Origin of the sequence: Marinobacterium litorale DSM 23545 (assembly GCF_000428985.1) — a bacterium.
GTDB classification, from domain to species: domain Bacteria; phylum Pseudomonadota; class Gammaproteobacteria; order Pseudomonadales; family Balneatricaceae; genus Marinobacterium_D; species Marinobacterium_D litorale.
The window spans coordinates 115,344-169,221 of the sequence record NZ_AUAZ01000004.1; the positions used below are offsets into that span (position 1 = coordinate 115,344).

Consider the following 53,878-nt stretch of genomic DNA (forward strand, 5'->3'; position numbering starts at 1 on the left):
TCGGCAATGAGCGGCCGATAGATCTCAACCCGGTCACCCGCCTTTAGCACCTCTTCAGCGGGCTTGCGGATCGACTTGCCAAAGATACCCATGGGATCATTGCCAGGGTCGATCTGCGGAAACTGCTCGGCAATTCGGGACTTAATCACCGCATCGTAGGCGGTACTGCCTTCCTCAACCTGAACCGCGATGATCTTCTGCTCATGCGGTAAAGCGAAAGCTACCTCAACCGTAATCATAATCACCTACCCATAAACTTTATCGGCCCGCGTGACAAAAGCATCCACCAGGGTGGTCGCCACCGAGTTGAACACCTTGCTCATCGCCACACCGGTAATTTTTCCAGAGAACTCAAAATGCATATTGAGCTCAACCTTGCTCGCTTCATCGCTGAGCGGCGTAAAGGTCCAGATACCGGTTAGCGACTTGAACGGCCCCTTTACCAGGCCAATCACCATTCGGCTGGGACGCTGCAGTTGATTGCGTGTGGTAAAACTGTATTTGAGGCCACCCTTGGCGAGATGCAACGTGGCCTCCAGAGTATCGTCCGTTTCACTGACCACTTCAGTGGATGCGCACCAGGGCAGAAACTCCGGATAGCGGCGCACATCGTTTACCAGATCAAACATCTCTTCAGCGGTATGCAGCACCAGCGCACTGCGATTTACCTGAGACATAGACACTCTCCAACAGACTCTACCAAAATCAAGCAGCCAACTTCTCGTAGATTTTCAACGCAAAAATAACCGCGACCGCCGCCGGAGAGACAAAGCGGATCACAAAACGCCATAACTGGTACACAAAGCTTGAACGCAACGATAACTCATCTTCCGTCATCTCCCGCGTCAGATACCAGCCAACAAACAGGGCAACCAAAAACCCGCCCAAAGGCAACATGACATTCGCGGTCAGGAAGTCTAGGAACTCGAATACCGTCATCCCGAAAACAAGTAGATCAGAAGTCAGATTAAACGACCCCAACGCAAGAACACCAAGCGCCCAGACTATCACACCAAGCAGGATAGACGCCCGAACCCGACTCAGCCCCAGCGTTTCCACCAACCAGGCAGCGCCAGGCTCCATCAAGGATATCGCGGAAGTCCAAGCCGCAAAACCAACCATCAGGAAGAACAAAAAGCCAAACACCTGCCCCCCGGCCATTTGGCTAAAGGCCACGGGTAAGGTGACGAACATCAATCCAGCACCCTCCGCCGGATCAAGCTGATTCGCGAATACGATCGGAAAAATAGCGAGGCCAGCAATAAGCGCCACCACTGTATCCAGCGCCGCTATCGTCAGCACGGTTCCCCCGATAGAGTCCTTCTTACCCATGTAAGAACCGTAGGCCATGATAGACCCCATACCCAACGATAAGGTAAAGAAAGCGTGGCCCAAAGCCTCCAGGACCGCCTCGCCCGAGAGCGCGCTCGTATCGAAACTAAACAGAAAGTCCCAGCCGGCACCAAAATACCCGCTGTTCATGGAATAGATCAGAAGCACGAACAACAGGACAAACAACAGCGGCATCAGGATACGGGTGGCCCGCTCCAACCCCTTGTTCACCCCACCGGCGATGACCATCATCACCAATACAACGAACAGGGTGTGCCAGATCAGCAGGGTTTGCGGGTCTGCTAACAGACCGTTAAAGATCTGCCCGGCTTGCTCACTGCCGATATCGATAAACAGACCGCTGCCCATACCGGCGATGTAGTAGAGAACCCAGCCCGCGACCACGGAATAGAAGGAGAAGATAAAAAAGCCAGCCAGAGCACCAAGCCAACCCACACCGGCCCAGCGGCCATGATGCCCTGCCTCGTACGCGGTTTCGCGCATGGAGTTGATAGGGCTCTGCCGCCCACGGCGCCCCACCAGCACCTCTGCCATCATGATGGGCACACCCACCAACAAAATACAGAACAGGTAAACCAGCACGAAGGCTCCGCCCCCGTTTTCACCGGCGATGTAAGGGAACTTCCAGATATTACCCAATCCGACAGCAGAGCCCGTTGCCGCCAGGATAAAGATCCAGCGGTTTGCCCAGGCACCATGAATTGACTGCTTGTTTTGCATCGTTCTCACTTTCATTGCGCGTTAGGCGCGCAATTGTTCATGTTTCAGCCAGGCATCGCAACCGTTGATAGAAAAAACCGAGCCAACTCTTGACCATTTGGATAAATTTATCCGATATTTCCGGGCACTGAGCGTAGGCCAGCTTTCTTTGCCCGCTCTCCAACCGTATAATCGCGCCCCATGGCAAAGAAGAAAAAGGCTCCGGGCGGAAACACCATCTGCCTCAACAAACGTGCGAAGCACGAATACACCATCGAGCAGAAGTTCGAGGCCGGCCTGTCCCTGACCGGATGGGAGGTCAAAAGCCTGCGCGAGGGTCGCGCACAGCTGGTGGACTCCTACGTGGTGTTCAAAAACGGGGAAGCCTGGCTCGTCGGTGCTCATTTCACACCGCTGCTTACAGCCAGTACCCACGTTGTCGCTGATCCACGCCGCGATCGTAAACTGCTGCTGCACGCCAAAGAGATCGACCGACTCATCGGCGCGGTTGAAGCCAAAGGCTACACCTGCGTCGCACTGGCGCTATACTGGAAGAACGGGCGCGTAAAATGCGAAATCGCGCTGGTTAAGGGTAAAAAGCTGCACGACAAACGCGCTGCCGAGAAAGAAAAAGACTGGAACCGGCAAAAACAGCGCCTGATGGCCGCGCAGTGAACTTTTCCTCTTTTCAGTAGTCTATTTATCGCGTAGGATTTGCGCTCTTATCCGGGGGTGACTTGGCTTCGACGCCGATTACGAACCCTTGGGTGCATGCCGAGAACGTGATGATTCTCGTAAATCCCTCATCACACTAGTTATAGTTGCAAACGACGATAACTACGCTCTAGCAGCATAAGTCTGCTAGCGCCGCACTCTAAGGTGTCTGTAACTCAGAGGTTAGCGGTGTCATCCGAGACAGAATCGCCGGGATGCTTCGCCCTAAGCTGAACGGTTAAAACTAAAAGGGCTCGCCCACAGCACCCTGGCTCTCGGGTCGCGACGGGTTAACTGAATAGAGAAGCCTAAGCATGTAGATCTCGAGGCAGAGGATTGGCGGACGCGGGTTCGAAACCCGCCACCTCCACCAATACCCAAACCCCAACCCTTCTCGGTTGGGGTTTTTCATTTCTGGGGCTGCGTACCCGCGCGGGCTCCGGCGAACTCTCTCGGACTTCCCAGAACGGCCAACCAGCCCGCCTCGCGCCGGAATCCGCTCTCTCCGGCCAGATATTCTCTGGCACCCTCACCCGCCGAAATGGGCGAAGTCCGTGACCGGAGAATTCTACGCCCTTTATAATCAATGCCTTATTATCGGACTTGACGACAGGTTTGATTGGAAAACTGGTTGGGCGAAGGAAACAGCGCGCTTCAAATCTTCCCAACCAGAGGCAGCGAGCGGCTGGTCAGGGCATCCAGGGCCAGGTGACTCAGGTAGGCGGCACCGCCCACCAGAAGGAAACCACGCACGAGTTTTTCAAAACCATCGTCCGGCGCCCACTGGTACAGCTTGCGCATCCCCGCCACCAGGCCGGCCGCCACCACCACGCTGTGAAAGAATTGCCGATGATGGGGATGGACCGCCGGTTCGATTAGGTCCGGCAGTTTGCCTAGCGCCGCCCCGATTGCACCGGCCGCCAGCGGGTGATGGACGCCGGTCGCCCGGTCAGGGTTGTCGGTCGCGCAGGCCGCAATGCCAGCCACGGCGCCCGCCAGTTGATGTGTCGCTCCATTTGCCATGGTGATGCCTCGTTGGTTGTTGATACCTTGCCGATTTAATCATCATCATTTTGATGATGTCAACAACCAGTATTGACACCCATGCGGCATCAGCACTATGATCGTGCTAATTTTAAGCACAACATAAGGCCACGGGTTTGACAGGTGAGCAGATGGGGGCAGCCCTACTCGATGACATCAGCCAGGCGCAGCAAGAGCGATTGTTCCACATCGACTTCAAGCTGCGATTTCTGGGCGCCGTAAACCGTGCTGACCTGGTCACTCGCTTCGGCATCAAGGCCGCGGCGGCGACCCGGGACCTATCCCTCTATAAGGAGCTGGCGCCCAAGAACCTGGAATACGACACCAAGGCCAAGACCTATATACAGTCTGATCATTTCAAGCCGCTATTCGACCATTCGCAAAGCCAGGCACTCGCTGCACTTTGCTATGGACTCGGTGACGACTATGTGGGTACGCACCGGCCGCTGATCAACGCCGAGACACCGACTCAGCTCAACGCACCTCAACTCGACACTCTCGCCAAGGTGAGCCAGGCCATCTATCAGAAGCGTGCCCTGGAGATCCAATACCGCTCTCTGTCCAGCGGGCTGACCACCCGCGAAATCGTGCCCTTTGCCCTGGTGGATAACGGCTTGCGCTGGCACGTGCGTGCCTATGACCGCAAGCGCGAACACTTCACTGATTTTGTGATCAACCGCATTGTTAAGGCCAAGCTGCTGAACGAATCCGCCATACCGGCCAATGAGACCAAAGACGCGGACATTCAATGGAACCGTATCGTCGAGATGCACCTGGTGCCACACCCGCGACTAGAATACCCGGAGACCATTGAATACGAATACGGCATGCAGCACGGTGTGCTGAAGGTAAACGTGCGTGCGGCCGTGGCGGGTTATGTATTGCGGCGCTGGAACGTCGACTGCTCTAAGCAACACACGTTGACTGGTCCTGAGTTCCATCTCTGGTTAAAAAACACCATTACTCTTTACGGCGTAGAGAATCTTTCTATTGCACCCGGCTATTGCAATGCTGAGAGTGCAGAACTTCTTATCGAGGATGCTTGACTATGGATCAAGGCGCGCATAGCAAAATCGTTAACTTCATCTGGGGTATCGCCGACGACGTGTTGCGCGATGTCTATGTGCGCGGCAAGTATCGCGACGTGATCCTGCCGATGATAGTGATCCGCCGCCTTGATGCATTGCTGGAGCCGAGCAAGGAGAAAGTACTCGGCATGAAAAAACAGCTCGACGGGGCTGGGATCGCCAACCAGCACGCAGCCCTCTGCCAGGCCTCCGGCGAAGCCTTTTACAATGTCTCGCCCTTTACCCTGCGCGACCTGAAGAACCGCGCCAAGCAACAGCAGCTCAAGGCCGATTTCGAAGCCTACCTGGACGGCTTTTCACCCAACGTCCAGGAGATCCTCGACAAGTTCAAGTTCCGCAACCAGATCCCGACGCTGATCGAGGCGGACATTCTCGGCCACCTGATCGAGAAATTCCTCGACGCTCGCATCAACCTCGGGCCCAAGCCGGTCAAGGACGCGGACGGCAACGAAATGCTCCCAGCGCTAGACAACCATTCGATGGGCACCATCTTCGAGGAGCTGATCCGCCGCTTCAACGAGGAGAACAACGAAGAGGCCGGGGAGCACTTCACGCCTCGTGATGTGGTCAAGCTCATGGCAGACCTGATATTCCTGCCAGTGGCCGACGACATCGAATCAGGGACCTACCTCGTCTATGACGGGGCCTGCGGCACCGGCGGCATGCTGACCGTCGCGGAGGAGCGTCTGGCCGAGCTGGCGCAGAACCATGGAAAGGATGTTTCCATCCACCTCTTCGGTCAGGAGGTGCAGCCGGAAACCTACGCCATTTCCAAGGCCGACCTACTGCTCAAAGGCGAAGGGGCCGAGGCCGAGAACATGAAGTACGGCTCCACGCTCTCCAGCGATGCCTTCCCGTCGCAGGAGTTTGACTTCATGCTCTCCAATCCGCCTTACGGCAAGAGTTGGAAGACCGACCTGGAGCGCCTGGGCGGCAAAGGCGACATCAAGGACCCGCGCTTTGTCACCCAGCACGCTGGTGACCCGGAATACAAGATGATCACCCGTTCCTCGGACGGGCAGCTCATGTTCCTGGTCAACAAGCTCTCCAAGATGAAGCACACCACCCGCCTCGGCAGCCGCATCGCTGAGGTCCACAACGGCTCGTCGCTCTTTACCGGCGACGCCGGTCAGGGCGAGAGCAACATCCGTCGCTGGATTATCGAGAACGACTGGCTAGAGGCTATCATCGCCCTGCCGGAAAATATGTTCTACAACACCGGCATCGCTACCTACATCTGGGTACTGACCAACCGCAAGAGCGAAGAGCGCCGGGGCAAGGTCCAGCTCATCGACGCCACCGAATGGTACGTGCCGCTGCGCCGCAATCTCGGCAAGAAAAACTGCGAATTCTCCGAAGAACAGACTCGCACCATTGTCGATCTGGTGGTCAATCCACGTGAAACCGAAAAATCCAAGATTTTCCCCAACGAGGCTTTCGGCTACTGGAAAGTAACGGTGGACCGTCCGCTGCGCCTAGCTGTCGACCTGAGCCCGATCCGGCTGGAACGGTTCGAGAGGACCTGCGCCAAGGCCAAGGAGGAGCCGCTGGCCAACCTGGCCAGCCGTGTGGCTGATGTCCTCGGAGTCGGTCCGCATCTGGACTTCAACGCCTTTCTGAACGCCTGCGACACCGATGCCGACAAGCACGGCGTCAAGCTCACCGCCAAGCGCAAGAAGCTGCTGCAGAGCGAACTCTGCGATACCCGCGAGGACGCCACGCCGGTGCTGAAAAAATTTTACAAGCCGGGCAAGGCCAAGCCCGACCCCATCCATGGCCTGTTCGAGGCCGAGGTGAACGGCAAGACCTGCGTGGTCGAATACGAGCCGGATACAGCCCTGCGCGACAGCGAGCAGGTGCCGCTGTTGGAAGAAGGCGGCATCGAGGCCTTCTTCCGGCGCGAGGTCCTGCCCTACACCCCGGATGCCTGGATCGACCCGGGCAAGACGTTGGTAGGTTACGAGATCTCCTTCACCCGCCATTTTTACAGGCCCGCGCCCATGCGCACCCTGGATGAGATTAGGGCGGATATCTACGCCTTGGAGCAGGAAACCGAGGGGTTGCTGGAACAGATTGTTGGTGAGGCCGAACAATGAGCGAACGGGATAGCTTACTTGAGTCTATTGCTAATACTACGGCGGATTATCGAGACAGTGATCTCCCTGCACCATCTCCCGCCCATGTAGACCGCTGGGTGTGCCAATTCGACACGACAGCGCAACTGCCGATGCTGCGCGAGATGGATCATGTCCTGAAAAACACCTATTTCTCAAAAGAATGGGTTAAAGGATTTTTTGCACACCAGATAAAACATGAAAAGCTGACAGGGCCCGCCCCGTGCAGCTTTTGGCAAGCTGCTCATATTCTTGACATTCAGCAGAATGGGCACAGTCAGTCCGAGATCAGGCAATTATTCGGATCAGCACTTCTTGATCAGTGCGGTTTAAATGTTGATACGTGCGGAGCAGCGGGGGGTGACTATCTATACATCGACGATGTTGTTTTTACGGGTGGGAGAGTGAAGAACGATCTTTCCGCATGGATCAGGAACTCAGCCCCGGCAGAAGCCACCATTCATATACTCGTAATTGCAGCTCACCGTCTTGGTGAATGGCAATGCATTGAGAGCTTGAAGCAAGTCGCAACCCAAGCTGGCAAGAAAATCAAACTGAATTTGTGGGCAGCAGCGCGGATTGAAAATCGGAAAAAGTACCGGAATACTTCTGAAGTCCTTTGGCCTGCGGCTCTTCCAACCGATGGAGCTCTGGCAGCTTATATGGCGCAAGAGCACCGTTTCCCGTTTGAAGCCCGTCAGCCCGGCGGAAAGCTTGAGCATCAGATTTTCTCATCAGAGGAAGGTCGCCAACTTGTAGAGCGGGAGCTGCTACTAGCTGGCATCCGCATTCGAGGATTCTGCCAAGACCCCGGTCGATCTCTGCGGCCCCTTGGATTCGGTGCATTCGGATTGGGGTTCGGTTCAACTATCGTCACCTTCCGCAACTGCCCAAATAACTGCCCGCTTGCACTTTGGTGGGGTGATCCGGATGCCCCCGCCCACCACCCCTTTAGCAAGTGGTATCCGCTGTTCCCGCGCAAGACCTACAACAAGGAGGTCAATTTTGATGACATTGACTTCTGAAGCGACGCGTAACAGCCAGATACGAGTCTATGATCCCGCCGTGAGTGTCGTTTTCCTTAAAACGAACGAGCGTTTCGGCGGCTTATCGAACATGGCACCGGGCTTTCCGCTACGCATCAACGGCATTCCAATTCGCACTTCGGAAGCTCTCTACCAAGCCTGCCGATTCCCGCATATGCCGGATGTGCAACGTCGCATTCTCGACGAGCACAGCCCCATGACTGCAAAAATGCGTACTAAGCCGTTTCGCAGTCAGTCACGTCCTGATTGGGACAATGTGCGCGTAAAGATTATGCGCTGGTGTCTCCGAGTTAAGCTGGCGCAGAACTGGCATACGTTTAGCGAGTTGTTATTAGCGACCGAAGACCGGCCTATCGTCGAACAATCCCGCAAAGATGACTTCTGGGGCGCAAAGGTCACCAAGAATGGTACGCTCGTGGGCATGAACGTCCTTGGTCGCTTGTTGATGGAATTGAGGGAGCAACTGAAGTCTGAAGACCCCGAAAGCTTGAAGATTGTCGAGCCTCCGCCAATACCGGAGTTCATGCTGTTTCAAAAACCAATTGAACCGGTATATGCAGGCCGAAGTGCTTTTAACTTTGGAGAGGGTGAAGACCAGAAACACCGGCCAAACTCTCCGCCAATACAGCGGGACCTAATGCAAACTTCTCTTTTCGAGCAGCCGGAAAGTTCGCAGGATCAAATAACGAATCGGGAGGAACGGTTGGGCTCAACGATTAAGAGCGAGAAGCTCCAGCCCTACCCAGAATATAAGGACTCTGGACAACCATTTTTGGGGAAGATCCCGGCCCACTGGAATCTTTTCAGAAACGGCCGGCTTTTTTCTCAGCGCAACGAGACTGGTTTTGGGGAGTTGCCCATCCTCGAGGTGTCCTTGAAAACCGGTGTCCGCGTACGCGACATGGATAACCTGAAGCGCAAGCAGGTGATGTCCGACCGGGAAAAATACAAACGGGCGGCCCAGGGGGATATTGCCTACAACATGATGCGCATGTGGCAGGGGGCCGTTGGCGTTGCGCCCGTCGACGGGCTGGTCAGCCCGGCCTATGTCGTTGTGCGACCCCTTCCCGACGTGGACTGCCACTACTTCAGCTATCTGTTCCGCACCGCCTCCTACATGAATGAGGTGGACGCCTATTCCCGGGGCATAGTGAAAGACCGTAACCGGCTTTACTGGCAGGATTTCAAGCGCATGCCGTCGCTAGTTCCGCCAATTGAGGAACAGCGGCACATCACCCGGTTCCTCGAAGCGGTCGGCAGCAAGGTCCAGCGGTTCATCCGCAACAAGCGTCGGCTGATTGACCTGCTCAAGGAGCAGAAGCAGAACGTCATCAACCAAGCCGTGACCCGGGGGCTTGATCCCAAGGTCAAGTTCAAGCCCAGCGGCGTGGAATGGATCGGAGATATTCCGGAGCATTGGGAGGCCAGACGGCTCCGCACGCTGGCGGCGGTCAGGGCAAGTGGCGTAGACAAGAACACGAACGAGGATGAAGTCCCGGTCATGCTCTGCAACTACGTGGACGTTTACAAGAACGACCGCATCACCGCTGCCATCGATTTCATGAAGGCCACTGCCACGCTGGAAGAGATTCGCGCTTTTGAGCTGAAAGCGGGCGACGTAATCATCACCAAGGATTCCGAAAGTTGGGACGACATCGCGATCCCCACCTTCGTCCCCGAGGCGCTGCCGGGCGTCGTTTGCGCCTATCACTTGGCCTTGATCAGACCGTTCTCAGGTGAAATCGAAGGCGAGTTTCTGTTTAGGGCCTTCTCATCCGACCCGGTGGCAGACCAGTTCCGGATTGCCGCCACCGGCGTGACTCGCTTTGGCTTGGCGCAAGGTGCAATCAAGGGGGCATTCTTCCCGCTCCCGCCGCTGGAGGAACAGCGGGTGATTATTGCTCACATCAATGAGAAGTGCGCGGAGATCAGCCAGGCGATTTCAAGGGCAGAGCGCGAGATCGAGCTGATGCGCGAATACCACACCCGGCTGATTTCCGATGTGGTCACCGGCCAGGTGGATGTGAGCGGCATCGAGGTGCCGGAGGTTGCCGAGGAAGAGCTGATGGCGTTGGAAGAGGACACCGCCGATGACGTGATTGATGGCGAGGGGGATATGGATGAAACCGACTGACACCAGAGAAAAGGGCCTGGAATCGATCATCGTCGCCTCCCTCGTGGAGGAGGCCGGATACGTCCAGGGCGACCCGCAGGATTACGACCGGGAACACGCCGTCGACCTGGCCAAACTGCTGCAGTTCCTCGCCGCCACCCAGCCCGATAGCTATGAGGCACTCGGCATCGACGAGGAAGGCCCCAAGCGCACCCAGTTCCTGCACCGCCTGCAGGGCGAGATCGCCAAGCGCGGTGTGGTGGAGGTGCTGCGCGGCGGCATCAAGCACGGCCCGGCCCATGTGGACCTTTTCTACGGCACGCCGACCCCGGGCAACGTGAAGGCGGCCGAACGATTCGCGGCCAATATCTTCAGTGTCACGCGTCAATTGAGATATAGCCGCGTTGAGACCGCGCTCGCCCTCGACATGGCCGTGTTCATCAACGGCCTCCCTATCGCTACCTTCGAACTCAAGAACAAGCTCACCAAGCAGACGGTTCTCGATGCCGTGCAGCAGTATCAACGCGACCGCGACCCGAAGGAGTTGCTGTTCCAGTTTGGCCGCTGCGCCGTTCACTTTGCCGTGGACGATCACGAGGTGCGTTTCTGTACCCACCTTAAGGGCAAAGGCTCGTGGTTTCTGCCCTTCAACAAGGGCTACAACGACGGCGCGGGCAATCCGCCCAACCCTCATGGGCTTGCCACCGACTATCTGTGGAAAGAGACCCTCTCCAAGGCGGGGTTGAGCGACATCCTGGAAAACTACGCCCAGGTGGTGGAGGAAAAGGACGAGAAGACAGGCAAAAAGAGGTACAAGCAGATCTTTCCTCGCTACCACCAGTTGAAGGTGGTGCGCATGCTGCTGGCCAATGCCGCTGAGAGCGGTGTCGGCAGGCGCTACCTGATCCAGCATTCGGCGGGCAGCGGCAAGAGCAACTCCATCGCCTGGCTGGCGCACCAGCTCGTGGGGCTGGAGCACGAAAGCAAGGCGTTGTTCGACTCGGTCATCGTGGTCACCGACCGGCGGGTGCTCGACAAGCAGATCCGCGACACCATCAAACAGTTCGCCCAGGTCTCGGCCACCGTCGGCCATGCCGAACACTCAGGCGACTTGAGAAAATTCCTCAAGGCCGGGAAGAAGATCATCATTACTACGGTGCAGAAGTTCCCCTTTATCCTCGATGAGATTGGTGACGAACACCGCCAGAGCAAGTTCGCCATCATTATCGACGAGGCGCACTCCAGTCAGGGCGGCAAGACAACCGCCGCCATGAACCGCGTACTGGAAGAGCATCCCGAGTACGGTGATGAAGAGGAAACGCTCGAGGATAAGATCAACAAGATCATGGAAGGCCGAAGGATGGTGACCAATGCCAGCTACTTCGCCTTCACCGCGACCCCCAAGAACAAGACCCTGGAGATCTTCGGCGAGCCGGACCCGCAGCCCGACGGCACCGTGAAGCACTACCCATTCCACAGCTACACCATGAAGCAAGCCACCCAGGAGGGTTTTATCCTCGATGTGCTGAAGAACTACACCCCGGTGGAGAGCTACTACCGTCTGGCTAAAACGGTGGAGGACGACCCGCTCTTCGACGCCAAGAAGGCCCAGAAAAAGCTGCGTCGCTATGTGGAGTCCCACGAGCATGCCATCCGTGAGAAGGCGGAGATCATGGTGGATCACTTCCACGCTCAGGTGATCGGCCACCGCAAGATCGGCGGCCAGGCCCGAGCCATGGTCATAACCAACGGCATCGAACGGGCCATCCAGTATTTCCGCGCCTTCAAGGATTATCTTAAGGAGCGTAAGAGCCCTTATGAGCCCATCGTGGCCTTTTCCGGGGAGCACGAGTACGGCGGCAAGAAGGTCACCGAAACGACACTGAACGGGTTCCCCAGCAGCCAGATCCCGGACAAGGTGCAGCAGGAGCCGTACCGATTCCTGATCGTCGCCGACAAATACCAGACCGGCTACGACGAACCGCTACTGCACACCATGTACGTGGACAAGGCGCTCTCAGGCATCAAGGCGGTGCAGACCCTCTCGCGCCTCAATCGCGCCCACCCGCAGAAGCACGACACCTTTGTGCTCGATTTCTACAATGACTCGGAGACCATCCAGAAGTCGTTCGAGCCCTATTACCGCACCACCATCCTCAGTGACGAGACCGACCCCAACAAGCTGCACGACCTCAAGTCGGATCTGGACGGCTACCAGGTCTACTCCCAGGAGCAAATCGACGATCTGGTGAAGCGCTATCTCAGCGGTGCGGACCGCGACAAGCTCGACCCGATCCTGGATGCTTGCGTGGCCACCTACAACGCTGATCTGGATGAAGACGGACAGGTGGACTTCAAGGGCAAGGCCAAGGCCTTCGTTCGCACTTACGGCTTTCTGGCCTCCATCCTGCCGTACTCGAATGCCGATTGGGAGAAGTTGTCGATCTTTCTAAACTTTCTGATTCCGAAGCTCCCCGCACCCAAGGAAGAGGATCTTTCACGGGGCATCCTGGAGGCAATCGACATGGACAGCTACCGTGTCGAGGTCAAAACCAGCCTGAAAATTGGGCTCCCGGACCAAGATGCCGAAGTCGGTCCCGTGCCGACCAGTGGCGGCGGGCGCAAGCCGGAACCAGAGCTTGATCAACTGAGTAACATCATCAAGACGTTTAACGACCAGTTCGGCAACATCGATTGGAAGGATGCCGACAAAATCCGCAAGGTCATCGCCGAGGAGATCCCGGCCAAGGTGGCGGCGGACGCAGCCTACCAGAACGCCATGAAGAACAACGATAAGAAGACCGCCCGAATTGAACATGACGCTGCACTGCAGCGTGTCATGATCGAGCTGTTGGCCGACCACACCGAGCTGTTCAAGCAGTTCAGCGACAACCCGTCATTCAAGAAATGGCTGGGTGACACGATTTTCGGCGTGACCTACCAACAACAGGCCTGACAATGCGCAACGGGAATGGATCATTAATGATAGAAGCTGAGTCATGGTCGCACTGGCAAATACTTTGACTAAAAGGCGGGCTATATCCGAATTAATGCCAAGCTGGTCAAGAAGTCAGACCTGCTGGATTACGCTGCTGTTCACAAAAAATACCGACATGTCGGCGGCAAGCGATTACAGCTAGTGGAGTAATATCGGCGAGGCGGAGAATGATAAGAACATTGACTGGGTTACAGTTTGCAAGCGAGTTCTGTTTAAGACCGCAGCAATTTGCTTGGTTCCTGGGTGCAGGTGCCTCTGCCTCAGCAGGTATCCCGACCGGTTATGCAATGATTCAGGATTTCAAGAAGCGCCTATTCTGCCAATTGTCTGGTGTCAGTCCGCGGGAAGTGGACGCCAATGATCCCTTGTGGATAGATCGGATTAACCTCTATTTCAGTACTCGTTCGGTACTACCTACCCCAGATGACCCAACCGAATATGCGGCAGCCTTTGAGGCCGTCTATCCGACCCCCGAAGCTCGCCGAAGCTACATAGAAGACGCCATAAGAAAAGGCACACCATCATTTTGCCATCGTGTACTCGCATCGCTTCTGACCACTCGGCGTGTTCCCTGTGTGTTCACGACGAATTTTGACCAGCTAGTAGAGACCGCAACGACGGTAACAGATCAATTAATGCCACCAGAAAAGCGTGTGCATATGACGGTGGCTGCTATCGATAACGCAGACCGTGCCGCGCTCTGCCTACGTGAATCGCGTTGGCCACTGCTGGCCAAACTGCATGGAGACTTTCAATCCGTCGAACTGAAGAATACAGAAGGTGAACTGAAGGAACAGGATACCAAGCTGCGACGCGTTCTGACTACGACATGTACCCAATTTGGTCTCGTGGTTGTGGGTTACAGCGGACGCGACACTTCGGTCATGGAAGCTTTGACTGAGGCCCTGGCTCATCCGAATGCCCTTCCAGGTGGCATATTTTGGATCACCCGGTCTGCCCAGTCCATTCTGCCGGCGGTGACTGAACTCCTTGAAGCTGCGATAGAAGCAGGCATTTCCGCATCAATAGTTGAATCGCCGACGTTTGACGAGTTGGCCGGTGATATTATTGATAGTATTGATTTACCGCCAGAGCTGTCAACGCACGTACAGGAGTCACGGCCAGAGCAAATTCTCAAAGAAACACCTCTCCCCACTCAAGAGCGACGTAAATTCCCAGTATTGCAATGTTCTGCCGTTCCCCTTCTATCAATACCAACTTCGGCACGCCGTATTGAAGTCAACGGTACGGTATCTACCGTCCGTGCTAGGGAAATGGTGCGCGACGCTGAAGTGGATGCAGTAGTAGCAAGCAACGGTCACTATATTGCGGCGTTCGGCGCCGACAATGATCTGCTGCGAGCCTTTTCTCCCGTAGGTGGCCGACTTTCCGGCACCATCGAACTACATCCCGCCAAGGACAGCTGGGCACTAGGACTAGTCTACGACGCGTTAACCAAAGCCGTGAGCCGGAACCAGCCGCTGCGCCCTCGCCTACGCCGCAAAGGGCATTCAATTGTAGTCGAAAGAGGCTCACGAAAAGATAGCAAAGAACGTGTTGCCTGGCGAAATGCCCGACTTTCCGACCTCAAGAAAGCCTATTCTGCAGCCCTAACTGGCAAGGCCCAGGAACATGGCTACCCCTTTAGCGAGGGAATACAACTTCGGCTGGAACAGTCGGCTGGTCGGTGGTGGTGTGTGTTTGATCCTTTTACGGATGTTCAATTACCGCATCTAGAACGCAAGGAAAACCGTACTGATGACGAGTCAGTTAATTATTCGGCATCATCACAACGCGTCAATCCAGTTTCAGATTGGCAGCGTGAACGTTGGGCAAGGCGCTATAATCCAGTGTGGTCTCGAATAATTTCTGCTTGGGCAAATCTTCTGACCGGAGAAAATGGTGGGACTGTCAATGCTATTGGTTTGCCGGAGGGAACTGGTCAGGATGCGGAATTTCAGCTATCGTCGGTGACGGCATGGAGCCGCCCAAGCCATGATCATGACTACTTTCTGAGGGGCGGGAAATGAGCGCAAACTATACCAAATCAAAGCTCCCGCCCTTCTCTTTGCTGGATGAGCCACAATTAACCTTCAGTCCAGACGATAGATCCCTGGATGTGAATCCATTAAGGGGGCTGGATCGTTATAGCGCCTATAGCAGCTCGTCATTTCCGAGCTACACCCCCGCACTTCGCATTGCTACACTAGGCCCAAGCAGTGGATGGAAAAAACTGCCAGCATTGATCGATACGTTGCGATCCAATCATGGACCGAGTGATCGCAAAGAGTATGTACCAAAGTTTCGCGGTTTTGAGAGGGTATTTGGCATTCCTTTGATAGCTGCTCAGACGGCCGCCGCACACATTAAATGGCCGGATAACCTGAGTTCACTGGGTCCAGACGGGCCACCACATAATAGGTTGTTGCATGCCCTGCGCGACGGCATGAATCGCTTATCACTGCACCGAGATCAGTTCGATGTGGTATTGGTACACCTACCTGATGCTTGGCAAGTGGCGTTCCGTGCCTCCGGTTTCGATGCACATGATATGCTCAAAGCGCTCGGCGCGGCCCACAGCATTCCTACGCAAGTAATTAATGACGGAGTATTCAATTTCGGATTCAAAGCATCTTTGGCATGGCGCCTATCGATCGCGCTATACGTGAAAGCTGGGGGCATTCCATGGAAGCTCGCGCCGTTACCTGGCGTACCAGAGAATACGGCCTATATCGGCCTAGCCTATGCCCTACGAGGTAATCCCCAGGATGCGCATTATGTGACCTGCTGTTCGCAGGTCTTCGATGCAGACGGCGGGGGGATGCAGTTCGTGGCATTCGAGGCTCGTGACCCAGTGAAGAATGTTGAGGAGGCACGGCGCAACCCCTTTCTCAGTCGCAGTGATATGCGTGCGGTTCTAGCCCGCAGTCTAAATCTTTACCAAAGCCGCAACGGTGGACTGCTGCCGCGCCGACTGGTTGTTCACAAGACCACTTCGTTCAAAGCCGAGGAGTTAGAGGGCGCCCTTGATGCACTATCTGCTGTCCCTGAGGTGGAATGCGTGGAAGTTGCCAGCAGCCCTGGTTGGCGCGGCGTCTGGCTGAAGCAAAGCCGTATTGCCGGGCGGCGAAGCGATCCGGACGGTTACCCAGTCCCACGTGGCATTGTGCTGCAACGCTCGGGTGTATCCGCCTTGGTCTGGGTTGCAGGAAATGCGCCTCGTGCTTCATCCAGGGGTGATTTTTACCAAGGCGGAAAAAGCATCCCCCGGCCCATCAGCCTTATTCGTTATGCGGGCGGAGGGACAATGGAACTGACCGCGCTGGAGGCGCTTGCGTTAACCAAGATGGATTGGAATAACGATGCACTCTATGACCCTGTCCCTGTAACCATCCGCTATTCACAACGACTGGCACGGACAATTGCCAATGTGCCAACGCTACCAGGTAAAGCGTATCCGTATCGACTGTTCATGTAATTTGTAGACCGCATGAAAACTTACATGCGGTAAAGTAACACCTCCGCTTCGCGCCTGTGAATCAAGCCCTGCAGCCTTCGTCCGCCAGCCCACACCCACCGCATCAGCTGCGCCGGGACTTCAGCATGCACCTCCCGATTCACTTTCCTTCGCAGCGTCGACCGCTGCAGCGCCCCTGCCCCCAGGTTGAAGGTGAACGACACCAGCGCATCGTACTGGCCATCGGTCAGGGGTACATCGATCAGCCGCAGCACGGCGCGTTCGGCCAACTGGACATCCCGGCGCAGCAGGTCCTCGGCCTCCTGCTCAGTAATGCCCTGTTGGTACCGGTCCTGCTCATGGTCCCGAACCAGATGACCGTAGCCGATGGTGGGATACCCCGCCGGGCAAATGTAGATGGTGGGGCTGAAGCCTTCGAAGCGCTTGATCAGGTCCAGCCCGTCCTGGGTTATGTGCCGCATCTCACTGCCCTCGCGCCTTGGCCAGTGCGCGCTGGCCAAACCAGAAGCTCATCACCGCCGCGAACAGCGCCTGGGTCTCCGGATCCCAGATCTGCGGCAGGGCCACCACGAATGCGAGTCCCTGGTCGGCCATCAGGACGTACAGGGCGCTGAGTTTCACGGCAGTGAACAGCAGGAAGAAGGCGTAGGTGATCACCGGGCGCACCGAGGCGCGCAGGCCGTCCACCCATTTCACGCCGGTGAGCCGGTTGTCGTGCTTGTAGAGCGCTTGGCTCTCGGCGATATCCGCCTCCACGGCGATCTCTTCCAGGCGCTGGCTGTGCCCCAGCCGCATCTGCTCCATCTGGCGGTCCAGGATGGCGAGTTCGTGTTTGCGGTCCTCGCGGTCCTGCCAGAGCTTGAGCAGGTCGGGAAAGGCGCTGGAGATGAAGCCCAGCAGGCTACCGAGCAGGGTCAGCATGTTTATTGTCCTCCGTTGTCTCTATTTATTTGGCTCAGGGCTGCTTGAACTTGATGGCCAGCCCTGCCATCAGGGCCAGCAGTAGGCCGGTGGTGGCGATGCGCACCATGGTCTGCCAGGCGGTGCGCTTGGCGAGGTTCAGTGCCTGCAGCAGCGAACGCAGCTCGCGGATGTCCTCCCGGGCGTTTTCGCCGTCCAGGCCGACGTCGGCCAGTGCCCGCCGGGCACCGCGCTCGGCGGCCCGGCTCAGCATGTCTTCGAGGTCTTCCTGCGGCAGGGTCACCAGGGGTGTGTGCTTGTCCTGTGGCGCCATAGGCCCTCCGAAAAACACAACGACCGCTCGGCGGCGGGTATGTTCAGGACGAACGGTATGCCGCGAGCGCATGGATGCGCATGAGCGGCCGTCAGGGTGAATCGGTGTTGAAATCAGCGGTTGGGGGTTTCGGCTTCGATGCGGGTGACGAAGCCTCGGCCGTCGAACTGGTGTTCGATCCGCTGGAGCAGCCACTCCCCGTCCACCGGGTCGCGCAGCCCCGTCAGCCGGATCTTGCCCTCGGCCTGCAGCGCCGGATTGCCGATCAGGGTCAGCGACAGGGTGGCGTTGCCGCGGCGCAGGGATTCCAGCTTGGCTGTGGCGGCGCGGGTTGCCGCCTCGGCGTCCGGATAGGGGTGGCGCAGGGTGTAGACCGGCTTGCCATCCCCCACCAGCACCGGCACTCGGTCCGCGCCGTTCGGGTCGTGCCACCAGGCGCGCACCGCCTGGTATTTGCCGCGCTCGGCTTGGGTCATCCGGTGCCGGCTGACGTCCGTGGCGGTGATGGGGATGGTGGGCAGGTCGCGGCCGGTCGCCGCCTTGGCCTCGCCCCTGGGCACGAACACCAGAAAGCCGGCTACCGGCTTGGCCACGGTGCCGTGCTCCCGTGCCAAGCGGGTCAGCAGGTGCAGATCGGATTCTTCCGTTTGGTCGAGGTGCGTAACATGGATACCGGCCAGGGACTCCGCCACCCGGGGGGTCAACCCGTGCTCGGTGGCGATGGTGGCCACCAGGTCGCCCAGGCTCAGGTCGTGCCAGCTGCGGGTCCTCGGTGCCTTGATGGCCGCGCGCATGTCCGCCGCCTTGCCGCGAATGGTGAGGCTCGCCGGTGGCCCCGAGTGCTCAACTTCATCCACCACGTACAGGCCCATGCGGCTGAGGCCGGAACGGCCATTGCCCAGGAATACCTCCAACTCCGCGCCGTGGGTGGGCCACTCGATGCGGCCATCACGGTCGTCCAGCAGGATCTCGACAGTGTCGGATTGGATGCCCGCCTCGTCGGTGATGCGCAGGGACAGCAGCCGATCCCGGATCCTGGCGGTGATGTCCCGCCGATCTGCGAGGATGCGAAAGTCCGGTTTCATTCATCTAACCCCACAGGCGGATAGTGGCGTCATTCACCGGCGTATGGTTGAGCTCCGGCAGTTCGATCTGGATGCCGGCGGGCAACACCGGGCCGCGCTCGGCCAGGCCGGGATTGGCCGCCAGTACCGCTTCCACGGCTCCTCGAGCCCGGCTGTACCAGGCCAGGCAGACGGCATCGAGCATGTCGCCGTCTTTGGTTCGGTAGCGGGCCATCAGTCGTCGTCCTCGCCATAGTGGGTCAGCTGCAGCCGGAAGCCTTGCTTCAACGGTCGCCCGTTGCCCTGGAAGATCGATTGGGTCTCCTCGAGGTGGGTGATCACCCAGCGCCCCCAAATGAAGCCGAGGCCATCCACCAGCAGCAGCGGTTCTCCACGGCCGGCTTGCCGGCGCATCAGCTCCAGCTGTAGCAGGCCGCCGCGGTAGTGCGGATAGATCACGCCGGTCAACTCCAGGGTCTCCTCACTCGGCCCGAGGAACTGCTGGGCCGGGCGGCGCAGCAAGCGCTCCTGGGGTTGCCAGCGGTAAGCCTGGCTGCGCTTGAGTTCCTGGTAGGCCGCCGTGTCCACCGAGAAGCGGTAGTCGCCCAGCGCCATCATGGTTTCGTTCATCGGATTGCCTCACGGAAAAACGGCGGGCTTCGCCCTAACCGTCGTACAGTGCCGAGCGCCGATCGGTCTCAGCCCGCAGCCGCTGCGCTTCCAGCGCTTTCTGCACCTCGGCCGCGATGGCCTTCTCGTCCATGCCCGGCTGGGCGTGGATGGTGATCGGTGCATCGATGCGCACGTATCGCGAGGTCTTGTGCACCGGACTGGCCGACTCGATCTGTGGCAGCGCCTCGACCGTCGCCGTAGGGACGGCCATGGCCGGTTGTGCCGCGAGGGCCGAGCCGACGGCCGCCGTCGCGAGCCGGTTGCGGCGCCGGTTCGCCGGCTTGGCCTCGGCTTGTTCATCGTCGCCGAACCAGCCCGACACCTTGTCCCAGGCCTGACCGAGCAATTCGAAGGGTTTGGCCAGCAGTTGGAGCTTGCCCAGCAGCCAGTCCACCGCCCCGGCGGTGAGCGACTTGACGCCCTCCCACAGCCCACTGAAGAAGGCGCCGATAGGTTCCCAATACTGGATCAGCAGATAGGCCGCGCCAGCCAGAGCCGCGATACCCGCGACGATCAGGCCGATGGGATTGGCCGTCATGGCGATGTTCAACGCCCACTGCGCGGCGGTAACCACGCCCATGCGGGCAGCACTCAGCGCCGACAGGACATTCAGGCGCGTCATCCCCAGCTGCGCCAGAGCCAGTCCGGCACTCAGAGTGCGGTAGGCCGTCACCAGCGACAGCACCCCGCCCTTTAAGAAGGTGTAGGCATAGGCGCCGGCGATGGCTGTCACCTTTAGAGCAATCAGCCCCGCGGTCGCGCCCACGATCACCTTGGTGAGCAAGGGATATTCCTGCGCCGCTCCGGAAACCCAAGAGGCCATGCCGGCGAACAGCTCGGCCCCGGCAGCCACCGTGGGCAGCAGGACACTGCCGAGACTGATGGCCACACTCTCCAGCGCGCTGCCCAGGCGCTTGAGGGCGCCGTGGGTGGTGGCGCTCATCTTGCGGGCCATGGCCTCGGCCGTGCCCTGGGCCTGCCGCAGCTCGGCGATGTAGCTGTCCAGGGCACCGCTGCCGGCCTGTTTGAGCAACTCGGTGAGTCCCGCCGAGGCCTCCTCGCCGAAGATCTGCTTGACCGCCTCGGCCCGCTCGGCCGACCCCAGTCCTTCGGTGGCCTCGGCCAGCTCCTTGAGCAGTTCCGGCACCGGCCGCAGGTTGCCGTCCAGGTCGGTGACCTCCACCCCCAGCGCCGCCAAGGCATCGGCGGCCGCCTTGGGCGGTGCCGACAGGCGCAGGAAGGCCGCCCGCAGCGCGGTACCGGCCATGCTGCCCTGGATGCCGACGTTGCCGAGCAGGCCGGCCATGGCCGCCACCTCCTCGATACCGGCGCCGGCGCTGCTGGCGACCGGTGCCGCGTATTTCAGGGTGTCGCCCAGCATCTGCAGGGTGGTGTTGGAGCTGGTGAAGGTGGCCGCCAGCACGTCCCCGACCCGCCCCATGTCCTCCGCCTTCAGCGAGAAACCGCTGAGGATGTTGGAGGCGATGTCGGCGGTCTGGGCCAGATCGCTGCCGGCGGCCTGGGCCAGGCTCAACATTCCCGGCGTGGCGGCGATGATCTCGTTGGTCTTGAAACCGGCCATGCCGAGAAAGGTCATGGCGGAGGCCGCCTCGGAGGCGGAGAACAGGGTGCTCTCCCCCAACTGCCGCGCGGTCCGCTCGAGCTCTTGCAGAGACTCGTCACTGGCCCGGGTGATGGCGCCCAGCTTGGCGATGGACTGCTCGAACCCCACGGCGATCCGCACCGGCGCCGCCACGCTCGCGCCCAGAGCCACCGCGTCGAACAGCTGGCCGCGCAGGTCTGCGCGCTGGGCCTTGACGGCCTCCTGAGCACGCATGACCCGCGCGAGCCGCTGATACTTCTGGCTCAGGCGATCGACCGTCGCCCCCAGTCGGACATTGTCACGGGCGAGACCGGTGGCGGAGACTCCCGCACCATCCAGCTCCCGGCGGCTGCGCTGCAACCGCTCACGCTGTTTGGCCAGCTCCCGGGACAGCCGCTCGGTCTTTTGTCGGGCAGCCTCGAAGGACTGGGTGAGGCGTTGGCTGGGCAGGTCAGTCTGCGCCAGCTCCTTGCGCAGGCGCATCAGCTCCCGGGAGGTGGCGTTGTAGGCCGCACGGGCCTTGCCCACATTGGCCTCGGCCAGTTCGAACCGGCGGACCGCCGCCTGCTGGTCCTTGAGCTTATCGAGGGTCACCCCCAGCCGACCCAGCTGTGCCTGGGAGCCCAGTACCGCCTGACGAAAGCTCTGACCCACCGTCGCCCCGATCTGGAGCGCCAGCTTGAAGGACGATGCGGTCATGGCTGTAAATCCTTCCTTTTCGGCAATACGTCGAGCCAGGCCATGAGTTCATGGCCGTCGAGTTCGAGCAGTTCGGTGAGGGACCAGCCGGTGTGGCTGGCGAGGACGACGAGGGCGCGACGGGCGTCGCGGGGCGTCAGGACAAAAAATCCTGATAGGCTTTCTGCAGCTTGGCGTAATCCGCCATGTCCAGATCCAGCAGTTGCTCGGACGTCACCTCACAGAGGTTGGCGAACAGCTGGATCTCCTTTTCCGCATCGTTGCGGGCGCCCTGCTCGACACCGAGCATGTCGCGCACCTTGGGACGGCGCAGGCGCAGGATTTTCACTTGCGCGCCATCGACGCTGATGGGGTGCTGCAGTTCCACTTCGATGCTGCTCATTGGGCGGCGTCCTCTTTGTTCGAATCGGTGTCGGTGTCCGCGGTCTCGGTGTCACCCGCCTTCAGCGCCTGCACCTCCCGAACGAGCTCGCCGATCCGCTCGGCAGCCGCCTTGTCCGGGCTGATGAAACCGCCGTTGCGCAGAGGCCGCGCCTGGGATTCGGTGAGCAGCAGCGCGTCGCCGTAGCTGACCTTCTTGCGGTTGTGGGTGGTGGGCTTGATCACGTAATAGGTGTGTTGGTCCATGAGTGTCTCCTGCTTCAGATACCGAGGGCGTTACGCACCGCGGCCAACTGGTCGATGCCGCCGATGGTGCGCACCATGTTGGGAATGTCGACCTCGTGGACGACCTCGCTGCCATGGGTCAGCTTGTAGTAGCGCAGTGCCATGACCACCTTGAGGGTGGCCTTCTCACCGGGCTTCCAGTTGCCCGGATCCATCTCCCGCACGATGCCTTGCAGGTTCACCACCACCGCGGTCTGGGTTCCCGAGTCAGAAACCACCGCCCCACGGATGGTCAGGGGAGTGAGTTGGCCGGGCGCCAGGCCAAACAGCTTCAGCACCTGTTTGTCGAAGCGGGTCAGGGTGAATTCGCATTCCAGCTTCTCCATGCCCATCTCCACCTCGATGGGCGCGTCCATGCCACCGTTGCGGAACTCCTCGGTCTTGAGGGTCAGCTTCGGCAGGGTCAGCTCCTCCACGTTGCCCGCATAGCCGCGGCCGTCGACGAACAACGCCATGTTTTTCAGGATGTCATCCAGCATTTAAGTCTCCTTTTGCACAGGGACGTGCTTATGTCGCGAGCGCATGGATGCGCAGGAGCGACTAAACCGCTTCGGGCAGCACTTCCACCAGGTAGTCGTTGACCAGGTGGCTGCGGAAGGTGATGTGTTCCGCCGGGTACGGCGGCGTGAAATCGAAGTCGATGTAGACCTTGCCCTGGGCGATCTGGTCGGGGCTGTTCAGCGCCGGGTCCGCCCAGGCGCGGCCGTTGATGATGGCCCCCACGGTGCGCAGGTGGCGCAGGTAGGCGTTCACCCCTTCCAGCACGTCCTCGAGATAGGTCTTGGTGATGTTGCGATCCACCGCCCACAGATGGGCGCGCAGCAGCGACTCATTGATCATGTCGGCGGTGCGGCGCACGCTCAGGAAAGCCCACTTGGGGTCGGCCGAGCAGCTGCGGTTGCCCCACAGGCGGAAGCCGTCCTTCTGGATGACGGTGGCCACCTCGTGCGCGTTGAGGAAGTTGGCCCGGGCATTGGCATCGCCCAGCGCGAAATCCACGCTGCGCACCGTGCCGGTGATGCCGTAGATCTCCCGGTTGCTGGGCGACCACCAGAAGCCTCGCTCGCTGTCCGACTTGGCGATCAGGCCGGCCACGCGGGCGCTGGCCGGACGCGCCACCTCGCCGTTGCTGCGGGTATCCCACACTTTCACCCAGGGATCGACCAGGTAGACCCGCGGGCTGCCGAACCGCTCGCGGTAAGTGATGGCCTCGGTGTCGCTGGTGTTGGGGCCGTCGGCGATGATCACCGCACGCAACCGGTCGGCCACGCCCATCAGCTCCGCCACCACCGCCGGGTGGTGACTGAACTCCGGTGCGATCAGGATGCGCGGCGTGACCTTGACCTCGCTCTCGGCGGCGAGAAAGGCCTGCACTCCGAGGTACTGCCCGGTCTCCGGATCGATGCCGCCGATGATTGCACTGACATCGGGCAGCCAGGGCGCTTCGAGGAGCCCGTCTTTGGCCGCGCTATGCATCAGACTTGGCCTTTCGATGATTCCGTCAGGCACCCGCACGACCACAACCAGGGCGCCGGCCTGATCAAAGATGTCATCCAGCGCCGCCGGCAGGGTGCCGCGCTGCCCCAGAGCGGCGGCCTCACCGCGCTTGCCGGCGATCAGTACCGGTGTGTGATAGGGGAAACGCGCTTCCTCCGCCTCGGGCGCGGTGCCGATCAGGCCGATCACCGAGGAACGGACCGTCTGGATCGGACGCGGGCCGCTGTCGATTTCGACGACCTCCACGCCGTGTAAGAACTGTTCAGGCATTGGGCATTACCTCGATGTGATGAAGAAACAGGAAGCACAGGTACCAGTCGTCCTGCGCGGTCACGGGCACTTCGTGTTCCGCCGCCAGTGGAAAGAGATAGCCGTCGCCGGCCTGGTTGGTATGGGTGACGGCATCGGCACCCTCCCAGATCTTGAAGATCCCGCCGCTGTTCAAGGGGATCGACAGGCAGTTGAACAGGGTCTTGGGCGCCGCATAACGATCGAGCAGACCGCCTGTGGGGAAGTGCAGCAGCCAGGCCTCGTTGGACGTATCGCGCAGGCTCGCGGGCACCTGCGCGGCGAATGCCTCTTTCAAGGCATCCGGAAACTGCCAGTACTTGAGAAAGCGGTACTGGGAGAGCACGTTCGGCCCGTTGACGCCCATGCGGCGCCAGACGCCCACGCTCTTGCGGAAATGCTCAGTGTGCGCCTGCGCCGCCGACAGCAGCGCACTGCACTGCTCGGCGCTGAGCAGCGCCGGTAGTTTCTGCGTCATGGTGATTACCTGTAGAGAAAGACGATGACATAGCGATCGCTCAGGGCCGGCGGCACCCCATGGATCTGAGCGATGTCGTCGAAACGGATCAGTTGGCCGGCCCGGTCTGGGATGGGTTGCGGCCGGTCGAGATCATTGCCGCGGTACCAGACGAAGGCTCCGCTTTCCGACTGCAGGCAGAGCAGCGCCACCGCGAGATAGCCCTCGTTGTCCACATGGGGAGGAATGCCCCCTCCCGGCTCCGTCCAGTTGACGACCCAGTCCTCCAACCCGTGGCCGGGCCACTCGGGTGCGACGGTGTCGATGGCGAGGCGAAGCGCCTCGGGACAAGCGATCCGGCCACAGGAAAAGTAGTGGCCCGGTGAGCCGTTCAACCCCAGATTGGGCTTGTGGCGGCTGCGATCCCGCCAGTAGGCGCGGTCCAGCGCCGCGAACTCCGTCCTCAGGCAGGCCGCCTGAGCCGGTGACAGGTGCTGGCTCACCGAGATCATTGCGGTGTCCCCGGATGCGGCTCACGGCCCAGCACTTCGTGCAGGCCGCCCTCCAACTGGGCGTTGAGCACCTCCCGCTCCCGGATCTTGTCGCGGTACTCGTAGCCCGGTTGCAGCGCGTAGGCCTCTTTGTACCGATCGTTGTTGGCGACGATGTCGGCGATGTAGGTCCGCATCGCCCGGTATTCCGCCAGCGACGCCTCGTCCAGCCCCGCCGCGGCGATCAACTGATCCAGCACGCCGTAGACGATGTTGAGCTGGTGGTAGTAGCGGTACTGGCGGAAGATCTTGTCCTGGCAGTCGGCGTCCAGTTCCGTCTCGGTGATGACGGTGGTCTGGCTGGCAATCGGTATCACCTTGCCGTCGTCATAGTTGCCTTCCCAGGTTTCCTTCTCCGGATCCATCTCCACCGTCTTGTATTTGAAGTGGGTGTCATCACAGGACGAAGCCGCCAGTTGCATCTCCTCGGTGGCGTAGGTCAGCCCGATGTACTGACCGGTGAACTTGTTGAAAACGACGATGACCTGCATGAGTTATCCCCAGAATCCGTTGGTGCTGGTCGCGATGGCGCGCCAGGCACCGGCCTTGATGAAGGTCGTGGTGTACTCGTCCGTCCACCAGGCACTGCCGTTGCCCGTGCCGCGCGAATAGCGGTTCTTGTACTTCACGATCAGATGGTCGTTGTCGTTGAAACCACTGCTCGGGTGGATCGCCAAGGCCCAACTCAGCGCCGTGCTGGCCGAAGCGGTGTTGCCGGTGGCGCGAACGTCGACGTAGACCGCTCGCGGGGTATCGACCAGGCGGATATAACGGTTGTCGTGATTGTGCGCCGACGGCGGATAAGACGCCGGTTTATCGTCGATCTGACTCCAGGGGTGGCGGTGGGATGCCCGGGCATAGCGGGCGTCGCCATGAACGCGCATCCCGGCCGGGGTGACGGCCTCGTCCGGTACCGTGCCGGCCTTGGCCTCGGCCAGGGTCGCCAGCCGCACCACGCCCAACTGCTCCGTGGTGGCCGGAGAGAGATTGACCCCGCCGGTGCCGATCACCTTGACGCTGTCCGCCGGCAGGGCGCTCAGGGCCAGGTCGAAGGCCAACAGGAGATCCACCCCGGCGGCCTTGTAGGCCAGGGGCTGGCTCGGATGACTCCAGATCGCCAGCAGGGTGCCGTCGTCGAGATAAAAGCCGATCTCGCGCACCCAGTAAGCCAGCTCGCCGTCCTCGATGGCGGTAATATGGATCTGGCTGTCGGAGAGCCGGTTGCCGTTGCTGATCGGGATCCGGCGCTTTTCCCGTTTCAGGGCGGTGGCCGAGGCCTCCGGCGTCCAACCCTGATCCCCCAGGGCCACTTCGACGATGTTGGCCTGGAGGCCGGAATGGGTAGCATTGAAGACGGCTGTGATCCCCGCCTGGGTGATCACCGGTTTGAAAGCTGTGCTCATACGGATTCCATCGCTACACGAAAGACGGTATAGAGGCGTTGAAAGGCGCCCAGGTGAACGGCGCCGGCGAGTCTCGCACCCGGGTAATGGGCCTCTCCGGCCTCGCGCGTTCGCGCCGTCGTTTGAGCGACGGCGGCCAGCCCCAGCCCGGCGCCGAAACGGGCGCCGACCTTGAAGTCGTAGTGACTGCGCACCGGTTTGGCCGTATCCACCGCGCGTTTCAGCGACCGGTAGTAGTCGGCGGTGAGCAGCGGTGCGTCGTCTTCCCGAAAGTTGTCACTAGCCCAGGCCGTGACCGAGAAGGTGTGGGGCGGCCCATCGGTCTCGAACCACTCGCGCAGCTCCACCTGCACCCCCAGCACGGCCATGGCGCGGCGCACGGCCTCCACCGTGCCCTTGCGCCGGTGGATCACGACGCTCTCGGCGATGACCTTACGCTTGACGAAGGTGGGCCAATCGCTGTCCCAGGCATCGACCGACAGCGCCCAGGCCAGCCAGGGCAGCAGGTTCTCCGGGCAGGTTTGCGGGTCCCACAGGGTTTGGATCGGCACTGGCAAGTCGCTGGCGCGCTCGGTCACCTGTTCGAGCGCGCGTTCACCAGGCGTGGCATTCAGCGGTAGCAGACTTTTATTCATGGCGCACCTCCCTGTGCGCCACCCTTCGGGCAGCCTTCGGCTGTGATAAACGCCAGTCCTGTCGTTTATTCATCCCGACCTCCCGTCTGCACCGACACCTGGGTGCACCAGGCGGCCTCCTGCGGAGCGATCACCAGATCGCGCGTGGGTTGTTGCAATACCACCCGCTGGACACCGGGCTGATGCAATGCGGCGTACAAACCCGACAGGGTGATGTCGTTGCCGAGCAAATGGTGGCGTGCCACATAGTCACGAGCGGCCGCTTCCGCCGCCTGGCGCACTACTTCGGCATCCGGCCCTTCGTAGAGCCGCAGTTCGGCCTCCACGCGGTACTTCAGTATCCGCGGCTTCTGGACCCTTACCTGATCCGTCAGCGGTCGAACCGACTCGGCACCGAGGCGTTGTGCCACCGCCGCCAGCAAGGCGTCGTCCGGCATGCCGATGCCCTCGGTGGACAGGACCGTCACCACCACCTTGCCGGGTTCGGGGCTGGTCACGTCCACATCCTTCACCCGCGGGCTGGCCGCCAGGCTGTGGAAGACGTAGCTGCCCACCGGGCCAGCGGTGCTGTGCCCCTCCAGACTCAGCTGCACCCGCTTGCGCAGCCGGTCGTCGGATTCGTACCGGGGCGGCACGGGTGGAATGGCCTCGGCATCGCCGGGATCGATGAGCTGGCGCTCCACGCCGAAGAAGGCGGCAAGGTTATCCAGGTCCGCACCCCGGGCGTAGGCCAGCATCACAGCGCGGCTGGCGTCGTTGATGCGGGCTCGGAGCAGCAACTCCCGGTAGGCCGCCACCTCGAGAATCTTGTAGACGGGGTCGCTCTCCACCAGCGCGGAAAACCCCGGCGCTCGCGACCGCAAGTCCTCCAGCATGGCCGCCAGGATCGCCTCGTAGTCCAGGCTTTCCACGACTTCCGGCGAGGGCAGTCGGGCCAGGTCGATGGCGCTGAAACCTGTCATGCCGCACCTCCCTGTGCGGCACCCTGACAGGCGCCCTTCGGGCGTGCAAAACGCCAATCCTGTCGTTTTGTCATACCTCTATCCCTTCCAGTCGTATGGGTCGGCCGCTGGGACGGTACTCGCCTTCCAGCAAGAGATGCAGACGACCTGAGGCGATCTGCTCCACCTGGATGCGGCTGACCTCCAGACGCGGCTCCCACCGGCGCAGGGCCTCGGCCGCCGCCGCGTAGATCTCCACCAGGGTCTTGCGATTCATGGGCGCATCCACCCACTGGTACAGCCGGGACCCGTAGTCCCGCCGCATCACCCGCGAGCCCAGGGGGGTGGTCAGGATGTCGACGATCGACTGGCGCAAGTGGGCCTCACCGGTCAACCATTGGCCGGTGATTCGGTTCATTCCGTCCATACAAACTTTGACAATATTTGTATTCTGTGCTACCTTTGCAGTTAGACACGTGAACTTTGGAGCAGGCAGATGCACGTCTCTCTCACCCCCGAACTGGAAGCCCGAGTCAAGGCCAAGGTCGAGACCGGCCTCTACAACAACGCCAGCGAAGTGATTCGCGAGGCGCTGCGCTTTATGGAGACCCACGAGGACTGGATTCACGAGATCAAGCTCGCGCGTCTGCGTGAGCAACTGCAGGCTGGCCTGGATCAGCTCGATCGCGGCGAAGGTGTGGCCATCCGGTCAAAAGGCGCTTTGGATGCGCTCTTTCAAGACATCCAGGGATAGGCTCGACACTGCATGATGGCCTATACCCTGGTTATATCCCCCGTTGCTCGCGATGACTTAAAACAGATCTACCAATACGGAGCCCTCAACTGGGGAATATCGCGGGCAACCAGTTACCTTGAGCATATCAAGGAACAGCTGTGGCACTTAACTGAACACCCGGAAATGGGCGTAATGCGCGACGAGCTACTGCCCGCCATGCGCAGTCTTTCCGTTGACAGCCATGTGGTTTTCTACCGCTTGCAGGAGCTTCAGGTGCAAATTGTTCGGGTCTTGCATGCCAGGCAGGATCCCCAACTGCACATCAAGTAATTTCAATTGACTAGGAGGGAGTTGTGGATTCGACAAGAGAACACAGCCGGCCTCACAAGTCGCCTCAATCAATCAGCGAAGAACCTCAGGCAATCAAGCTCACTGCCGAGGACTCAGCAACCTTCCTTGAAAGGCTGTGCTCCCCCGTTCACTTCAACGATAAGTTGATCGCGGCTTTCAAAGAACATGATCAACGCGTCACCAGCAAATAGGTCATCACCTACTGCGTTTGATCAGGTGTACCGGTTGAACTCGGCCCTGAAACCACGCCTGGATGGCTATGACCGTTGTAGATCTCCCGGTCGGCCTGCATCGAGCGGGTGTGGTCGGTGAGGTCACCGGAGGCGCGGATATGGCCTTCCACCTCGACGTCGCCGACGATGCGCACACCGCCCGGCGAGATCAGCTGGGTGGTCGCCCCGGGCGGCAGCACCGCCTTGAGGGCATGGGCCTTGCGGTCGTATTCAATGACGGCACCGTCGCCGTAGACGACCCGGTGAACATGGGCCGCATGCCCCGGAGCCGGGTACGCCTGCTGATGCAGCGAGCCCAGCACCACTCCCTGGGCCAGATCGCCGCTGGGCGACAGCACGAGTACCTGCTCGCCGATCTCCACCGGCCACCAGCAGTTGTCCCCGCCGGCCCGCGACGTCATCACGGGCAGCCAGGCGGTCTCCAGTTCACCGATCCGGATCCGCAGGCGCGGGATGTCGCCGGCGTAATCCGCAGCGATGACGCGCCCCAGCCGGATCAGATTGGCCAGCCGCCGGTGCAATTCGGTGACTTCAAACGCTAGGGTCATCGCCTGTCAGCTCCAGTTGATCTCCGGCTTCGCCGTTCCAGCCGAGGATGACGGTGTCCGGAACGATGCCCTCGCCCGCCCAGATGCTCTCGCCCACGCGCAGGGTGTGGGTCCATTCCACCAGCCAGATGCGGTGCCCCTGGTACTCCGGGCTGAAATGATCGGGGGCTGCCTGTTTGATGTTGGCACGCCCGACATTGAGCTCCGCCCAGGCGTGATCGTAGAGCCAGAGCATCACGGCCTGCACCAGGCTCCAGAGCACGGCCTCGGGCTGCCGATCCGAGACCAGGACCCGCGCCTCCCAGTGCGCGATCAGGGCCAGTTCGCCGGTACCCGGATCCCGGGCCGGCTCCAGCTCTGCCAGATCCAAAAAGATGGCCGGCAGGCGCACCTCGTCCCGGCGCTTGGGAAAGGAGCTGCAGTGCCGAACGCCGGCGATCTGCGCCAGCCCCTCCAGCAAGGTTTGATGCAGCAGGGTCAATCGGTCCATCAGGCGGCCCTCGACAGATAGCGCAGCTCGCGCTGGAACAGGGTCTCGAACTGGCGCAGCGCCGGCCCCTCGGAGAGATCCTCCATGACGCCGGCCATGCGCCCGGTGACCACCAACTGCACCTCCTGGATGGGCAGCCGCGACTTGCCGCGGCGCCGAAACACGCCCTGGTGTCCATTCGGCATGTCGGCCAGGAAGGCGTGATCCCAGTGGCGGCGCCCCACCCGCACCCCTCTTGCCGTTTGCCGTTTGCCGTGGGGTGCCCAGGGCCGCGGCCTTGATCACGCCGGCCGTCTTCGCCAGGGCCACTCCGGCCTCGGGTCGGCTGTTGCGCGCCCGCAGCAGCACCAAGCCCGGGCGCACCGCACCCACCTTGACGTCCAGCGAACGGGCGGTATCCCGCGTCACTTGCGTGCGCAGCCAGCGCGCCGTCTTGTTCAACGCCCGCACCGCCGCCTTGCGGGTCTGGTCCTCGCTGGCGGCCAGCGCCTGGGGCCACTGGGACAGCGGCGGCTTGGGGGTAATTTGCAGTGCCAACATGGTTCACTCCGTTGTCACTCTCGTTCCACCGGCAAGGCTGGTGCGATCCACACCAGCTGGTGCAGATCCAGCCGCGGCTCGGCTTCGAGCCGGTAGACCCGGCCCTCGAGCTGGATCTCATCGCCCCGGTGGGGCTGCGGCACTTCCGAGACACGGAACTCCAGCTCGGCATCCTCGCCGTGCACTCGCCCCTCGCCCAGCTCGAACAACTGCTCCGGGCGCCGGGCGATCACCCGGATGGTCATCGCCGCCTGCGTTGCTGGGATATAGGTGGCCTCCCGGCCCAGGTGCTGGAACTGACTGTCGATGGCGCGGGCGAAACGCGCCCGGCTACTCATCGTCCGCTGTGTCGGCGGCGAGGCGCTGGTAGGTCGCCCAGGCCTGGTCGCGATCGGCGGCGGTGATGTCCCGCCCCAGCACCGATTCGATGGCCTTCACGTTGGGTTTGCCGTCCTTGCCGAAGGACTCAGAATCGAGATCGGCGATGGCGTCCACGATGGCATCGATCAGCTCGGCGGTGTCGATGGCGGCGGCCTCACCCGGTCGCGCGAAGCCGCGGTCGATCAGGCGCCGGGCTTCGTCCTCGGGAACCTCCACCGGCTCGCCGGGCAGCACCGTGGCGGCCTGCTCCGCGCGTCCGACGCGCAGGGCAATGAGGGGAATGATCTGCATACCGGCCTCCTATCGAACGGTCGCGCAGAAGGATGCATTGGGACGGTAGGGCACGATCAACGGCGCCGATTGCATCAGCAGCCAGCGCACCGCCGGGTCCTCCTCCAGCCAGGATTTGGCGAAGTAGCGGTTGGCCTTGTAACGGGCCTTTTCGTCCTGGATCACGCCGTAGCACCGGGTGCCCTCCAGCATGGACTGGCTGGCCATCAGCACCGTGTAGTCCGGCAGCAGGTTCCGGGGCTGGCCGTCGTCGTCCACGTAGAGGTCGTTGTAGACCCAGAAATCGAAGTCGCCGATGGAGCCCACGTAGCGGGCCTTCTCATTGCCCTGGCCGCGTACCATGGGGTCGACGCTGAGGGTAATGCCGGTGCCTCGGCGGATATCCAGCAGGCGCTCCACCTTGTCCTTGTTCTTGAACAGGCGCCAGGCCTTGGGATCCATCACCACGGTGCGGGCCGCCACCCCGGACTTGCTCTGGATCAGCGCCGCCCAGTCCTCGATGTCGTCGAGCACGTTGGTGGCCGGCAGGTCCCAGGTGTTGCCCTCGCTCAGCGCCAGGGTCAGGGCCGGGTCGCGCTGGAAGTCCACCACCACGGTCGGGTAGTTCTCGCCGGAGACGGTGACCTTGCCGGTGCGCAACGCCTCGCTGGCCATCACCTCCTCGCGCCGGGTGAGGTTTTCCAGCTGGTTGACCAGCGCCTTGTTCAGCGCCGCCTCGCGCCGGTACTGGGGCGACAGGGCGCCGCCGATCTTCTCGCCCACCAGGCGCTTGAGGGGCGCATTGGGATCGAAACGGCGCTTATCCTTCACGTAGGCCGGTTTGAAGCTCTTGGTCTCGAAGCCCTCCTCGTCGACCACTTTGCCCGCCACCAGCGGCGAGACGAAGGGCGCCAGGCGCGGACGCGACTTGTCGATGTCGAAATGGATCTCCTCGGAGTCCTCGGTCTGCACCGAGCCGAAGAAGGTGTCCAGCAGGAAGGAGGCGGATCGCTCCAGGTGTTCCACGGTCCGGTTCAGGACGTGCGTCGAAAAGATATCAATCATGGTGCTCGCTCCTTACACCGGTTGGTTTTTGCGCAGGAACAGACTGCGGTCACGAAAGGCCTCCCGGACGCTGTCCAGCGTGTGGCCGGTGCCCAGGGACAGGGCCAGTTCGTTGAACTCACCGGTGAAATAGACAACGGCCTGCCGGTCGCCGGCGGTGGTGTCCACCGCCTCCGCCAGAATCGCATCCGGCGTCTGGGAGCCGTCCTCGGCCTCGAGGGTGCTGATGCGGTAGCGGCCATCGGCCGAGATCCGCCCCAGCACGGCGCCGACCGGCAGGGCGACGCCACCGGTGATAGTGACCAGCCGGCTCACCCTGGGGTACTCGCCGGCGATAAGGTTGTCGGGCCGCGTGGCGCCCTGATCGGTGAACCCTGCAGCAATGCCTGGAATCGTCACGTCTTACCTCCTATCGATAGGCTGCGAGGCGCTTGGCAACGTCTTCCAGCGCGTCCTCTTCGTCATCACCATCCGGCTCGATCGCCGGGTTGCCCATGGCGGCCATCACCTGCTCGAAACCGCTCGTGGCGGTCGGTGTCTCTGGGGCCTGAGCCGCCTGCACCGGAGCCGCCTCCAGCGCGGCCACCGCCATCTCGGCGGGCATGTCGGTGGCAAAGGCCAAGTGCCGGGCCAGTTGCTCACGCCCCTGGGCCGACTCGGCACCGACGATGGCGCCGATGCGTTCGCGCTCCTGGGCGCGCCCCTGATCCACCCCCTGGGCGATCAGCGCGGCCACCAGCTGCGGGTGCTCCGCCTGCAGTGTTTCCAAATCCATGACGGTTTCCTCGTGTTGCAAAGTCGATGTGTGGGGTTGTCGGGACGGCCCGGGTGACGGGTTGCCCGCGGGTTTGCTGTCCGGGATGTCGGCGATGGTTTTCTCGAGCGACCCGGTGCGGTCGGCCAGGCCGTTCTGCACCGCCTTGCGGCCCACCAGCACGTCGCCCGCACCGAAATCCTTCACCACCTTGGTCGGGTCGACCCCGCGGTTGCGCGCGACGGTGTCGACGAACACCTGGGCCATAGCGTCGATGCGGGCCTGCAGTCGCAGCCGTCCCTCGTCCGACTGGGGATCCAGCCGTTTCAGCGGGCTTTGCGAGGAAACGATCTCCACCCGATCCGAGGCCGCCTCACCACCCCGGTACACCGCCACCACGCCGATCGATCCGAGCGAGGAGGTTTCCGACACCACGATCTGGTCGCAGGCGGAGGCGATCCAGTAGGCGCCGGAGGCGGCGTCGCCCGAGGCATAGGCGAGAATGGGCTTGATGCCGCGTGCCTCGTAGATCATGTTGGCGAACTCGGCGCAGCCGTTGACCTCACCGCCCGGGGAGTCGATGTCCAGCACGATGCCGCGGATGTCCGGGTTGTCCAGCGCCGCGGTGAAGTCTTTGGCGAGGATCTCGTAGCTGGAGGCGCCGCTGATCGCCGTGAACAGATTGGCGTAGCGGAACAGCGGCCCCACCACCGGGATCACGGCCACGCCATCGCGCTCCTCGGTGACCTGGGTATTGATCAGGTTGCGGCCCCGGCGTGCCGAGAGCGCCTGGGGCAGCTCGTGTTCACGGGCGGCGATCGTCAGGATGGTGCTCAGGGCCGATTCGGTGATGGCCCAGGGCTCACCGGCGGCGTGGTTCCAGAATCTCATCGTCTCGTTCATCCTCGTCGGCGGTGGGCGGCGGCGCTTCTCCCAGGGTCAGGCCCAGCTCGCGCAGCTTGTCCTGCTCGCGGGCGCGCTGCTCCAGGACTTCCTCCCAGTCGAGGCCCTGGGCCGCGCACTCGTCCTCGAGCGTGGACAGACCGATCTCCATGCGCAGCTTCGACGCCTGCGCCTCCTTGACCGGGTCGATCCAGCCGCGCCCGGGGCCGATCCATTTGCAGCGTGTCCACAGCGCCTTGTTCTGATAGAAGCCGGGGGCTTCGATCAGCCCCTTATTGATCGCCTCCTCCAGCCAGAGCTCGTACACCGGCCTGGCCCAGTAGGTCGCCAGCCACAGCCGGCGCCCGGTGAAGAAGCGCCAGGCCTCCATCAGGGCGGCGCGGGCCGAGGCGTAGTTGGTCTTGGAGAAGTCCTTCATCAGCAGCTCGAACGGCAGGTTAAGGCCGGTGCCGATGTGGCGCAGGACGTTCTCGACGAAACTCGCATAGGCCGCGTTGGGGCGGCTCGGGGTGAAGGGCGCCACCTTGTCGCCCGGGAAGACCGGGATGACGGCGCCGCCCTGCAGCTTCACCTGCCATTCGTTGCGCGCGGCGATGTAGTCCTCGGTGGAGCCGCCAAACATCTCGCTGATGGCTTCCCCGTCCAGGGGCGTTTCGATGAAGGCGGCGATCATGGCGTTGACCACCGCCGCCTGCAGTTCCGAGCGCTCGTAGTGATCGAGCATCTTGAACAGCGGCATGATGCTGCTCAGGATGGGCTTGCCGCGGCTCTGGCCGGTGCGTTCCTTGTCGTGCACATGGATCACCCGCAGGCGACCGAAGGCCGTGCGCACCGGGATGCGTTGCCACTGCGCGCCGGTCTCCGTCGTCCCCATCAGCCGGTCACCGGGATGGGTCCTGCGGATCCAGTAGGCCAGCGGCGCGCCGTAGGCATCGGTTTCGATGCCGCCGCGCAATCTGCGGTCATCGAGGCGGTTCGCCGGGGTGGCCAGGCGGTCCGGCTCGACCAGCTGAAGCGTGGTGGCGAAGCGGGTGTGGCGCTTGGGCAGCCACAGCGGCAGTGCCAACGCCTCACCGTTGACCAGGCCAGAGCGGAATACCTGCGCCGTCAGCCCGGCGAAAGTGAGGCTGCGGGCGGCGTCGCACTCGGTGGTCTCGGCCCAGCTGCGCCACAGTGCCTCGGTGCGGCGCGACCAGTCATCGGCCCAATCCTTGTCCCGCCCCAGGGCCTTGTAGTCCGGCAGTGCCGAGAGCCGCAGCCCGCCGCCGACCACGTTGTCCACCAACGTCTGGATGGCGCCGGCGGCGACGCCGTGGTTGCGCACCAGGTCCCGCGAGCGGGCGACCAGGGTCGGCAACTCGCCGATGAGGTCCGCGTCCGGCGAGCCCACGGGCGGCAACCAGCTGGCCAGTTCCCGGGCCGTCAGCGAGGCGGCGCGATGGGCGGTGTCCTGAGCCATGGGTGACGCACAGGGACGTGCTAATGCCGCGGGAGCCATGGATGGCGGGAGCGGCCTGCCATCCGGCCCCAGTATTTGCGGCCGCACTGCAGTGCTGGACTGAATAGGGCTCACCTCTTGTGTACCTCGGGTTCAGAATTTCATGAGCAGCGGGCCTCGGCGCGGCTTGCCCTCGCGCGTGGCGATCTCGGCTTTGAGCCGGGCGATATAGGCTTCGAGGGCGCCCCGGTCGGTCTGGGCGTAGGTGGTGGCGCCATAGCCGCCCACCGACACCGTGACCTCCCGCTCGCCGATCATCAGGCGATGGAGGGCACCCTCCGCCTCCAGCAGCCGCTGGCGCAGAGTGGTCGTCTCGGTCATGTTGAGAATCCTCAGAGGTAGGGATCGTCGGCCGTCACGGTCGCCCGTTGCGGCAGTGGCCGCAGCGCTTTGACGGGGGCCGCCGGCGGCACGGCCGGCCGTACCGGCTCGGCTTCCGCCACGGGCCGAGCATCGACGCCAAGCGCCTGTTCGAGCCGCTTCCAGTGGATCTCCTTGAAGCGGTCGAGCCCGTAGATGCTGGCCGCCGCGCGGGCGTACACCCGACAATCCAGCGCCTCGTTGTTCCGAGCGGGGTCCTTCTCCCAGGTCGCCTTGGGAAAGCCCTTGTGCAGCCGGATGACCCGCTTTTCCGCAGTGAGCTGCTTGAAGTATTCCTCGCCGTATTGCGGGAAATGGCAGCTCCCGGGTGGGTAGGGCTCGCCGCCCGCCAGCGCTTCGTCCGTCGGTCGCGGCAGCTTCAACCAGCGATAGAGCTCGACCTTGGCCACGGGACCGCTGACATTCCATACCCGAAGCCCCCGCCGCTTGCCGCCGGTATCGGCCTTGGAGACGCTGAGGATGAGTGCCGTCTCGGTATCGCGCCCTTTGACGGCCACCACGGTGCGCGGCTGTGAGGCCCGCGCCCCGGCGCCGCCCCAGACCGCCTGCGGATACTGGCGAACCCAGCCGTAGACTTCCTGGGTGGCGTAGCCCGAGTCCACGCACATGACGCGGATCGGCAGGGTGGTGCCGAAGGCGTGGGGCCAGTCGCGGCCGAGCAGCCGGTCGAGTTTTTTCCAGACCTCGGGCTGGGCGGTATCGCCGTCCAGAACCCGGTAGTCGACGGACCAGGATTCCTTGTTGCGGCCCCAGGCCACCACCTCGCACTCGAGGCGATCCCGCTGCACATCGACGCCGGCGGTGAGAAACAGACCGCCCGCCGGGACGATGCCGACCGGATAGGTTTCGCGCCGCTCGTAGAGCCGCTCCCAATCCGGCGCCTCGAACTCCTCCTCGTAGGGCTCGCCCAAGACGGTATTGACGAAGCCTTTCATCAGGTCGGAGTTCTGCTGCGCGGCCTCGAACATGCGCGCCGCCTCCCCCCAGGAGAACCAGCCCACGGGGCTGTAGAGGGACGACAGATGGTAGCCCTGGGTACGGCCATCCCCCTCGGCCGTCGCTCGCCACTGCCCCTGCTCGAGCATGCGGGTCTTATGGTGCTCGTCGATCAGCCGCTCGCAGGCCTCGCAGCAATAGCGCGCAGCATCGGGCTCCCCCTCCGGCCAGCGCAACTGACTGAAGCGCAGCGGCTGCTCATGGCCGCAGTGGGGGCACGGCACGAAGAAATAGCGCTGATCCGAAGCCTCGAACTCGCGCTGGATGCGCGAGGTGCCTTTGATGGTGGGCGTGCTCACCAGCAACACCTTGCGGCGGCGGGCGAACGTGGCCGAGCGCCGTTCCGCCAGCAGGATCGGATCACCTTCGCCCTCCACGTCGCCGGGGTAGCCGTCGATCTCGTCCATGAACAGATAGCGGGCGGGCATGGAGCGCAGTCCCACGGCGCTGTTGGCACCGGTCATCACCAGCACACCACCGGGAAACTCCTTGGACAGGATGGTGTTGCCGGCATCCCGGCTGCGCGCCGGCGCCACCCGTTCCCGCAGCTCCGGCACGTCCTCCAGTTGCGGGTCGATGCGCTGGCGCGAGTTCCGCTTGGCCATCTCCACGGTGGGCGACACGGCCATCATCGGCCCCGGCGCCATGTGGATGACATAGCCGATCCAGTTGTTGCCGGCTTCGGTACCGCCCACCTGAGCGCCTTTCATGAACACCACCCGCTGCACCGGGGACGAGACCGACAGGCAGTCCATGATCTCGCGCAGGTAGGGCGTGCGCTTGGTGCGCCAGCGGCCGGGTTCGGCCGCCGACTTGGGCGACAGGCGGCGGAAACGGTCCGCCCATTCCGACACGTTCAGCATCGGATCCGGCTTGAGCCCTTCCCGCCAGGCCCCCTCGATGCCTAAGGCACCCTCGTAGTACTCCGTCTCACCGCTCCTCGGCATCCCTGCCGTCGCGGCATTAGAACGTCCCTGTTCGTCACTCGACCTTGGGCTGGATGTCGGCGAGCTCCGATAAGTGCTGTCTGACATAGGCTTCCAGGGTGACATGCATCTTATGCGGCTCGACGTCCAGCTCGGCGGCCATCTGGGCCGACACCCGGGCCGGCCAGCTCAGCCAGGCATCCCGCTCTGCACGGGCCAGCCGGAACACGTGGGCGAGCGCCTTGGACCTATCCACCAGTTCCCGCTTCATCTGCTGCAGCTTCAGGCGGCTGGTCTGGGCCTTGAGGACCTCGTTGGCGGTCCGGGCCTGCATATAGGTGGTGCCACCGGTCGAGGTACCGCTTTCCTGCAACGTCTCGGCGACCGCATCCAGCGCCGCTTTGGGCACCGCCTTCTGCTGGGGTTTGCGCTGCTGCGCCCGGTCGGTGTTGCGCCCCCATTCGGCATCGGCCCGGGCCACGTCGATGGTGCCGTCAGGCTCTGGTGTGATACGCCCGGCCTTGATCGCCTTGCGCACCGCCGTATCGGAGACCCCGCGGTGGCGCGCATAGGCACGCAATGACACACCCATCACTTAATCCGTTGTTTTAAATGGCGTTTTTAAGCTGAAAGGAGTTGATAAGCAGGGCGAAGGAAGCGTTCATGTCCCCACGATCGAACACCAACGGAGACCGGACGATGAACGCGCCCCAACCAGCCACCCGCTACACCATCACCTTCCCCGGCGAGCGCCCCATGACCACCACCAAGGCGCAGATCCAAAGCCCGACCCTGCTCAAGGCCATCGCCCATATCGAGCGGGAGCCCGGCTGCACCGGGCTGACCCTCGCCAACGGCATCCACATCGACATCGCCTGAGGAGGGCCACCATGAGCAGGAAAACCACCGCCCTCGACGCCTTCATTGCCAGGAAAGCCGAGATCGACGCCATGCTGGCCCGGTTTCAGGCCCTCAGCGAGGAGCATTTCGGCGTCTCGCCGGACGAGGTGACCTGGGGACATGTGGGCGATCTCGCCCACTACGCCGAATCACTCAAGCAGATTTCCGACGCCGCCTTCAAAGAAGGCGAACATGCCGAATAAGGAGAACGACATGAGCAAACTGACCCCAACCCAAGAAACCATCCTCAAAGCCGCGGCGACTCGCCCGGGCGGCGATATCGAGCCGCTGCCCGCCACGATCAATGCCGGGATCCGGCCGCGGGTGATCCAGGGACTCTTGAGCCGCAGCCTCATCGACGAACGCGACGGAGGTCACCGCATCAGTGAAGCGGGCTTTGCCGCCATCGGCATGACGCCGCCTCCGGCCGCCAAACCACCTCGACAGGGCACCAAGCAGGCCCGTCTGATCGGGATGCTGCAACGGCCGGAAGGGGCCAGCATTGAAGAGATCTGCGCGGAAACGGGCTGGCAGAAGCATACGGTCCGGGGCGTGTTCTCCAACACCCTGAGGAAGCGCCTTGGTCTCACGATCACCTCACACAAGGACGAGGGGCAACCGCGGCGCTATCGCATTTCACCGTCATCGCCCAGCCACTGAAACGTCACCGCGGAGCTGGGTCCGGACGCTCAGCCACCTGGGCGTCCACAGCCTGTACCTGGAAGGCCACTTCATCGAACGCGGCCCCGTCTTCTGCGCGGCGCGCCTGTTCCCCGGTGTATTCCTGCCACCGGCGGATGATCACATCCACATATTTGGGATCGAGTTCCATCACGCGGGCGCGCCGGCCGGTTTTCTCGCAGGCGATCAGGGTACTGCCTGAGCCGCCGAACAGGTCCAGCACGATGTCCCGGCTCTTGCTGGAGTTGCGGATCGCCCGCTCCACCAGCTCCACCGGCTTCATGGTCGGATGCAGGTCGTTCTTGACCGGCTTGTTGAAGAACCAGACGTCGCCCTGGTCGCGCGCGCCGCACCAATAGTGATCGGCGCCTTCCCGCCAGCCGTAGAGGATGGGCTCGTACTGACGCTGATAGTCCGAGCGTCCTAGGGTAAAGGTGTTTTTGGCCCAGATGATGAAGGTGGACCATTTGCCGCCGGCCTCGCGGAAGGCGCGCTGCAGCGTATCCAGCTCGCTGGATGACATGGCCACGTAGCAGGCGCCCTTGGTGACCGCCAGCAGATTGCCGAGGGCCGCCTCGAGGAAGGCATGGAAGTCCGCGCCCAGGTTGTCGTTCAGGATGCGGCGGTTCTTGCCCCGCAGCTTGTCTTTGGCGCTGTTGCCGTAATCGACGTTGTATGGCGGATCGGTGAAGGCCATGTCGGCCAGATCGCCCGCCATCAGGCTCTCGAGTTCCTCGCGCCGGGTAGCGTCTCCGCAGAGCAGGCGGTGCTCACCCAACAGCCAGAGGTCGCCGGCCTTGCTGACCGGTTCCTCCTCGACTTCGGGCACCGCGTCGTCGTCCGTCTGGCCGGACTCATCTTCCAGGCCCAACAGTTCGTCCAGCTCCTCATCGGAAAACCCGATGACGTCCAGGTCGAATCCCAGATCCTGCAGATCACCGAGTTCGAGTTTGAGCAGTTCCGCGTTCCAGCCAGCGTTCTCTGCGATCTTGTTGTCGGCGATCACCAGCGCCCGGCGCTGAGCTTCGGTGAGATGGCGCAGAACGATGACCGGCACCGTTTCGAGGCCCAGCTGCTGCGCCGCCATCAAGCGGCCGTGACCGGCGATGATGACGTTGTCGTCACCCACCAGGATCGGATTGACGAAACCGAACTCCGCAATGGAGCCCGCGATCTGGGACACCTGCCCGTCATCGTGGGTGCGCGCATTGCGGGCATAGGGGATCAGGCGCTGGAGCGGCCAATGCTCCACCGACTCGACGCTGACTGTTTGCATGCTTGACCTTGGATGGAGTGGGTGCGCACTGCGAACCTGCGAACCCGGTTTTCGGGTCTGCCGCTAGCGAAATCCGGCGGCCTTGCGCCCCGCACTGCGCGGCCGGCCAGGAAGGACCCGGGGGCCTGCCGCAGAAATCAAAGAGGCCACGGGGTTGGTGCCGTGGCCTCGGGTGCAGTTCGCTCGCGATCTTAGCCGGCATTGTGGCCGAAACCGGCGGTTTTGTCCCACCGGCGGTTTTGGCGTGTTCACGCGGAAACCTTCTCCTCTGCCAAACGTCTCGCGATCTTTAGCAACGCCCCTTCCCAATAGCGCTGGGCGGAGGTCTTCGGAAAGCCCGTCTCCCGCGAAATCGCCCGCCAGGGTGTGCGATAGGCACGCAACCAGATCAGCCGGCGCTCGCCGCGGTTGACCCAGCTGATCCAGGACAGGGTCTCCTCCATACGCGTCACCTGCTCCGGCGTGGCCTTCAGCCGTAGGGGACCGGGCTCCTGCCGCGCCAGCTCCCTCGGTTCGTAGCGGATCTCGGGCCAATAACTCGCGTAGCCGAGGCTGCGCTCGCCGGGCAGCTTGCGCAGGGTGGTGACGCACTCCTCGAACCGCTGCGCGACCTGCTCTGCCGTCCACTTTGCCATCACGCACCTCCCAGGCGGTGTTCCACCGCCCAATAGGCCAGCGCCAGCGCATCCGCCTCGTTGTCGTCCGCCGGCCAGTGGCCGCGCTGCCGGGCGCTTGCGAGCATCATCGCTTTGCTGGCGTTGCCCTTGCCGGTGGCGTGACGCTTGATGGTCCCGACCGGCACGCCCTCGTAGGCGATACCCTGGTGTTCGCACCAGGCGGTGAGGTGGGCCATGAAGCCACCGTAGGCGTGGGCGGCATCGACGCCGAGGTGGCGGCGCACCTCCTCGAAGAACACCATCCGGATCGGGCCGGCCTGGCTTTCGAGATCGTCCAGGAAACGGGTGAACTTCAAAAAGCGCATGCCGCCGCCCTCCCAGCGGTCGTTCTTGAAACGGGTCGTGCCACTGGTGATGACACCCTGGGCCGAGTGCAAGGCCCAGCCGGTGGTCGTGCCCAGATCAAGGCAGAGGATCACAGGCAGGCCTCGCGCCCGCGACATCCCCTCCCCGGGATGGAGAGCCTCCCCGGCCGGGGGCTCTCCTCTCCCGAAGGGAGAGTGGGTTCCCCCGCCATCTGAAAATCCGCCGCAATCCCCCGTGATTTCCGGGTTTAGCGTCAGTTGGCAGCGCTCGCCCGCCATCTGCCGCCTGCCATCTGCCAACTGACCCAAGCCCTTGTTTTCACTGGGTTCCAGTCGGCAGCCAGTTGGCAGATGGCAAATCCGCTGTTCAGATGGCAGCGAGGCCGCCATCCGTACGGGTTGATCATTCATGGGAGCCCTCCTCCTGATAGACCCAGACGTCCGGATGCTCGACGGGCAGCGCGGCACCGGTCTGGGGACACTTGTAATGGGTGGGTTTGACGGGGACCGGCGTGTGGACCACTTCACCGGTGTCGGTGTCGATCCGTTCGGGGCCGGGCAGTGTCATGCCCTCGACGCACAGGTAGCCGAACTTGGTGCGCGCCAGGGGCTCGCGGCCGTAGTCCTGGGGATTGCGGAAGAACTTGATGTACCCTTTGGTGGCCAGGACACCGACCCGCTCGCGGATGGTGCGCTCGGCGCCCAGGCCAGCACGGCCTTCGAAGGCCTCGGCGAACTGAGTGGCGGTGTAGACCCGCCCGGCCTGGGCCTCGTCGAAGATGAGCTGCAGGATGACGTCGTGCTTGCGGCGCCGCTCGGCGTCCAGGCGCGCACCGTAGTCCCGGTTCACCAGCCGCTCGCCGTGCGGATCCAGCTCCACCCAGCGCCCCGCCGACTTGTCGACCCGCTTCGCCGCGAGCGCCGGGCCGTTGCGCAACTCGAACACCAGCACGCGATCGGTGCGCGATTCGTCCGGCCGGTACAGCAGGATGCCGGTGGTGTAATAACCGCGCAGACTGCCGGCGCCGGACAGGGCCAGGAAGGGGTCTTCCTCCACCTGCTTCTTGCCGATTTTCTTGGTGTGGTGGGCGAGGATGATGCCGGCATCCGGATTGACCGCATCGCGCAGCCGCTCCACCCGTTCCCGCAGGAAGAACAGCATGGCGTTGTTGTCGTTCTCGCTGACCCCATCCGGGCCGCCGTCGAACACGTTGCGGATCGGGTCGATCACCAGCACGTCGAGCCCGCCTTCGGCCGCGGCACGCTTGAGCGCCTGGGTGACCCGGGCGACGCCTTCGTCGTTCAACACCAGCCGCAGTTGCGGCGTGACCAGCAGATTGTCGGCGGCGCGTCGGCTCACCGACTCGGGCAGGCCCATCGACTGAATGCGCTCGCGCAGGTAGTGGTATTGCACCTCGGCTTGCAGATAGAAGATCCGCAGTGGCCGGGAGGGGGTCAGATCCAGGAAGGGTTCCCCGGCCGCCATGTGGGTCAGCCAGGAGAGCAGGAAATCGCTCTTGCCCACTTTGGGTGCGCCGCCGAAGACGATCATCCCGCCCGGCGTCAACACGCGCGGGGCGATCAGGTCGTCCGGCATGGGGGACCGATCATCCAACAGGTGGCCCAGCGAAAAGACCGGCAGGCCGGCATCCGCCTTGACCAGCGTGCGCGGTGCTTCGCGGAGCAAGGCCCAGACATCCAGACCCTCTTCGACGGCATCGAAGGCGTCCCATTTCTCGGGCTTGTCCGCAGGCACCTGCAACACGGCCACGTCACTGGCGCCCGCCGCGGCGATGGCCCCGGCGGCGCGCTCGGCGTACTCACGGCCGGCGGCATCGTTGTCCGGCCAGATCAGCACCTGCTTACCCTGCAGGGGCGACCAGTCGGTTTTGTCCACCGGTGCCTTGGCGCCGTTCATGGCGGTGGTGGCCGCCAGCCCTTCCCTAATAAGCGCATCGGCGGCCTTTTCGCCTTCCACGAGCACCACCTGCCGGGCACCCTTGAGCTGGGGCAGGTTGTAGAGCGGCCGGGGGTCGGGTGCCCGCATGGCGCGGGCGGCGACGTCCCAGGGCCGGTACTCCTTACCGGTGGGTGTGTCGTAGCGGTAGACGCAGGCGATCAGCCGGCCCTCGGCATCGCGGTAATCCCACTTGGCGGTCGCCGGCCCCAGCTCATCCATCGCCGGCGCCTTGCTCCGGGCGCGGGGCAGCGGCTGGGACGGCACCCCCAGCCAATCGGCCACTGCGGCCATCAGCTGCGGAAAGTCCCGTGTCGAGTCCAGTCCCTGCACGTGCGCCCAGGCCTGCAGGATGTCCCCGCCCTCGCCGGTGGCGAAGTCGATCCACATGCCGGCGCGCTCGCCCTCCAGCTCAACCACCAGGCTGCGCCCGGGATTGCCCTGCAGGTCACCGACGACGAACTGTTTGCCACGGATCTTGCCGGCCGGGAACAGGTACGCCAGGGCCGCCGGCAGCCGCGCCAGCAGTTGGGCCTTGAGGTCCCGTGCGTCGTGGCCGAGGTGGACGGGCGCGCCCTGATCGGGTGCGTCGTTGAAGTCCAGCCATACGATGTTATCCGCCATCATGCCCGCCCTCCCCAGCAGCGATCCTGCCAGGGGCAGCGACGGCACTCCTGGTGACTGGGATCCCGGCTGATGCGTGGCAGCAGCTCGTGGGCATCGCAGGCCTGAAGCACCCGCACGCCACGATCCGAGGCCTGCTGGGCCAGCGCGCCGTCGAAGGGCACACACTCGAAGTGGATCTCCGCCGTGTCCTTGTTGATGGCGGTGAACAGTGCCGGATTGCGGCTGATCCCCGGGATCTGCGGCTCCAGGTAGGCCTGGTAGAGTGCGATTTGCGCGGCGTAGACGGGTTTGGCCAGGGTGACACCGCGCTTCACCACCTCCTTCCACGACCGGGCGTTGAGCGACTTGCACTCCCACAGGGCGGGATAGCTCAATCCCGCCGACTCCGGTCCGCCGGCGAGCACACCATCGACGTGTCCGCGCAGCCGACCACTGACGGCGGAGAAGCCGTATTGCTCGCCGCGGCTGGTCTCCGTGTAGAGCTCGAAGCCCGCCGCCCGCAACCAATCGATCGCCAACGTCTCGAAGACGTGGCCGGCGGCGAAGATACGCAAGGTGCGCCCCGCCAGGCTGCGGCCCTCGTCGACCGGCACCCGCAGGTACTCGTATTGCAGCGCCCGTTCGCAGGCGACGCCCAGACGCGATGCGCCAAGGTAGTCCCGGGGAGGCCGGGCCTGGGCCTCGGTCTGCAGGGCGACATCGATCCGCCCGGTGAGACTTTCCGACAAGGTGGGTCTGTGATTGAAGTCCAGCATCAGAACGGCACCTCGTCTTTGTAGAGCTCTTGCAGCGTCCGGTGATAGGCCTCGAGAATGGTGTCCACCAGCCCCAGGATCTCGGCCTTGCTGTACTGCCCCAGTCCTTTGTCCATGCCGACCTGCATCACGTAGTCGCCCAGCGGCCCGAGCACGGACTCGGCGGCCTTCTGTTCCAGATCGGTCCGGTTCATCGCCACCCCCTTGCGCTGCAGCTGGTAGTAGAGGTCCTGACAATCGCGGGAGCAGAAGCGGCGGAAACTGGCCCGACGCCGTTCGGGAGGCTGCTCGCGATTCGGGTCGAGCCAGCAGAAGCCGCGGGGCGGACGGTGGCAGACGGCGCAACGGTAATACAGATGATCTCGCACATCCCTGTGCTCGCCCCCTTTGGGGTCGCCTGCGGCGCTCCAAATCGCCTGTCCTGTCGATTTGTCATGCCGCCTCCTTCCGCTCTGCCACGGCGAAGATCCGCGACTGGATCTCGCGCTTGTTGAACTGGAAGGCCAGCAGACAGGACGCCTGATAGCGGGTGAGCCCGAAATCCTGGCGGTAGGCGGGCGGCAGATAGCGCAACTGAGCCGCCGAGGCCGGCTGGTTGAGCCAGGTGCGGGACTTGCGCGCGGTGTCCTCCGACTCGTGCTCGTTGAGCCAGTCGTCGGCCGCCGCCAGGCAGACGGTGCGCTCACCCGCCGCCAGCAAGCGGGTGGTCAGCCCCTTGCCGCCGCCGACGCCGTACCACTGCCCGCTCAGGAAGAACACGCCCGCCCAGGCCTCGAAGCCGGTCGCCATCAGCGCCGCGTCGTCACCGAACAGATCGCACCAGCGGAAGGAGGAGCGCTTGAGCAGGTCGATCTCGGACATCACGAAGTCGGTCAGATCGACCCTGCCCTCCGACTCCGAGCGCTCCCAGACGTGGCCGCACAGTGAGCACTCCCGGCAGGCGACCGGAACCAGAGCACCGCACTCCGGACACTCCTTCCGCGGGGCCTCACCGGAACCCTCGTGTCCGTCCAGGTTGACGTCCTGCTCCAGCGAGCCGTGCAGCAGGGTGCTGGTGCCGAAATCGAGCACGATGCAGTCGGACTTGTTCACGCCCGGGTATTCGTTGGGGTCGACCGTGCGCAGACCGCGGCCGATCATCTGGATCAGGGTGGACTTGAAGGAACTGGGGCGCAGCAGCACCACACAGCTGGTGGGTGGGTGGTCCCATCCCTCGGTCAGCACCGCCACGTTGACGACGACCTGGGATTCGCCCGTTTCGAACCGTGCCAGTGCCGCCTGCCTCGCTTCCGGCGTCAGGTCGCCGTGGATCAGCTCGGCGCCGATGCCGGCTGCGGTGAACGCCTCGGCCACGCTGCGCGCATGGCTAACCGTGGAGCAGAACACCACCGTCGGGCGACCGCTGGCCTTCTCCCGCCAGTGGCGGATCACCGCCTCGGTGATCGGCGCCTTGTTCATGATGGCTTCCACGGCCGTCATGTCGAAGTCGTCGGCGGTGCGCTTGACCTGGGACAGCTCATTCTGCGTGCCCACGTCGACCACGAAGGTGCGCGGCGGCACCAGGTGTCCCGACTGGATCAGCTCGGCCAGGGTGATCTGGTCGGCGACGTTGCTGAACACCGGGCGCAGCCCCTTGCGATCACCCCGGTTGGGAGTGGCCGTCACCCCGAAGATGGCCACCTCCGGATTGCGTTCGCGCACACGATCGATGATGCGCCGGTAGATGGGTGCCGCGGCGTGGTGCGCCTCGTCCACCACCAGCAGATCCAGCGAGGGCATGTCCCGCAGGTTGGCCTCCCGGCCCAGGGTCTGCACCATGGCGAAGGTGGTCTGACCCGCCCAGGATTTCTCCCGGGCGTCGAACACCGAGGTGGTGAGGGCCGGATTGACCCGCCGGAACTTGGCTTCGTTCTGGCGGGTGAGTTCGTCGCGGTGGGCCAGGACGCAGGCCTTGGCCTGGGTGTCGCCCAACCACTGCCCGGCCACGCCGGACAGCATGATGGTCTTGCCGGCGCCGGTCGGCGCCACCCCAAGGGTGTTGCCGTGCTGGCGGAGCGCAGCCAGGCTGCGTTCCACGAACACTTTCTGACGAGGTCGTAACAACATGGCGCGCCCTCCTCACTGTGCCCAGCTGGGACGGCCGGTGGGGGTGGCCGGCTTGGCCGGTGCCGGGGCGGCGCCCTGACTGACCGGCGCCTGGCCCATCACCGCGGCGTAGTCCTTGTGGTCCGGCGTGATCGCGGTCTTGACGACGTTCTTGTCCTCGCCGTACTGGTCCTTCTCCAGCTCCACCTTGGCCACGAACTCGATGCCGTCCAGGTCGGCGAAGCCCTGGATGCGGCGGGCCTGTTGTGCCTGGGGCGAGTTGTCCTGAGGGTGCAGGCCGCGCGCGGAATTGAGGATGCCCTTGATGAAGGCCCGACCCATGTTGGCCCACTCCGGCCCTTTCGGGCTGTGCAGGCCGATCAGGCTCCACATCTTGCGGCGGGCGTAGGGGCCTTCCAGCACCACGAATTCGCAGTTGAGGTACACCGAGCCGGTGGTCGCGTTCTGGGTCGCATAGCCGCCGGTCCAGCCCTGCGAGGGATCATCGTAACCGCCGGGGCGGATGGTCATGCGCACCTTGACCCGCGTGCCCTTGGGGATCAGGTCGAAGCTGTTCTGGTCGTCGGCCGAGTTGAAATCATTCCAGGTCGTCATCAGTGGTCTCCTTTATGTTCAGGACGAACGGTATGTCGCGGGTGCAGGGATGCACCGGAGCGACCTTCGGTAGCGGTGAGTTCGGCTTCCTGGGCAGCGGGACAGGTGAAATCGAGGCGCTCGGTGACGGGTCTCACCGGGCCGCGGATCTTCTGCATGAGGCGCCCGAGGTGGGGCTCCTCCAGCATGTCCAGGCGCCCACTGCGGTCCTTGGCCGGGTAGCCATAGGGATTGAGGGTGTGGTTAACGAAGGCGCGGTAAGGCGTGCCCTCATCGCTCTTGATCTCGGCCAGCGTGATGACCTGATCCACGATGCCGGGCAGCTCCAGCGCGGTTTTGGAGCCGTCGATCTGCGGCGTGAACACCTTGCGGTTGAAGTCGTCGACCCGTTCGTCGAGGATGCCGACGAACCAGATGTTCTTGTCGCGGGTGTGCTGCAGGTGGGTCAGCCAGGCGATCATCTCCTGGCCGTGCAGCCCGTAGGCACCGCGGCTGTCGGGCTTGCCGGTGCGCTCGCTGAACGCCTGCGGCTGGCCCTTGCACCACTGCAGACAGAGCCGTCCGGCGACCGTGATCGAATCGACGAAGACGGTGGCATACTTGTCGAGCGCGGTCGGGTCGCCGAACTTGGCACAGACCGCCTCATAGTGGGCCTGGCTGTAGGGCTGCTCTTCCCGCAGCGCCGGATTGGGACCGCCGATGAAGACAGCGAAGTCGCGGCACTCTTGCCAGGTGCGGGGGCGGATGGTGTCACCCGCCCAGCCCTCCACCGCGAGGTCTCCCGCCTCCAGGTCGAAGAACAGGGTGCTCTGCGCGTCCAGGGTCCACAGCAGACTGGTCTTGCCGATGCCCGAGGCGCCGAGGATGCAGCCCTTGATACCGCGCCGCTCCGCCAGGCGCTGGTCGGCAGTGATGATGGGGAAGCTCATCATTTCACCTCCCCGGACTGGCGGATGACCTCGATGGCCAGATCCGCGCCCTTGCCGCCGTGGCTGCGCGCCATATCGTGCACCCGGCGCAGCGCCTCGATCTGGGCGACGATGCGACTCAGCTCGCAGTTCAGTCCCTGCTGGGCGAAGGCGATGTCATCGATGGTCGCCTCCGTCAGCGGCTTGACCTCGGCCTCAGTGCCCTCGCCCAGGGCCGGGATGGTGATCTGCTCGGGCAGTTGCTTGAGGTAGAACGCGCTCTTGCGCAGTTTTTCCAGATAACAGTTAGCCATGGTCACTTCTCCTCAGCGGTCGAAAGACGGAAGATGGGTTTGCCGGTTTTCAGGGTGCGGGCCGGCTCGAACGCCTTGCGCAGGCTCTCGGGCCAGGCGGTGTACTTGCGCTCGGCGACCCGGTAGGTGATCTCCAGGAACTCGCCCGGGTCGTCGCCGCTGGCGGCAATGCGCTGGGCGATCTCGGCGAGCTTGCGCTGGTCCCAGACCGGCTTTTTGGGCAGGTCGGCGGTGACCCGGACGCCGTCGTCGTCGAAGTGGACGGTGCCGGTCTCCTTGCTGAGCTGCTGACGCAGGGCCTGGACGCGCTGGTCGTATTTCAGGGCGATGGCCCCCTCGACCCACTCCTTCAGGCGTTTGGCCTTGCGGAGTTCGGCGTCGGCCTCCTGCTGCAGCCGCAGCAGATCCTCCGGGTGGACACCCGCCAGCTCACCGATGGACAGGGTCTGGGCGTCGTGCAGGGAAAGGCTCATGCCGCACCTCCCGCCGCACGCTCCGAGGTGCTCTTGCGCAGACACTCAGCCTCGTAGGCCTCGATGTCCTCGGCGCGGTACAGCACCCGACCCTGGATCTTGAGGAAGACGGGACCGATGCCCTCGGACCGCCAGCGCTCCAGCGTGGCTTCGCTGACGCCCCAACGGTCGGCCAGTTGACGTTGATTCAAATGTTTTACGCTCACGATTCGCTCCTTAGGGTTGTTGCGGAAACGTGAGCCCATGATGCGAGGCAGCAGGTGGGATAATCGGGGGTGGGAAAGGTGGGAAAATCGGTGGGATTTTCAATAAATACCGATAGTTACGAGCACAGCAGCGTTACACTAAGCCTCTACCAAGCCTTGCTTTATGTCCGAAATTATGCTGGTTTTTCGGATACTGACAGGAGGCTAGAGCAATGTCTGTGGCTGAAAGCATCAAACAGCGGGTACTGAGAATGCAGAGGGGTGAGCCGTTCACCAACACCCGCTTCCTCAAGCTCGGCTCACGCTCCGCCGTCGACAAGGCGCTCTCTCGCCTGGTCGAGGAAGGCGTCATCCAGCGCGTCGCGCGCGGGGTATTCGTGCGCCCGAAGAAAAGCCGCTTCATCGGCAGCGTGATGCCGGAGGTGTCGCGTGTCATCGAGGTGATCGCCAAAGATCACGGTGAGACCGTGCAGGTCCACGGCGCGGAAGCGGCACGCCGCTTCAAACTCAGCACCCAGATGCCCACCACACCGGTGTATTACACCAGTGGCCCGAGCCGGGAGATCCGCGTCGGCAACCTCAAGGTCAAGCTCATGCACACGACCAGTCACCGGAGGCTACAGCATGCCGGCAAGAAACCGGGGCTGGCCCTCTCGGCCCTCTGGTATCTGGGCAAGGACAACATCGATGCCGAGGCGGTCCGGCGCATCCGGGAAGGCTTGAGCACGGAGGAGTTCGAGACGCTACGGACCTCCAAGATGCCCGCCTGGATGGCTAACGCGATCGAGGCCCACTGCGAAAGCAGCGATGAGTACCTTTAAAATCAATAGGTTATGGATGAATGCCCGAGGAGCTTGAGAGAAGGATGGAACCAAGTAGCCATTTGACTTCGCTATTCCGGTCTGGCTATACTTCGTCGTAGGTGGATATGTACGGGGCTGCATGACGCGGTGTCCACCCGCCGCCGAGGAAACTCGGTTTCAGCCGTGCTGAAATGACAAGAGCACCCGAGAGCAAGAAGCCCTTAACTGGGCTTTTTGCTTTTCTAGCGCCTACCTTTTCGTCCACCAGCTGGCCGCCTGACTGGTTCGCCACGAAGTTTTTTAGCCAACAAGACCTTCGCGCGCACTTTATCACGACGTTTCAGGTGCACAGGCCTATTACCTGGATTATCCGGTTCCCTTACATAGGCACTCTCAACATAGATGCGCAGCATGCCGCTACTTTGCCTGGTGATACTGAAGAACACCTCGTATTCCTGACATTCACCAGCGGGATCCAGTATTTCTATTGTCAGCCAGTTCTCATGACCCGTGAACAGGCAGTGCCGGTCCGAAAATGTTTCGAAGATACCAGGAAGGTGAGACGAAAGTGCGTACCGAATATCGCAAAAGCACCGGTGCACGCCCTTGTCGTCAATAATTCGGCGCTGCTCCCCATGGATACTGAAATCAATATCTTCTCCCCGCTTTGGCCCCCAGGATACGCAGTGGCTGCTGTATTGCACGAGAAGAGTACACTTCAGTTCCGGGTACTTTCCGCTAGCCTCGATGACGAAGTGGTATTTGGCATCCTGAAGGTGGGACAGGTTATAGCGGGTACCATCGACGTCCTTGTAGCCTTGTGTTTTTATTGAATTCCAATCCATCATCACCCCGCGCCTGACAAGCCGGAAATGATAGCAAAGCGTCCGCGCGATGTTGACTGTAGAGATTTGGGTTGAGCGTACCTCAACCCCTTACTGATCAAAAAAGTAGTAGCCATTACCTTCCCCTTTGATCAGCCTGTTCCACAGCGGATGAGGCACCCATTTACCGTCGACCTTATTCCGCATGATTCGGTGGAGTTCTTCATTGGTCTCCGCCTCCGCACGCAGCAGGTCCTTGTGCGCCCTGCCACCTTCCCGGTGCAGAGCCTCCACCACGGCCGCCTGCTTTTTGGTCAGCTTGTAGGCTTCTCCATTCCAGTGAACCTGGCGGTAGTCGGTCGAGAACCGCAATCCGATGCCGGTATCGCGCACCTCGTCCGCCGGACAACCCCGCAATAGCGGTAGCACGGCCGCGTGATCCAGCGAGCAGTGATCGCCGGTACGCACCAGAAGGTTCTGCAACGGTACCAGGGCCACGTCCAGCGGCAACTCCAGAACCGGCGGGATACGTTCCGAAGCACTCACGATGATTGCGGGCGTCCTGCCCGATTCCTGCTTCAGCGTGGCCAGGAATGACCGCAGGTTGTCGGCCAGCTCCAAACGCCGCACGAAGTACAGATTGACCCTGTAAGCCCCGATGCGAGTGATGCCCAAATACCAGAATACGGAATCATGGAGGGTGGTAACCTGATACCGGGCCTCGATATCGAACAGCCTTCTCAACCACTCCATTAGCTGGTCCGTATCAACCAGGTATCGCTTCACCTGGCCGGCAGCTACCGTGACCCAGCCGGCACCTGTGGAAAAATAGCGGAAGCCTCTACTTTCGGAACACCATGTGAGTTCGGCAAACCCTGTGTCGTCATGCGGCAGAGACGCCATCGAGCCGGCCGGGCTCAAAAAGCCGCCCTGCAGGAGTTCGGCGGCCACCGACGGAAAATCATCGTGCAGGACGCTGCCGCTGATTCCAGGCGTCGGGCTGTTCAGCAGGCGCAGCAGGAGGGCCAAGGCACTCCTGCTCAGCGACACTGCCGCAGTCATTGCTGGACCTCTTCAAGCAAGCCCCAGCGCTTGAGGTACTTCTCGCCGATCAGCCGCTCCCTCTCGGTGCGACTGCGCAAGTCACATCCGTTCGGCATGGTGATCTTGACCGGCAGCACCTTGCCGCGCCCCACACCGTTCTCCGGCTGGAAACGGATATTGATCCTGGCCTGGGTCGGCGTGAACGCTCCCGAGGTCAACGGATTGTGTTCCCCGAAATGCTCCTGGGCGTAGGTATGCAGACCCATCTGGCTCTTTGCCGGTACCTCGATCTGGACACGCCCCTCGCCCGCCAAATCCTTCAGCTTCATCATGACCAACTGCACCGACTCGATGCCGTCCTCAACGTCCCAGTCCAGCGCCTGCTCCGTCATCAGCGGCTGAAGGTCGTAGCGCCGCAGCGGAACCCGCTCCGCATCGACGGCCTGCTTTAACAGATCCTCGGTGAACGCCTTGGCGATGCTGTCCCGACGCTCACGCTTGGCGGCCACCACCTCCACCACGCCCGTGGCCTCGGAATAGGTAATGGCGTGCTCCGACACCGGTCGCCGAATCCGGGAGACAATGTCATCCTCCCCCTCGAACTCCAGGTAGGAATCCGGCAGCCCTTCCTGGTAAACCATCACCTGTACCACGTCGACTTCGTTGCCATCCTCATCCGGCAGGGTCCGCTCGAAGAGCTCGATCTTGACCTTGTCGCCGAGGCCGAAGAGCGATCGGATCTTCTCCTTGAACGCGCTTAGCGAGACAGCATCCGAATTCAGGGGCAGACCAACTTCGACCTGATAGCCGCTCCAGTTCCTGCCATGGCGATACTGGTCGGCATAACGGATATCCTCGGCATGGCGGAAACTGTCCGGCTCGTGCAGGTAAACCCAACGGCTGCGCTCCAGGGCGGAAGGCATGGCGCTCAATTGAGCGGGGGGGCTGACGGCGCTCAGCAGCGCGGCCTGGCCGACCTCATCTGCCATCTGGTAAATG

The 53,878-nt window shown here is 62.5% G+C and carries 62 protein-coding genes, 1 other RNA gene and 1 pseudogene (2 of these 64 only partly in view); 15 read left to right on the forward strand and 49 right to left on the reverse strand.

Annotated features, from left to right (window positions below; all coding sequences use genetic code 11):
• The 3 genes in view from G403_RS0104970 to G403_RS0104980 are tightly spaced (at most 28 nt apart) and all read right to left on the reverse strand, a layout consistent with a single transcriptional unit that may run on beyond the window.
• Positions 1-239, reverse strand: the 5' portion of a protein-coding gene (locus G403_RS0104970; protein ID WP_027853020.1) for an RnfH family protein. It extends 67 nt beyond the left edge of the window; the window shows 239 of its 306 coding nt (coding positions 1-239); the start codon lies at positions 237-239; the stop codon falls past the left edge of the window.
• Positions 240-245: 6 nt separating this feature from the next.
• Positions 246-677, reverse strand: a complete 432-nt coding sequence (locus G403_RS0104975) for a type II toxin-antitoxin system RatA family toxin (RefSeq protein WP_027853021.1) — start codon at positions 675-677, stop codon at positions 246-248.
• 28 nt (positions 678-705) lie between these two features.
• Positions 706-2,073, reverse strand: a complete 1,368-nt coding sequence (locus G403_RS0104980) for a sodium-dependent transporter (RefSeq protein ID WP_027853022.1) — start codon at positions 2,071-2,073, stop codon at positions 706-708.
• Between the two features lie 180 nt (positions 2,074-2,253).
• Here G403_RS0104980 and smpB point away from each other — a divergent pair, with 180 nt between their 5' ends.
• Together smpB and ssrA are read left to right on the forward strand one after the other, a co-directional pair.
• Positions 2,254-2,727, forward strand: a complete 474-nt coding sequence (gene smpB, locus G403_RS0104985; protein WP_027853023.1) for an SsrA-binding protein SmpB — start codon at positions 2,254-2,256, stop codon at positions 2,725-2,727.
• Between the two features lie 53 nt (positions 2,728-2,780).
• Positions 2,781-3,139: a transfer-messenger RNA gene (gene ssrA / locus G403_RS24830) on the forward strand.
• A 281-nt stretch (positions 3,140-3,420) separates the two neighbouring features.
• Here ssrA and G403_RS0104990 read toward each other — a convergent pair.
• Entirely contained in the window at positions 3,421-3,789 is a 369-nt protein-coding gene (locus G403_RS0104990; protein WP_027853024.1) for a metal-dependent hydrolase, read from the reverse strand.
• 152 nt (positions 3,790-3,941) lie between these two features.
• Here G403_RS0104990 and G403_RS0104995 point away from each other — a divergent pair, with 152 nt between their 5' ends.
• The 7 genes from G403_RS0104995 to G403_RS0105025 all read left to right on the forward strand — a co-directional run bounded on the left by G403_RS0104995 (position 3,942) and on the right by G403_RS0105025 (position 16,647).
• Positions 3,942-4,856 carry a WYL domain-containing protein gene (locus G403_RS0104995; protein ID WP_027853025.1) on the forward strand — a complete coding sequence of 305 codons (915 nt, stop codon included), beginning with the start codon at positions 3,942-3,944 and terminating at the stop codon, positions 4,854-4,856.
• Between the two features lie 2 nt (positions 4,857-4,858).
• The gene (locus G403_RS0105000; protein WP_027853026.1) at positions 4,859-6,994 is read left to right on the forward strand and encodes a type I restriction-modification system subunit M; all 2,136 of its coding nucleotides are present in this window, start codon (positions 4,859-4,861) and stop codon (positions 6,992-6,994) included.
• On the forward strand, positions 6,991-8,037 hold the full coding sequence (locus G403_RS0105005; RefSeq protein WP_027853027.1) for a phosphoribosyltransferase-like anti-phage protein: 1,047 nt from the start codon (positions 6,991-6,993) through the stop codon (positions 8,035-8,037). The genes G403_RS0105000 and G403_RS0105005 overlap by 4 nt, the downstream gene beginning before the upstream one ends.
• Positions 8,021-10,192, forward strand: coding sequence for an NADAR family anti-phage protein (locus G403_RS0105010; protein WP_211232645.1), 2,172 nt, complete (start codon positions 8,021-8,023; stop codon positions 10,190-10,192). Before G403_RS0105005 ends, G403_RS0105010 begins: the two co-directional genes overlap by 17 nt.
• On the forward strand, positions 10,179-13,127 hold the full coding sequence (locus tag G403_RS0105015) for a type I restriction endonuclease subunit R (RefSeq protein WP_027853029.1): 2,949 nt from the start codon (positions 10,179-10,181) through the stop codon (positions 13,125-13,127). Before G403_RS0105010 ends, G403_RS0105015 begins: the two co-directional genes overlap by 14 nt.
• 209 nt (positions 13,128-13,336) lie before the next feature.
• Complete coding sequence (locus G403_RS0105020) at positions 13,337-15,199, forward strand: SIR2 family protein (protein WP_027853030.1); 1,863 nt, start codon at positions 13,337-13,339, stop codon at positions 15,197-15,199.
• A complete protein-coding gene (locus G403_RS0105025; RefSeq protein ID WP_027853031.1) occupies positions 15,196-16,647 on the forward strand; it encodes an argonaute/piwi family protein in 1,452 nt (483 codons plus the stop codon). The genes G403_RS0105020 and G403_RS0105025 overlap by 4 nt, the downstream gene beginning before the upstream one ends.
• Before the next feature lie 20 nt (positions 16,648-16,667).
• Here the strand turns inward: G403_RS0105025 and G403_RS0105030 are convergent, their stop codons facing one another.
• The 18 genes from G403_RS0105030 to G403_RS0105120 form a co-directional block, all read right to left on the reverse strand.
• Entirely contained in the window at positions 16,668-17,108 is a 441-nt protein-coding gene (locus G403_RS0105030; RefSeq protein ID WP_027853032.1) for a lysozyme, read from the reverse strand.
• Between the two features lies 1 nt (position 17,109).
• Complete coding sequence (locus G403_RS22215) at positions 17,110-17,568, reverse strand: hypothetical protein (RefSeq protein WP_036232624.1); 459 nt, start codon at positions 17,566-17,568, stop codon at positions 17,110-17,112.
• 34 nt (positions 17,569-17,602) lie between these two features.
• On the reverse strand, positions 17,603-17,881 hold the full coding sequence (locus G403_RS0105040; RefSeq protein WP_027853034.1) for a DUF6127 family protein: 279 nt from the start codon (positions 17,879-17,881) through the stop codon (positions 17,603-17,605).
• Positions 17,882-17,994: 113 nt separating this feature from the next.
• Positions 17,995-18,966: a contractile injection system protein, VgrG/Pvc8 family gene (locus tag G403_RS0105045; RefSeq protein WP_027853035.1), complete on the reverse strand. Its 972-nt coding sequence runs from the start codon at positions 18,964-18,966 to the stop codon at positions 17,995-17,997.
• Between the two features lie 4 nt (positions 18,967-18,970).
• Positions 18,971-19,180, reverse strand: a complete 210-nt coding sequence (locus G403_RS0105050; protein ID WP_027853036.1) for a tail protein X — start codon at positions 19,178-19,180, stop codon at positions 18,971-18,973.
• Positions 19,180-19,575, reverse strand: coding sequence for a phage tail protein (locus tag G403_RS0105055; RefSeq protein WP_027853037.1), 396 nt, complete (start codon positions 19,573-19,575; stop codon positions 19,180-19,182). Before G403_RS0105055 ends, G403_RS0105050 begins: the two co-directional genes overlap by 1 nt.
• Positions 19,576-19,609: 34 nt before the next feature.
• Positions 19,610-21,919: a phage tail tape measure protein gene (locus tag G403_RS22220; RefSeq protein ID WP_051298553.1), complete on the reverse strand. Its 2,310-nt coding sequence runs from the start codon at positions 21,917-21,919 to the stop codon at positions 19,610-19,612.
• A gap of 136 nt (positions 21,920-22,055) precedes the next feature.
• The gene (locus G403_RS0105070; RefSeq protein ID WP_027853038.1) at positions 22,056-22,301 is read right to left on the reverse strand and encodes a phage tail assembly protein; all 246 of its coding nucleotides are present in this window, start codon (positions 22,299-22,301) and stop codon (positions 22,056-22,058) included.
• Positions 22,298-22,546 (reverse strand): hypothetical protein, encoded by a 249-nt coding sequence (locus G403_RS0105075; RefSeq protein WP_027853039.1) that lies wholly within the window; start codon positions 22,544-22,546, stop codon positions 22,298-22,300. The genes G403_RS0105070 and G403_RS0105075 overlap by 4 nt, the downstream gene beginning before the upstream one ends.
• Positions 22,547-22,560: 14 nt before the next feature.
• Positions 22,561-23,064 (reverse strand): phage major tail tube protein, encoded by a 504-nt coding sequence (locus G403_RS0105080; protein ID WP_027853040.1) that lies wholly within the window; start codon positions 23,062-23,064, stop codon positions 22,561-22,563.
• 61 nt (positions 23,065-23,125) lie between these two features.
• Positions 23,126-24,352, reverse strand: coding sequence for a phage tail sheath C-terminal domain-containing protein (locus tag G403_RS0105085; protein ID WP_027853041.1), 1,227 nt, complete (start codon positions 24,350-24,352; stop codon positions 23,126-23,128).
• Positions 24,345-24,848 (reverse strand): hypothetical protein, encoded by a 504-nt coding sequence (locus G403_RS0105090; protein WP_027853042.1) that lies wholly within the window; start codon positions 24,846-24,848, stop codon positions 24,345-24,347. Before G403_RS0105090 ends, G403_RS0105085 begins: the two co-directional genes overlap by 8 nt.
• A 5-nt stretch (positions 24,849-24,853) precedes the next feature.
• Complete coding sequence (locus G403_RS0105095) at positions 24,854-25,339, reverse strand: 2OG-Fe(II) oxygenase family protein (RefSeq protein WP_027853043.1); 486 nt, start codon at positions 25,337-25,339, stop codon at positions 24,854-24,856.
• Positions 25,336-25,869: a hypothetical protein gene (locus G403_RS0105100; protein ID WP_027853044.1), complete on the reverse strand. Its 534-nt coding sequence runs from the start codon at positions 25,867-25,869 to the stop codon at positions 25,336-25,338. Before G403_RS0105100 ends, G403_RS0105095 begins: the two co-directional genes overlap by 4 nt.
• A 3-nt stretch (positions 25,870-25,872) precedes the next feature.
• Positions 25,873-26,781, reverse strand: a complete 909-nt coding sequence (locus G403_RS24360; RefSeq protein WP_051298555.1) for a phage tail-collar fiber domain-containing protein — start codon at positions 26,779-26,781, stop codon at positions 25,873-25,875.
• A complete protein-coding gene (locus tag G403_RS22230) occupies positions 26,778-27,416 on the reverse strand; it encodes a phage tail protein I (protein ID WP_051298557.1) in 639 nt (212 codons plus the stop codon). The genes G403_RS24360 and G403_RS22230 overlap by 4 nt, the downstream gene beginning before the upstream one ends.
• A 65-nt stretch (positions 27,417-27,481) precedes the next feature.
• Positions 27,482-28,378 (reverse strand): baseplate assembly protein, encoded by an 897-nt coding sequence (locus G403_RS0105115; protein WP_027853045.1) that lies wholly within the window; start codon positions 28,376-28,378, stop codon positions 27,482-27,484.
• A gap of 70 nt (positions 28,379-28,448) precedes the next feature.
• A complete protein-coding gene (locus tag G403_RS0105120; RefSeq protein ID WP_027853046.1) occupies positions 28,449-28,784 on the reverse strand; it encodes a GPW/gp25 family protein in 336 nt (111 codons plus the stop codon).
• 69 nt (positions 28,785-28,853) lie between these two features.
• On the opposite strand from G403_RS0105120, the gene G403_RS0105125 reads away from it, so the two are divergent.
• Positions 28,854-29,111, forward strand: coding sequence for a type II toxin-antitoxin system ParD family antitoxin (locus tag G403_RS0105125; RefSeq protein WP_027853047.1), 258 nt, complete (start codon positions 28,854-28,856; stop codon positions 29,109-29,111).
• A 12-nt stretch (positions 29,112-29,123) separates the two neighbouring features.
• Positions 29,124-29,423 (forward strand): type II toxin-antitoxin system RelE/ParE family toxin, encoded by a 300-nt coding sequence (locus tag G403_RS0105130; protein WP_027853048.1) that lies wholly within the window; start codon positions 29,124-29,126, stop codon positions 29,421-29,423.
• Positions 29,424-29,643: 220 nt separating this feature from the next.
• Here G403_RS0105130 and G403_RS0105140 read toward each other — a convergent pair whose 3' ends face one another.
• The 12 genes and pseudogenes from G403_RS0105140 to G403_RS0105190 form a co-directional block, all read right to left on the reverse strand.
• The gene (locus tag G403_RS0105140) at positions 29,644-30,225 is read right to left on the reverse strand and encodes a phage baseplate assembly protein V (RefSeq protein WP_027853049.1); all 582 of its coding nucleotides are present in this window, start codon (positions 30,223-30,225) and stop codon (positions 29,644-29,646) included.
• Positions 30,209-30,715 (reverse strand): hypothetical protein, encoded by a 507-nt coding sequence (locus tag G403_RS24840; protein WP_084403935.1) that lies wholly within the window; start codon positions 30,713-30,715, stop codon positions 30,209-30,211. The genes G403_RS0105140 and G403_RS24840 overlap by 17 nt, the downstream gene beginning before the upstream one ends.
• Positions 30,715-30,957: pseudogene (locus G403_RS24845) on the reverse strand (phage tail protein); the annotation flags it as partial. The pseudogene G403_RS24845 and the gene G403_RS24840, both read right to left, overlap by 1 nt.
• Positions 30,958-31,269: 312 nt before the next feature.
• Positions 31,270-31,593, reverse strand: coding sequence for a head-tail joining protein (locus G403_RS22240; RefSeq protein ID WP_051298559.1), 324 nt, complete (start codon positions 31,591-31,593; stop codon positions 31,270-31,272).
• Complete coding sequence (locus G403_RS24365; RefSeq protein ID WP_051298561.1) at positions 31,586-31,927, reverse strand: hypothetical protein; 342 nt, start codon at positions 31,925-31,927, stop codon at positions 31,586-31,588. Before G403_RS24365 ends, G403_RS22240 begins: the two co-directional genes overlap by 8 nt.
• A 9-nt stretch (positions 31,928-31,936) precedes the next feature.
• On the reverse strand, positions 31,937-32,971 hold the full coding sequence (locus G403_RS0105160; RefSeq protein WP_084403937.1) for a major capsid protein: 1,035 nt from the start codon (positions 32,969-32,971) through the stop codon (positions 31,937-31,939).
• Positions 32,972-32,983: 12 nt separating this feature from the next.
• A complete protein-coding gene (locus G403_RS0105165) occupies positions 32,984-33,370 on the reverse strand; it encodes a head decoration protein (protein ID WP_211232646.1) in 387 nt (128 codons plus the stop codon).
• Between the two features lie 10 nt (positions 33,371-33,380).
• The gene (locus tag G403_RS22250) at positions 33,381-34,616 is read right to left on the reverse strand and encodes a S49 family peptidase (protein WP_051298563.1); all 1,236 of its coding nucleotides are present in this window, start codon (positions 34,614-34,616) and stop codon (positions 33,381-33,383) included.
• Positions 34,588-36,087 (reverse strand): phage portal protein, encoded by a 1,500-nt coding sequence (locus G403_RS0105175; protein ID WP_027853053.1) that lies wholly within the window; start codon positions 36,085-36,087, stop codon positions 34,588-34,590. Before G403_RS0105175 ends, G403_RS22250 begins: the two co-directional genes overlap by 29 nt.
• Before the next feature lie 132 nt (positions 36,088-36,219).
• Positions 36,220-36,447 (reverse strand): gpW family head-tail joining protein, encoded by a 228-nt coding sequence (gene gpW / locus G403_RS0105180; RefSeq protein ID WP_027853054.1) that lies wholly within the window; start codon positions 36,445-36,447, stop codon positions 36,220-36,222.
• Positions 36,448-36,458: 11 nt separating this feature from the next.
• Positions 36,459-38,366, reverse strand: coding sequence for a phage terminase large subunit family protein (locus G403_RS0105185; protein WP_245578202.1), 1,908 nt, complete (start codon positions 38,364-38,366; stop codon positions 36,459-36,461).
• 118 nt (positions 38,367-38,484) lie between these two features.
• On the reverse strand, positions 38,485-39,021 hold the full coding sequence (locus tag G403_RS0105190; RefSeq protein ID WP_027853056.1) for a hypothetical protein: 537 nt from the start codon (positions 39,019-39,021) through the stop codon (positions 38,485-38,487).
• 107 nt (positions 39,022-39,128) lie between these two features.
• Here G403_RS0105190 and G403_RS0105195 point away from each other — a divergent pair, with 107 nt between their 5' ends.
• The 3 genes from G403_RS0105195 to G403_RS0105205 are packed head-to-tail and all read left to right on the forward strand — an operon-like array spanning position 39,129 to position 39,989.
• Complete coding sequence (locus tag G403_RS0105195; RefSeq protein WP_027853057.1) at positions 39,129-39,308, forward strand: hypothetical protein; 180 nt, start codon at positions 39,129-39,131, stop codon at positions 39,306-39,308.
• A gap of 11 nt (positions 39,309-39,319) precedes the next feature.
• Positions 39,320-39,532 carry a hypothetical protein gene (locus tag G403_RS0105200; protein ID WP_027853058.1) on the forward strand — a complete coding sequence of 71 codons (213 nt, stop codon included), beginning with the start codon at positions 39,320-39,322 and terminating at the stop codon, positions 39,530-39,532.
• Positions 39,533-39,542: 10 nt separating this feature from the next.
• On the forward strand, positions 39,543-39,989 hold the full coding sequence (locus G403_RS0105205) for a DUF3489 domain-containing protein (RefSeq protein WP_027853059.1): 447 nt from the start codon (positions 39,543-39,545) through the stop codon (positions 39,987-39,989).
• A 4-nt stretch (positions 39,990-39,993) separates the two neighbouring features.
• Here G403_RS0105205 and G403_RS22255 read toward each other — a convergent pair whose 3' ends face one another.
• The 12 genes from G403_RS22255 to G403_RS0105265 all read right to left on the reverse strand — a co-directional run bounded on the left by G403_RS22255 (position 39,994) and on the right by G403_RS0105265 (position 50,208).
• Complete coding sequence (locus G403_RS22255; RefSeq protein ID WP_036232633.1) at positions 39,994-41,286, reverse strand: site-specific DNA-methyltransferase; 1,293 nt, start codon at positions 41,284-41,286, stop codon at positions 39,994-39,996.
• Between the two features lie 248 nt (positions 41,287-41,534).
• Positions 41,535-41,921, reverse strand: coding sequence for a DUF6362 family protein (locus G403_RS0105215; RefSeq protein ID WP_027853060.1), 387 nt, complete (start codon positions 41,919-41,921; stop codon positions 41,535-41,537).
• Complete coding sequence (locus G403_RS25620) at positions 41,921-42,679, reverse strand: crossover junction endodeoxyribonuclease RuvC (protein ID WP_245578203.1); 759 nt, start codon at positions 42,677-42,679, stop codon at positions 41,921-41,923. The genes G403_RS0105215 and G403_RS25620 overlap by 1 nt, the downstream gene beginning before the upstream one ends.
• On the reverse strand, positions 42,672-44,852 hold the full coding sequence (locus G403_RS0105225; RefSeq protein WP_245578204.1) for an AAA family ATPase: 2,181 nt from the start codon (positions 44,850-44,852) through the stop codon (positions 42,672-42,674). Before G403_RS0105225 ends, G403_RS25620 begins: the two co-directional genes overlap by 8 nt.
• Entirely contained in the window at positions 44,849-45,607 is a 759-nt protein-coding gene (locus G403_RS0105230) for a PD-(D/E)XK nuclease family protein (protein ID WP_027853063.1), read from the reverse strand. The genes G403_RS0105225 and G403_RS0105230 overlap by 4 nt, the downstream gene beginning before the upstream one ends.
• Positions 45,607-45,975, reverse strand: a complete 369-nt coding sequence (locus G403_RS0105235; RefSeq protein ID WP_027853064.1) for a DUF6511 domain-containing protein — start codon at positions 45,973-45,975, stop codon at positions 45,607-45,609. The genes G403_RS0105230 and G403_RS0105235 overlap by 1 nt, the downstream gene beginning before the upstream one ends.
• Positions 45,976-46,039: 64 nt before the next feature.
• Positions 46,040-47,713, reverse strand: a complete 1,674-nt coding sequence (locus G403_RS0105240; protein ID WP_027853065.1) for a DEAD/DEAH box helicase — start codon at positions 47,711-47,713, stop codon at positions 46,040-46,042.
• A 12-nt stretch (positions 47,714-47,725) separates the two neighbouring features.
• Positions 47,726-48,307 (reverse strand): hypothetical protein, encoded by a 582-nt coding sequence (locus tag G403_RS0105245; RefSeq protein ID WP_027853066.1) that lies wholly within the window; start codon positions 48,305-48,307, stop codon positions 47,726-47,728.
• Positions 48,307-49,239 carry an ATP-binding protein gene (locus G403_RS0105250; protein WP_245578205.1) on the reverse strand — a complete coding sequence of 311 codons (933 nt, stop codon included), beginning with the start codon at positions 49,237-49,239 and terminating at the stop codon, positions 48,307-48,309. Before G403_RS0105250 ends, G403_RS0105245 begins: the two co-directional genes overlap by 1 nt.
• A complete protein-coding gene (locus G403_RS0105255; RefSeq protein WP_036232635.1) occupies positions 49,236-49,529 on the reverse strand; it encodes a hypothetical protein in 294 nt (97 codons plus the stop codon). Before G403_RS0105255 ends, G403_RS0105250 begins: the two co-directional genes overlap by 4 nt.
• A gap of 2 nt (positions 49,530-49,531) precedes the next feature.
• A complete protein-coding gene (locus tag G403_RS0105260; protein ID WP_027853069.1) occupies positions 49,532-50,002 on the reverse strand; it encodes a hypothetical protein in 471 nt (156 codons plus the stop codon).
• Entirely contained in the window at positions 49,999-50,208 is a 210-nt protein-coding gene (locus G403_RS0105265) for a helix-turn-helix transcriptional regulator (protein ID WP_027853070.1), read from the reverse strand. Before G403_RS0105265 ends, G403_RS0105260 begins: the two co-directional genes overlap by 4 nt.
• A gap of 212 nt (positions 50,209-50,420) precedes the next feature.
• On the opposite strand from G403_RS0105265, the gene G403_RS22260 reads away from it, so the two are divergent.
• Complete coding sequence (locus tag G403_RS22260) at positions 50,421-51,029, forward strand: DUF6088 family protein (protein ID WP_036232638.1); 609 nt, start codon at positions 50,421-50,423, stop codon at positions 51,027-51,029.
• Positions 51,030-51,253: 224 nt separating this feature from the next.
• On the opposite strand, the gene G403_RS25255 is transcribed toward G403_RS22260, so the two are convergent.
• From G403_RS25255 to G403_RS0105285, 3 genes are all read right to left on the reverse strand, one after another.
• On the reverse strand, positions 51,254-51,859 hold the full coding sequence (locus G403_RS25255) for a hypothetical protein (protein WP_156899644.1): 606 nt from the start codon (positions 51,857-51,859) through the stop codon (positions 51,254-51,256).
• A gap of 87 nt (positions 51,860-51,946) precedes the next feature.
• Positions 51,947-52,897 carry a hypothetical protein gene (locus G403_RS0105280; protein WP_027853072.1) on the reverse strand — a complete coding sequence of 317 codons (951 nt, stop codon included), beginning with the start codon at positions 52,895-52,897 and terminating at the stop codon, positions 51,947-51,949.
• A protein-coding gene (locus G403_RS0105285) for a hypothetical protein (protein WP_027853073.1) crosses the window boundary here: on the reverse strand, positions 52,894-53,878 show its 3' portion. 191 nt of this gene lie beyond the right edge of the window; 985 of the gene's 1,176 nt are visible here — the last part of the coding sequence; the start codon falls outside the window, past its right edge; the stop codon is at positions 52,894-52,896. Before G403_RS0105285 ends, G403_RS0105280 begins: the two co-directional genes overlap by 4 nt.

What these genes read in the sequence shown, in the direction of transcription:
- G403_RS0104975 (WP_027853021.1), bottom strand. Translation starts at nt 677, where the DNA reads ATGTCTCAGGTAAATCGCAGTGCGCTGGTGCTGCATACCGCTGAAGAG.
- G403_RS0104980 (WP_027853022.1), bottom strand. Translation starts at nt 2,073, where the DNA reads ATGCAAAACAAGCAGTCAATTCATGGTGCCTGGGCAAACCGCTGGATC.
- smpB (WP_027853023.1), top strand. Translation starts at nt 2,254, where the DNA reads ATGGCAAAGAAGAAAAAGGCTCCGGGCGGAAACACCATCTGCCTCAAC.
- G403_RS0104990 (WP_027853024.1), bottom strand. Translation starts at nt 3,789, where the DNA reads ATGGCAAATGGAGCGACACATCAACTGGCGGGCGCCGTGGCTGGCATT.
- G403_RS0104995 (WP_027853025.1), top strand. Translation starts at nt 3,942, where the DNA reads ATGGGGGCAGCCCTACTCGATGACATCAGCCAGGCGCAGCAAGAGCGA.
- G403_RS0105000 (WP_027853026.1), top strand. Translation starts at nt 4,859, where the DNA reads ATGGATCAAGGCGCGCATAGCAAAATCGTTAACTTCATCTGGGGTATC.
- G403_RS0105005 (WP_027853027.1), top strand. Translation starts at nt 6,991, where the DNA reads ATGAGCGAACGGGATAGCTTACTTGAGTCTATTGCTAATACTACGGCG.
- G403_RS0105010 (WP_211232645.1), top strand. Translation starts at nt 8,021, where the DNA reads ATGACATTGACTTCTGAAGCGACGCGTAACAGCCAGATACGAGTCTAT.
- G403_RS0105015 (WP_027853029.1), top strand. Translation starts at nt 10,179, where the DNA reads ATGAAACCGACTGACACCAGAGAAAAGGGCCTGGAATCGATCATCGTC.
- G403_RS0105020 (WP_027853030.1), top strand. Translation starts at nt 13,337, where the DNA reads ATGATAAGAACATTGACTGGGTTACAGTTTGCAAGCGAGTTCTGTTTA.
- G403_RS0105025 (WP_027853031.1), top strand. Translation starts at nt 15,196, where the DNA reads ATGAGCGCAAACTATACCAAATCAAAGCTCCCGCCCTTCTCTTTGCTG.
- G403_RS0105030 (WP_027853032.1), bottom strand. Translation starts at nt 17,108, where the DNA reads ATGCGGCACATAACCCAGGACGGGCTGGACCTGATCAAGCGCTTCGAA.
- G403_RS22215 (WP_036232624.1), bottom strand. Translation starts at nt 17,568, where the DNA reads ATGCTGACCCTGCTCGGTAGCCTGCTGGGCTTCATCTCCAGCGCCTTT.
- G403_RS0105040 (WP_027853034.1), bottom strand. Translation starts at nt 17,881, where the DNA reads ATGGCGCCACAGGACAAGCACACACCCCTGGTGACCCTGCCGCAGGAA.
- G403_RS0105045 (WP_027853035.1), bottom strand. Translation starts at nt 18,966, where the DNA reads ATGAAACCGGACTTTCGCATCCTCGCAGATCGGCGGGACATCACCGCC.
- G403_RS0105050 (WP_027853036.1), bottom strand. Translation starts at nt 19,180, where the DNA reads ATGGCCCGCTACCGAACCAAAGACGGCGACATGCTCGATGCCGTCTGC.
- G403_RS0105055 (WP_027853037.1), bottom strand. Translation starts at nt 19,575, where the DNA reads ATGAACGAAACCATGATGGCGCTGGGCGACTACCGCTTCTCGGTGGAC.
- G403_RS22220 (WP_051298553.1), bottom strand. Translation starts at nt 21,919, where the DNA reads ATGACCGCATCGTCCTTCAAGCTGGCGCTCCAGATCGGGGCGACGGTG.
- G403_RS0105070 (WP_027853038.1), bottom strand. Translation starts at nt 22,301, where the DNA reads ATGAGCAGCATCGAAGTGGAACTGCAGCACCCCATCAGCGTCGATGGC.
- G403_RS0105075 (WP_027853039.1), bottom strand. Translation starts at nt 22,546, where the DNA reads ATGGACCAACACACCTATTACGTGATCAAGCCCACCACCCACAACCGC.
- G403_RS0105080 (WP_027853040.1), bottom strand. Translation starts at nt 23,064, where the DNA reads ATGCTGGATGACATCCTGAAAAACATGGCGTTGTTCGTCGACGGCCGC.
- G403_RS0105085 (WP_027853041.1), bottom strand. Translation starts at nt 24,352, where the DNA reads ATGCCTGAACAGTTCTTACACGGCGTGGAGGTCGTCGAAATCGACAGC.
- G403_RS0105090 (WP_027853042.1), bottom strand. Translation starts at nt 24,848, where the DNA reads ATGACGCAGAAACTACCGGCGCTGCTCAGCGCCGAGCAGTGCAGTGCG.
- G403_RS0105095 (WP_027853043.1), bottom strand. Translation starts at nt 25,339, where the DNA reads ATGATCTCGGTGAGCCAGCACCTGTCACCGGCTCAGGCGGCCTGCCTG.
- G403_RS0105100 (WP_027853044.1), bottom strand. Translation starts at nt 25,869, where the DNA reads ATGCAGGTCATCGTCGTTTTCAACAAGTTCACCGGTCAGTACATCGGG.
- G403_RS24360 (WP_051298555.1), bottom strand. Translation starts at nt 26,781, where the DNA reads ATGAGCACAGCTTTCAAACCGGTGATCACCCAGGCGGGGATCACAGCC.
- G403_RS22230 (WP_051298557.1), bottom strand. Translation starts at nt 27,416, where the DNA reads ATGAATAAAAGTCTGCTACCGCTGAATGCCACGCCTGGTGAACGCGCG.
- G403_RS0105115 (WP_027853045.1), bottom strand. Translation starts at nt 28,378, where the DNA reads ATGACAGGTTTCAGCGCCATCGACCTGGCCCGACTGCCCTCGCCGGAA.
- G403_RS0105120 (WP_027853046.1), bottom strand. Translation starts at nt 28,784, where the DNA reads ATGGACGGAATGAACCGAATCACCGGCCAATGGTTGACCGGTGAGGCC.
- G403_RS0105125 (WP_027853047.1), top strand. Translation starts at nt 28,854, where the DNA reads ATGCACGTCTCTCTCACCCCCGAACTGGAAGCCCGAGTCAAGGCCAAG.
- G403_RS0105130 (WP_027853048.1), top strand. Translation starts at nt 29,124, where the DNA reads ATGATGGCCTATACCCTGGTTATATCCCCCGTTGCTCGCGATGACTTA.
- G403_RS0105140 (WP_027853049.1), bottom strand. Translation starts at nt 30,225, where the DNA reads ATGACCCTAGCGTTTGAAGTCACCGAATTGCACCGGCGGCTGGCCAAT.
- G403_RS24840 (WP_084403935.1), bottom strand. Translation starts at nt 30,715, where the DNA reads ATGGACCGATTGACCCTGCTGCATCAAACCTTGCTGGAGGGGCTGGCG.
- G403_RS22240 (WP_051298559.1), bottom strand. Translation starts at nt 31,593, where the DNA reads ATGAGTAGCCGGGCGCGTTTCGCCCGCGCCATCGACAGTCAGTTCCAG.
- G403_RS24365 (WP_051298561.1), bottom strand. Translation starts at nt 31,927, where the DNA reads ATGCAGATCATTCCCCTCATTGCCCTGCGCGTCGGACGCGCGGAGCAG.
- G403_RS0105160 (WP_084403937.1), bottom strand. Translation starts at nt 32,971, where the DNA reads ATGATTGATATCTTTTCGACGCACGTCCTGAACCGGACCGTGGAACAC.
- G403_RS22250 (WP_051298563.1), bottom strand. Translation starts at nt 34,616, where the DNA reads ATGAGATTCTGGAACCACGCCGCCGGTGAGCCCTGGGCCATCACCGAA.
- G403_RS0105175 (WP_027853053.1), bottom strand. Translation starts at nt 36,087, where the DNA reads ATGGCTCAGGACACCGCCCATCGCGCCGCCTCGCTGACGGCCCGGGAA.
- gpW (WP_027853054.1), bottom strand. Translation starts at nt 36,447, where the DNA reads ATGACCGAGACGACCACTCTGCGCCAGCGGCTGCTGGAGGCGGAGGGT.
- G403_RS0105185 (WP_245578202.1), bottom strand. Translation starts at nt 38,366, where the DNA reads ATGCTGAACGTGTCGGAATGGGCGGACCGTTTCCGCCGCCTGTCGCCC.
- G403_RS0105190 (WP_027853056.1), bottom strand. Translation starts at nt 39,021, where the DNA reads ATGGGTGTGTCATTGCGTGCCTATGCGCGCCACCGCGGGGTCTCCGAT.
- G403_RS0105195 (WP_027853057.1), top strand. Translation starts at nt 39,129, where the DNA reads ATGAACGCGCCCCAACCAGCCACCCGCTACACCATCACCTTCCCCGGC.
- G403_RS0105200 (WP_027853058.1), top strand. Translation starts at nt 39,320, where the DNA reads ATGAGCAGGAAAACCACCGCCCTCGACGCCTTCATTGCCAGGAAAGCC.
- G403_RS0105205 (WP_027853059.1), top strand. Translation starts at nt 39,543, where the DNA reads ATGAGCAAACTGACCCCAACCCAAGAAACCATCCTCAAAGCCGCGGCG.
- G403_RS22255 (WP_036232633.1), bottom strand. Translation starts at nt 41,286, where the DNA reads ATGCAAACAGTCAGCGTCGAGTCGGTGGAGCATTGGCCGCTCCAGCGC.
- G403_RS0105215 (WP_027853060.1), bottom strand. Translation starts at nt 41,921, where the DNA reads ATGGCAAAGTGGACGGCAGAGCAGGTCGCGCAGCGGTTCGAGGAGTGC.
- G403_RS25620 (WP_245578203.1), bottom strand. Translation starts at nt 42,679, where the DNA reads ATGAATGATCAACCCGTACGGATGGCGGCCTCGCTGCCATCTGAACAG.
- G403_RS0105225 (WP_245578204.1), bottom strand. Translation starts at nt 44,852, where the DNA reads ATGATGGCGGATAACATCGTATGGCTGGACTTCAACGACGCACCCGAT.
- G403_RS0105230 (WP_027853063.1), bottom strand. Translation starts at nt 45,607, where the DNA reads ATGCTGGACTTCAATCACAGACCCACCTTGTCGGAAAGTCTCACCGGG.
- G403_RS0105240 (WP_027853065.1), bottom strand. Translation starts at nt 47,713, where the DNA reads ATGTTGTTACGACCTCGTCAGAAAGTGTTCGTGGAACGCAGCCTGGCT.
- G403_RS0105245 (WP_027853066.1), bottom strand. Translation starts at nt 48,307, where the DNA reads ATGACGACCTGGAATGATTTCAACTCGGCCGACGACCAGAACAGCTTC.
- G403_RS0105250 (WP_245578205.1), bottom strand. Translation starts at nt 49,239, where the DNA reads ATGATGAGCTTCCCCATCATCACTGCCGACCAGCGCCTGGCGGAGCGG.
- G403_RS0105255 (WP_036232635.1), bottom strand. Translation starts at nt 49,529, where the DNA reads ATGGCTAACTGTTATCTGGAAAAACTGCGCAAGAGCGCGTTCTACCTC.
- G403_RS0105260 (WP_027853069.1), bottom strand. Translation starts at nt 50,002, where the DNA reads ATGAGCCTTTCCCTGCACGACGCCCAGACCCTGTCCATCGGTGAGCTG.
- G403_RS22260 (WP_036232638.1), top strand. Translation starts at nt 50,421, where the DNA reads ATGTCTGTGGCTGAAAGCATCAAACAGCGGGTACTGAGAATGCAGAGG.
- G403_RS25255 (WP_156899644.1), bottom strand. Translation starts at nt 51,859, where the DNA reads ATGATGGATTGGAATTCAATAAAAACACAAGGCTACAAGGACGTCGAT.
- G403_RS0105280 (WP_027853072.1), bottom strand. Translation starts at nt 52,897, where the DNA reads ATGACTGCGGCAGTGTCGCTGAGCAGGAGTGCCTTGGCCCTCCTGCTG.